Raw genomic sequence first — 47,436 nt, 5'->3', positions numbered from 1 at the left:
ATGCGGCACCTTCTCCGGAATAATCGGATTAGGTGCCGCATTTTTATTTTCTCGCTTGAATTTACTCAAAAACCTTAAGTTTTTCAGTGGCCTCCGTTTTTTAGTTTCTCTTTTTTGTAAAGTGTAAAAAATCACAACCCGACTTAATTTTTGCCATCCCCTAATGTGGAATTGTTTTCTATACTGATAGCTAATGTGGGTGTTGAAAGAGATGAAGGAGGCGCAACATGAAATTTGCTAATGAGAAAGTCAGCGATATACAAATCGCTTATATTGGCGGGGGTTCGATGTATTGGGCTAAAAATCTGATTGCCGATTTGGCGCTGGATGGTCAATTGTCGGGCACGATTCGGTTGTATGATCTTGACTATAGGAAAGCCCAAAACAATGAAAAACTCGGTAACTCGGTTGCTGATTATCCAGAGACGAAATCCAAATGGACATACAAGGCGTATCCGACGCTCCAAGAAGCGTTGAGCGGGTGTGATTTTGTGTTTATTTCGATACTGCCTGGTACTTTTGAAGAAATGGAATCCGACGTTCATGCCCCGGAGAAATACGGCATTTACCAGGCTGTTGGTGATACAACGGGACCAGGGGGGCTGCTCAGAGCTCTTCGTACCATTCCAATGTATGTGGAAATTGCACAAGCGATCGAGCGATATTCGCCGGACGCCTGGGTGTTTAATTACACGAACCCAATGACACTCTGCACGCGGACGCTTTATGAAGTGTTTCCGAAAATTAAAGCGATTGGCTGCTGCCATGAGATTTTTGGGGTACAAGGTCTTCTGATTCGCATGCTGCGGGATATGGAAGGCATAGAGGGTGTACACAGGGATCAAGTGAAAGTGAACGTGTTGGGGATTAACCATTTTACATGGATCGATCAAGCGACGTATCAGAATAGGGACTTACTTCCAATGTATCGTAAGTTTGTTGATACCTATTATGAATCTGGATTTGAACATAACAAAGATGCTTGGATGACGAACACCTATACGGCGGCTAACCGCGTGAAGTTTGATTTATTTCGGCGATATGGTGTGATTGCTGCGGCGGGCGACCGACATTTGGCAGAATTTATGCCTCCTTGGTATTTGAAAGATCCTGAGACGGTTCGATCATGGAAGTTTGGGTTAACGACGGTCCAAAGTCGTGTTGACAAGCATGCTGCAACCGAGCTTTTTTACGGAAAGCTGCTAAGTGGTGAGGAGAAATTACCGCTTAAGACATCTGGCGAAGAAGAAGTGAGACAGTTAAAAGGTCTCATTGGACTTGAGCAATTTGTTACCAATATTAACGTGCCTAACGTTGGACAAATGAAGGGTATTCCCATGGGAGCAGTTGTAGAAACGAATGCGGTGTTCGCTGCGAACAGCTTGCGCCCGGTTTACGCAGGTGAGCTTCCGATGGAGGTTAATAATCTGGTTTTGCAGCACACGATGAATCAGGAGTTAATTCTGAAGGCGGCTCTTCAAAAGGACAAGAACTTGGCATTTAAAGCGTTTATCAACGATCCCTTAGTGACGATTGATATTCACGATGCAGAGGTATTATTCGACCAGATGCTGCACAATACAAAAGCGTATTTGCCTGGATGGAACATCTAATGGCAGGCCAGTCATGAGTGCAGATGCAGCGATATCCAGTGAATCCGCCTCGATCAATCCGCAGGATGATAAAGCGCTACGCCGGATGATTTTCAAATTGGCAGGTCCATCATTGACGGAAATGTTGCTCATGAATGCAACTCAAATGGTGATGATGATGCTAGTCGGACATCTCGGGGCTGTTGCCGTTGCAGCAGTTGGCTTAACAAGCCAGCCTTATTCCTTATTGACTGTGCTTTTTGCAGCACTGAATTCGGGTACAACCGTAATCGTTGCTCGTTCCACTGGAGCGGGGAAGATGGGGGACGCGAATTTAGCAGCTGGGCAGTCGCTTATGCTAGGTGCTGTCTTATCTGTCCTTATTGTTTCGATAGGTGTCACCTTTGCAGAGAGTCTGCTTCAACTAATGGGCGCTAGTGATGAGGTTGTTAAGACTGGACTAACTTATGCAAAAATGATGTTTTTCTCAATCGGATTCTCCTCCATTTCATCTGCTATATCTGCTATTCTGCGAGGTTCAGGCGATACCCGGACACCGATGATAATCAATGTGCTGGCAGGCTGCATGAATGTGACCCTGGGGTTCTTGCTGATTTATGGTCATCTCGATTTTCCGCAAATGGGCATTACGGGTGCGGCAATGGCTACGTTGCTGGTTCAGTTCGGAGCGATGATTTGCTTTATCGTTGTTATGTTCAGCGGGAGGTTTACAGTTCGAATCGGATGGTCAGAGATTAGCCGTTTGGATCGCGTCATGATCAGTCGAATGTTGAGGATTGGCATACCAAGTAGTCTAGAGCAATTGATCATGCGATTAGGGATTATGACGTTTGTGAAAATTTGTGCGGGATTAGGAACGGTTGCCATCGCGGCATCGCAAATTGTAACGAGCATTATTGGCATCTCGTTTATGCCAGGTGCTGCATTCGCGATAGCAGCTTCAACGTTAGTTGGGCAAACCTTAGGTGTAAGCAAACCCGATCTTGCCGAACGATACGTTTGGCAGGTTCGAAAGTATGGGATGATGGTGGCCGGCTTTATGGGGGCGCTATTTATTGTGTTCGCACCGCATATCCTTAGGCTGTATACAAATGATGAGACGATTATTCGTGAAGGGGCCTGGGCTCTTCGCATCGTTGGTTTTATTCAAGTCTCACAAATATCGCAATTTGTACTTGGAGGCGCCTTACGAGGCGCAGGAGATACGCGCTATCCGCTGTATTCGACTTTTATTGGTGTATGGGGAATCAGAGTTGTACTCAGCTACTTGTTCGTGTATGTCTTTCATTGGGGCATGATCGGATTATGGAGTGCGGTGGCAAGTGATCAATTTCTGAGATCTAATCTTATTTATTTGAGGTTTAAACGCGGGGCTTGGAAGCATTTGAAGGTTTAATTCATATAAAGGGGACGCGTCAACAATGGGGATTGTTTACGATTCGATTTCGCAAACCTTCCATCTTCAAGGGAAGTCGTCGAGCTATATCATGCAGCTGATCAATTCCAAATATATAGCTCATGTTCATTGGGGGCGCCGAGTACGTGGAAGCAATCCAGGAGGGTTGCTCGTTAGGCGACGTCGCTGCTCGTTCTCTCCATCCACGGATCCGGATGATTTGACACTGTCTTTGGACACATTGCCGCAGGAGTTTCCGGGATATGGAGCCAGTGATTTTCGAGTTCCGGCCTATCAGGTTCAAATGGAAGACGGTACGACGGTCAGTGAGCTCGTCTATGAGTCCCACCGGATTTATGCCGGAAAATCACCATTAACGGGCATGCCGTCCACTTATGTGGAGGATGAAAATGAGGCGGAGAGTCTCGATATTGTATTGGCAGATTCAGTGATCGGATTAAAGGTGATACTTACGTATACTGTTTTTCGTGATTTGGATGTGATCACAAGGTCTGTTCAATTCTTGAATGTGGGGAACCGATCCATGAAGCTGCTTCGAGCATTGAGCTTCGGTATCGATATGCCTTCTAGTGATTTTGATATGCTTCATTTATCTGGCACTTGGGCGCGTGAGCGTCATATCGAAAGACGTCCCCTGGTAACAGGCGGTTCTGTGATTGAGAGTCGTAGAGGGTCTAGCAGCCATTCACTTAACCCATTTGTGGCGCTGCTTTCCAAGCAAGCGGATGAAGATCATAGCGAAGTCTATGGTTTTAGTCTTGTTTATAGCGGGAGCTTTGTTGCACAGGCTGAGGTGGACCCTTATGGAACGACCCGTGTTGTGATGGGTATCAATTCGTTTGATTTTTCATGGCTGCTGGAGCCAGGGCAAACCTTCCAGACGCCAGAGGCAGTTCTCGTTTATTCGGCAGAGGGCCTCGGTGGAATGTCGCGCACGTATCATAAGCTGTACCGCACACGTCTATGCCGTGGACATTTCCGTGATCGTCATAGACCGATTCTCATCAACAACTGGGAAGCAACGTATTTCAATTTTAACGCGGATAAAATCGAAGAGCTTGCCCGAGTGGGTAAGGAGCTCGGTTTAGAGCTGCTCGTGCTAGACGATGGTTGGTTTGGCAAGCGGGACAATGACAAAAGCTCACTCGGCGATTGGTTTGTCGATCGAAATAAGCTCCCACAAGGCATGCCTGATCTGGTTAACCGTGTGAATCAGCAAGGGCTGGAGTTCGGCCTATGGTTTGAACCAGAGATGGTATCGCCAGATAGTGATCTATATCGGGCTCATCCTGACTGGTGTCTGCACGTTCCGGGTAGGCGGCGGACAGAAGCACGGCAGCAGTTAGTTCTAGACTATTCGCGACAAGATGTTAGAGACTACATCGTGAAGGTCATCACTGATATTCTTGCGAGCAGTCCTATCACGTATGTGAAGTGGGATATGAACCGCAATATGACGGAAATCGGTTCAGCTCAGCTCCCGCCAGAGCGACAGCGGGAAACGTCCCATCGGTATATACTCGGGCTTTACGAAGTGATGGAACGGATAACCTCGGCATTTCCGAACGTATTATTTGAAAGTTGTTCTGGCGGTGGAGGAAGGTTCGATCCAGGGATGCTTTACTACATGCCGCAGACATGGACGAGTGATAATACGGACGCTGTTGAACGGCTCAAAATTCAATATGGCACGAGTCTCGTGTATCCAATCAGCTCGATGGGCGCTCATGTTTCCGCTGTCCCTAATCATCAAGTCCATCGGACGACGCCGCTTGATATGCGTGGGCATGTGGCGATGTCAGGTAACTTCGGCTACGAGCTTGATTTGACAGCTTTCGGGGAAGCGGACAAGGAAGCCGTGAAGGGGCAAGTTGTACTTTATAAACAATTGCGGCATCTGATCCAGTTTGGCGAATTTTACCGACTATTTAGCCCTTTTGAACAAACTACTGCGGCTTGGATGTTCGTTTCTGAGGATAAGAAGGAAGCTTTGGTTGCTTTTTTTCAAGTGCTGTCAGAGCCGAACGCACCTCTCAGGAAAATGCGATTGAAAGGCCTTGCACCGGAGAGCAATTATTTACTCTATGATGCGGGAAATCAGGATGAGTGTGTGGAAATATTTGGAGGGGATGAACTTATGCACGTAGGTCTTCATTTACCGATCTGGAAGGGCGATTTCCGAAGTCACCTTTACCGCTTAATAATGGAGGAATAACCAAATGAAAAAGCTGCGTTTGAGCGATTTGCAGGATAAGAGGAACGGTCATATTTTACAGGATGTATTACCAGGTGCTTATTTATCGTCAGGCGGTCTGTCATTTGCAAAACGGGGCGAACGCAGCCATACGAATGATGGTCCTGAAGGAAGAGACTACCATGTTCACGGTGATTGTGAAGCATTTATGATTTTGCAAGGAACTGGAACGATGGAATTGAATGGTGAGTTTATACCAGTAACAACCGGGGATATTGTGATTGTTGAGCCAGGAGAGGATCATCATCTCATTTCGAGCGAGGACGATCCGATTGTTACTGTGTGGTGTCATGCGGGTGCGAGTTGGCATAAGAATCAACAGCAGGAGGATGTCGTGTGAACACAATCATACAAACGAATACCCATACTTTCAATTTAACTAGTGAGGATCATGGGTTTAGCGTCACGTTATTAACGGAGAAGCTGCAGGAGGGCATCGATCTCATTACCTTGCGATTGGAAGCGGATGAGGCTGTAACGCCTCCTGTCTTCACCCTGCGTTGGTCACATCCTGCTTGTGATATTCAAGGCAGCTGGCATCCGGCTCAGGACCGGAATAAGAGCTTTAAGGCGGATTGGATGCGCACGTTGCGCTCCAATGCTGCTGCGTCCGCACCTGTCTACGCCTTGTTCAATAGCCTGGGTCGCAATCGGATGACGTTTGCTTATTCGGATGCCCTTAACACGGTGCACTATTCGGGTGGCATCAGTGAGGAAATGGCTGATTTTCATTGCTGTGTCCAATTGTTTACGGAGACGACGGCGCCTATTCAAACGTATGAAGCGAAGCTTCTCGTAGACACAAGAGATGTTCCTTACTATGAAAGCCTTGATGGCGTTCAAGCTTGGTGGAGCGAGATGCCTGAGTATCGACCAGCCTACGTGCCAGAGGCTGCCAAAGAACCGATGTATTCAACATGGTATAGCATGCATCAGAACGTCACAGATGTGCAAATCGAAGAACAGTGCCGTATCGCCAAGCAGTTGGGGATGGAAGCTGTCATCGTGGATGATGGCTGGCAGACGGCAGATAACCGCAGAGGATATGCGTATTGTGGAGATTGGGAGTCTTATGAGGGCAAATTCCCCGATATGAAACGCCATGTGGATGCAGTTCATGCGTTAGGCATGAAGTTTATCCTTTGGTACTCAGTACCTTTTATAGGAAAATACAGTCTGGCTTGGAATCGGTTCAATCATGAAATTTTGCGTTTTAATGAGGGACACGGAGCGGCTGTGTTGGATCCAAGATATCCGGATGTTCGAGAATATATCATCAATACCTATGAGAAAGCGGTCAAGGAATGGGGTCTAGACGGTTTCAAACTTGATTTCATTGATACGTTCTATTCGCCTGAGCTGCAAATACCTTCGACAGGTGAAGGGAAGGATTATGAGTCCATACCTGCTGCGGTTGACCGACTATTGACGGATTCAATCGGTCGTTTGAGAGAATTGAACCCTGCGATTATGATCGAGTTTCGGCAAATGTATATCGGCCCTGCGATGCGCAAATACGGTAACATGTTCCGTGCTTCCGATTGTCCGAACGACAGCATCCAGAATCGTGTGCGAACGCTTGATCTCAGGCTGATCTGTGGGAACACGGCTGCGCATGCCGATATGATCATGTGGCATCCGGAAGAGCCTGTGGAAAGCGCCGCTTTACAGTTGATTAATTGTTTGTTCTCGGTGCCGCAGGTATCCGTCCTTTTGGATAAACTGCCTTCTGATCATTTGAAAATGCTTACCTACTGGCTTGCCTTCTGGAAAGAGAATCGCACGTTATTGCTGGACGGCTCTATCGAACCTATGAATCCAGAATTGTTATATCCATTAGTTAGAGCAGTTCATGAGGATCGCGGGATTATCGTTACCTACCAGGACCAGATTGTGACTATCGATGCAGCAGCACCGGTGTCTCAATGGATCGTCGTAAATGGCAGAAGACTGGACGGACTTTATATAGAGGTTACGGGTGAGATGGGGGTAGTGCAGGTGACGATTCGTAATTGCTGTGGGGAGATTACAGAGGAGTCGTCTGTTGAGTTGACGGCAGGTATGCATAAAGTTGCGATTCCGGCGTCAGGTCTTGCAACCATTACCATGGGATAAAAGAAATGACATCGGCAGTCATATGGAGGGGGAACAGCGATGAACTATACAGCAAATGAAAGTAGATATGCAGGCATGCCCTACAATCGAAGCGGAAAGAGCGGCCTTAAGCTGCCGCCAATCTCTTTAGGATTGTGGCACAATTTTGGCGGCGTAGATCTCTTTGAGAATAGCAGAGCGTTAGCGCGTCATGCCTTTGATCTGGGGATTACGCATTTTGATCTTGCGAATAATTATGGTCCACCGACGGGCTCAGCGGAAGAAGTGTTTGGTCAGATTTTGAAAAAGGATTTGCAGCCGTACCGTGATGAGCTGATTATTGCTACCAAAGCAGGCTATCGCATGTGGGATGGCCCGTATGGAGAGCGTGGTTCCCGCAAAAGCATGCTTGCTAGTCTTGATCAAAGCTTGAAGCGACTAGGCTTGGATTATGTGGATATTTATTATTCGCACCGTTTCGATGCGGAGACACCTTTGGAAGAGACGATGAGCGCTTTGGATCAGGCTGTCCGTCAGGGCAAAGCGCTGTATGTGGGCGTGTCTAATTATAGTGCTGAGCAGACGGAGCAAGCTGCAGCTATTTTGAAAGGTTTGGGCACACCATTCATCATCCATCAAGTGCATTATTCCATGTTCGAACGACGCTTGGAGCAGGGATTGCAGGACATTTTGCTAAGAGAAGGTGTGGGATCTATCGCTTATAGTCCTCTTGCGAGAGGGCTTCTGACGGATCGTTATTTGAAAAACATTCCAGCAGATTCCCGTGCAGCAGGGGGCAGTGTGTTCTTAAGACCTGAAGATATTACGGAGGAGAAGATTGCTAAGTCCCGCCTTTTGGATGTGCTTGCACAGGAACGCGGCCAGAGTCTAGCTCAGATGGCCCTAGTTTGGGTTCTTCGCAAGGGACATGTGACGTCTGCCCTCATCGGCGCAAGCAAACTCAGCCAGTTAGACGATAATGTGGCGGCCTTGAAGCAGCCTGATTTCACGCAGGAAGAGTTGGATCTAATCGACAGCATACTAAGTAAATAAGCTAAGAGCACCAGGTGGACAGGGGATGTCCATTTGGTGCTTTTTTATGGAAAGGGATTACTTGTAAAAAGAGACCAATAGACCGCCCTAGCGCACAATAATTGTGCGCAAGAGAGCTGCTGTCGGCTGAGCCGGGGCCCTAGCGCACAAAAATTGTGCGCCAGCGAGCTGCAGCCGGCTGAGCCGAGGCCCTAGCGCACAAAAATTGTGCGCAAGCGAGCTGCAGCCGGCTGAGCCGAGGCCCTAGCGCACAAAAATTGTGCGCAAGCGAGCTGCAGCCAGCTCTAATAGGAGCAGGTGGCGTCATCCGACGCGAGCTAGCCGACGGTGTCTTATCCTCTTTTCAACGATCATAAAAAATCACAACCCAGTGGAAGTTATCCCATGTAACAGATCAAGTAATCCATGTACCATCAGACTATAAGGCTTGCTGAAGGAGGAAGAGGAATGAATAGGCAGATGAAGCAGGGGAAGGAAATCTTGGAGGCGCAGATTATGCAGCTGCCCGTTGTGGATACGCACACCCACCTCGTGGGGGATCGGCTCTGTGCTGGCGACTTCTGGGAGATTGCTCATTATTTCTGGTTGTTTCGTGAGCTGCAGGCTGCCGGTTACCCGGCGAATGCGATGGAGCTCCCTGAGGATGAGCGGATTACGGCTTTCTTGGAAGCTTATCATGGGTCAAAAAATACGATGATGAATATCGCGATGACGCACATGTTCAAGCATTTATATGGCATCGTCATCGATGACGCGTCTTCGGTTAGAGAGGCTGACGCTGCCGTAAAACAAAGTGCTGGGCGGTCAACGTGGGCGCAAGAGGTAGCAGACCGATTGCATGTTAGCCGATTTGTCGTGAACATCCCCGAACATGCAGATTTTCAAGGAATGCGGGATAACGCCATTCTGATCCCGCGAATTGATGGCAAATTGGGCGGATGGACCAAAGAAGTTCAGATGTCTCCTAACCCTGCAGAAGCATTCGTTCAAGCGAGTGGTCAGCTGGCGCAGCTCTTGGATAGCTATAAGGAAGCGGGTTACGTGGGCATCATGACCACATTGCCGAGCTATGAAGCGAGCGCTAACTGCAAGGTTGAGATTGGGCCAGACAGCACCAAGGATGAGATATTAATGATGCTGCTGCACGAATTAGGAGCCGCTGCTGAGCAAAGGGGACTTCTCATACAGCTCTTCCTCGGAGTGGAACGTTCCTGGTGTGGAACAGCCACGCCGGTCAATGATCCAGCTCGCATCCTTAAGCTGTCTGCCTTGTTTGATACGTATGCGAGATGCACATTTGAGCTTGTAGTGGCTTCAGAGCTTAACAATTTGGATATTGTGCAAGCGGCTTGGAATTTTCCGAATGTGCATGTAGGTGGACATTGGTGGTTTAACTTCCGGACGAGTACCTATCGAGATAGTATGCAGTACCGTCTTGAGGCGCTTCCGGCCATCAAAAGTTCACTCATCGTCTCCGATGCCAGGTGCATAGAGTGGAGCTACGGCAAGATATGGCTTGTTAAAAAAATCATGAGCGATTTTTTATGGGGACAAATCGAGTCAGGCTGGATCGATTACGATACGGCAATCTATGTGGCAGAGAATTGGCTGTACAGTAGTGCAGCAAAGCGTTATGGCGTTTCCAAATCGTAAAAAAACACAAAGCGCTATAAGTTTCACCATGTCTACTTTGACATAACCCCAGTAAGATGAAGAAGTCAAATTGATGCAGCAGGCAAGAAGGGGAGGACAACATGGCCAGTAAAATACAACCATCCGATCACGCCATGTATACGTTTTCAACGCAAGGTCAAAAATGGGCATTTATGCGAAAACATTGGCCGATTTATGTGATCTCATTACCAGGGATTATTTATTTCTTACTATTTAAATATATCCCCTTACTCGGTTCGGTCATCGCGTTTCAAAACTACAACATCTTCAAAGGAATAAAAGGTAGTACTTGGGTAGGTTTAGAACATTTTCAACGGATGTTTGCTTACACCGACTTTCTGCAAATATTAAAGAATACGATCATAATCGGCATTTATGATATCTGTTTCGCATTTCCGGTTCCCATCGTATTGGCGCTTCTCATTAATGAAGTACGCATCATGGCTTACAAACGGATTGTACAGACGGTGGTTTATATGCCACATTTCCTATCCTGGGTCATCGTCGGTGGCGTTGTGGTTGGGGTATTGTCGCCATCTACGGGGATCGTCAATCACTTGCTTTCCTTGTTTGGTGTAGAGCCCATTTATTTCTTAGGGGAAAGCAGCTATATTCGGACCATTCTCATTAGTTCGGGGATTTGGAAGGATAGCGGTTGGGGGACGATCATCTATTTAGCAGCGATTGCGGGCATTAATCCTGACCTCTACGAAGCGGCACAAATTGATGGAGCCAGTCGCATACGTCAAGTGTTCTCCATCACGATACCTAGTATTTTACCAACGATCGTTATTTTATTTTTGCTGCAAATTGGTAATTTTCTGGATTTCGGTTTCGAACGCGTCTTCGTATTTCTTAACCCGCTCAATAACGAGAATGGGGAGATTATTGATACGTTTGTGTATCGGGCAGGACTTGTTGATAGGCAATACAGCTATACGACGGCTATTGGGTTGTTCAAGTCGGTTGTGGGTCTTATGTTAATTATGCTCAGCAATACGTTTAGTAAGAAAATGACCGGAGAAGGCTTGTACTGATACGGAAGGAGACCGGAGGTGAATCGCTATGATTATGACAAGAGGCCATAAAATCTTTAATATATTCAACCTAGTCTTGTTAGGTGCGCTTGGACTTAGCATGGTGCTGCCGCTTATTCACATTATTGCGCAATCTTTAAGTAATAACACGGCGATAAATGCGGGTGAGGTATCCCTGTGGCCTGTAGGTTTTACACTAGGCAGCTATAAACTAATTTTGCAGGATCCGACGATATGGCTGGGGTTTCGGAATAGTCTCATTATAACGGTATTTGGAACGTTCATTAACTTGTTTATGACAACAACACTTGCTTATCCATTGTCGAGACCTGAGTATTTGTACCGTAAATCGGTTCTGCTGTTGGTACTGTTTACTTTAATTTTCAGCGCACCGTTAATTCCCAACTATTTATTGATCAAGCAATTAGGGATGCTGAATACCCTATGGGCATTAATGCTTCCCATGGCGATAAGCGCGTTTAACTTGTTCGTGATGCGTTCGTTCTTCCTGAACCTGCCTTCTGAACTGCTGGATTCAGCACGTATGGACGGCTGCGGAGAGTTCCGCATACTTTGGAATATTGTCTTGCCGCTGTCTAAACCAGCGATGGCTACAATGGGCATCATGTATGCAGTAGGTCACTGGAACCGTTATGCAGAGGCCGTCTTCTATATCGATCATCGTCAATGGATTCCATTGCAAGTGCGGCTAAGGGAAATTGTATTTACGGATCAGATGGGGCAATCGGACGTATCCTCTGAGCTCTTGCAGCTCCTCTCACCGGAAGGAATTAAGATGGCGGTCATTGTGGTAGCTACGATTCCAATCCTGTGTGTATATCCGTTCCTGCAAAGACACTTTATCCAAGGTATGATGGTGGGTTCGGTGAAATCTTAATCATATAAAGTTGAAAAGTTGTGAAATCAGCCATCCCGTCAGCATATGTTGGGGTGGTTTTTTATCACCTCATGGATGACAGCTCATATCGTAAATAAATCAACCTCAATCGTAAATTTTTCCATCTATGGAAATAAGAATGTGATTTACACTTAGTAAGGCAAGGGAAGGAAGGAGATGATTCTTACGTTTATTATGGAAGCGATTTCACAGTGAACGAGAACCCCTTGTTTCAAGTAGGTGTAACTGACTCAGAGGAGGCTTTAGAATGTTCAGTAAGATGTTGAAGCAACAAGTACTTAAAAAGGCGGTAAGCGTATTGCTATCACTAGCTCTTGCTCTTACGTTATTCAACATGAATCCAGTAACAACGGTTCATGCAGCGCCGGAAGACAACTTGGGCATTTTGGACATACACGTGAATAAGCCAGTTCATGCAGTCGTTGATCTTCACAATGCAACAATTGAAGTATCTTTGCCCTACGGTACGATCTATCAAATGCTGAATGTAACAACTAATGGTGCAAACGCAGTCCTGTATAGAAGTGACGAAACGACGATGATTCCTTTTGCAACCAGCGGCCTGAACAAAGGTGATGCAAAAATGGATCAATTCTCACCAAATGGAACGACAACCTATTATTTGGTCGTAACGGATAGTCAGAATAGCAGTAATAGCAAAAAATATACGATCACGGTTACGGTAAATTCAGCAGTGCCCCCTTTAGCCGGAAATATGGGGCCCACTGATACCTACTCGCCACTGAATATTCAAGCAGGTGAATCCGCCTGGGATGTGATGGGCGCTTCCAAAATAGGCAATGGCAGTGGAACGGGTTCTATCGAGGGTCCTGGCGTCCCGTCTTCCTACAGTGGTAAGCCATGGGCAGAGTCCGTATATGACCGTTCAGGGGACTACCCTGTGGCTTCGACTGTGAATGAAACTTGGTTAGGAGACAATATGTATTTGCAGACGATTGGGCGAAACGATGTGAATGCACTAACCAAATATGGCATTGCGAATGTGCCAGGTACATCCAAACTTAACTCGGATATTTTGCGGTTTCATGAGTTTAAACCTTTTGTTACGCCAACAGGTGTAAGTCGGGATGACGGTGATCGTGGAGCCGTGGACAGCGACAGGCAGCGCTTGGAGATTAAGAGCAATACCAGTGCAGCTAACATCAATGCCAATAGTGTAGGCGGCGACATTATGACGCACCACTGGAGACTCATGCTCCCTTCGGAAACACTAAGGTTCCAACAAGATGTTGGTGAGAACAAAGCTGGCGATTTTATTAATCCTCATCGGTTTTTTCACATCTTTCAATTAAAAGAAATTGCAGGCAACGCAGCTGGTCAGCCAGTAACTACGCTGACTTTGGTTTCCAGCGAAGGCAAAGGTCAGCTTGAATTTAGAAACAATCCAGATGGCAGTGCGGCGGATCGCATTAAGCCCTTATTCTCAATTCCATTCGATCAGATTGCGGATCGCTGGCTTGATATGGAAGTGACTATTTTAACGGCGGATAAAGGTTATCTATATGGGAAGCTTGTCGATCTGGAGTCAGGTGACGTGTTGTTTGAAGGCGGGATGACAGCGGAAACGTATAGAAGACCTGAAGTGACCAACCCGTCTACGGGCCGATTGGAAAGAGGTGATCTGCCAGTTGAAGCGGGTCAACAAAACCGGTCCAAATGGGGCCTATACCGGGGGATGTATAATGGTGAGGGGGATACAGCCTATGCAGATGAATGGCAATCAGCAACGATGTATCTGTCAGATGTACACTTAATCAAAAGGGATAAAAATAGCTATATCTTCCCTAATGGCTGGAATCCCCGTGCACAATTGAAAGATGCTGTTGCGTGGGCAAGGCCAGCAGCCGTGTCAGCTGCCGAGGGTACGGCATTCGGTAGTTTAACTTTACCTTCACAGCTTGATGTAACGCTAAGTACGGGGGCAACTGAGTCTGTGAACGTAACATGGAGCTCCAATGGCTACCATCCGGATCAAACAGGAATTCAAAAGATTTATGGGGAATTCAACAGCCCAGGAATAACGAACACAGCTCAAATTCAGCCTTATGTGGAAGTGAATCTTTCCAGTTATAAGAACTGGGCGGTTACGCCAGGGGCTTCAATTAAAGTCGTGTCTAGCAGCGGCAACAGCAAAGGAAATTTTATTGATGATAATGCGACAACTGCTTGGCAGGCGAATAGCTCGTTAACGAAAACGGACGGTTACCAGTACTGGGCTGCTGTCAAGCTGGAGCATAAAATAGATGTAAGTAAAATTCAAATTGAATGGACGAGTAACAGTAAGTTTTTGAAAAACTATCAGGTTTACTATGCGAATGATGCGGCAGCTTATGATGAGCTCAAAGAGGGCAATGCCCTTTCGGCTACTTCAGATGCAACGCGTAAACCGCTTGAGACCGCAAATGGTTCCCTCTGGCAGCCAATCCCTGATGTAGGGAAAACGACAGCATTAGAAAATAACGAAAAGGCTAGTCATACATTGGCTGTACCCGTTGCAGCCCAGTATATATTGCTTGTATCCGATGTCACGCTCGATAATAGTGCTGGCGGAATTAAAGCGAATGTATTCAATGTATATGGCGAACCTTCGGTAACGGAAGTTCCAGTAATTCCTACAAGCTCTGTCAACTTGTTGGATTCATCACGCTTTACACCGCAAGCTGGCGTCAATTTCAAAGTAAGCTCGGAAGCTACCGATCATCCGGGGATAGATGCATTGCGTTCGGGAGGCAGCGGCTATTGGCAAAATGCGAATTCAACTGTCTATAAGGGGGACTATTCGCCATCCTCACTAGCCTTAACTCTTGACCTAGGCGCGCCTAAAGTCATTGATAAACTGTATCTTGAAATTCCCAACACTATAGCGAATATCCAAAGTAATGCAACCAGATTTGAGGTGTATTACACCAATAATCCTGCTTCTTGGGCGAGTGCTCCTACAGCTTCTGATGGGGCGCAACAGTATGATTGGAAAGCCAACGGCTGGACATTAGCCGGGGGTACGGAAACGGAAGGTTTGTGGTCTTATATGACGTACAATGGTCAACAATGGGGCTATGATACGAAGACATTCTTATACCCGTTTACTGCACGTTATGTCATGGTTAACACGGTATTAGTTGGCCCTCGTGATCGGCGTGCGAATGAGGCTAATTCCATGATGGGGTTATCTGGCTTGAAGATATACGGCAAAGACGTCGTAACGAATGCAACTGCTTTAGTACCGGCAAAAGATACCTACAGTACATGGGATCAGGTTGCACCGATATCTACCACGATGAACCTTGGGGGGAAAGTGCTCACGAGCATCACCAAAGGGGATCATACACTTTTACTAAACACGGATTACATGTTATCCGGCAACACGATTACTTTTACACCTTCCTATCTGGCTAAATTACCGCTGGGCACGAATGAATGGTGGTTCCATTTCAACAGTGGTGCTTCTTCGTTATTTGCAGTGGATGTCATAGCTCGAGGATATGGTGGAAATGACAAGACGATTAAGATGAACGCAATTGAAGGTGTATCTCCCTATAACGTGTTAGGCGGAGCCATGGGTACCGACGAACCTGTAGAAGGTATCACGAAAAGAATAAGAGATGGCTACCATGAATTTTATGGAAATCAACCACAAGCGACGGCTGCCGACGATCACATTAAGAGCGTTTGGGATAGCACGTTACAAAAGAATGTATTTAAAATTACAGCCAACGGCAGAGGTCTGAATAACGAATTCCTGGATAAGGTCCGCGATGGGGAGTATGGGCACAAGGGTGTTTTCGACAAAACCTTAGGTTATGTTGTGGATGGTGCGGCTGTTACGGACAGACAACGCATTGAAATTCGCCCGAGCGAAGATTCCAATCGCGATTTTGTAGCGTACGAAGGCGATGTGGTTTCCTATTCGTGGATGTGGAACATTCCAGATGGCACGCAATGGAATCAGTCAAACTTCAGACATATCTTCCAGTTGAAGGCTACCAATCGCCAATTGGCCGATACATTACCTGGTGGTAACAACGGTGGTGAAAATGGCGCCTATATTCTTGCGATGTCCATTTCCGGTACGACGAACAGGAATCTGGTTGTCAATCATAACCGTTATGACGGCGATAAGAACCTGATGACAATTCCATTAAGAGAAATCGATGGACATTGGATTAAGGTTGAGCTTAATGCTCATATTTCAGATAGCGGCTGGCTTACCATTAAGATTACAGATCAAGTCACGGGCAAGGTATACACGTTTGACAGTCCCGATGTGTATCAAGTGTTCGGGAATCAAGGTACAGGCGACGGGGTCAAAGACTTATGGCGCAGACCAGAACGAGCTGGGGGCTTTGAGACGGAGTATCCGGCTGCTTTTGACCAATATTTGCGACCGAAGTGGGGGATTTATCGCAGCTCTGCTAATGGGACCAACTCGGCCTATGACGCTGAGCTCGGGCTATCCGACATTACCATAAGCAAAGTGGCTTCTGGGGTGTCATCCGTCAACCTTGCGCTAAATAAGAAAGCTTACAATGTTGGGCCGACAGTTGGCGCTAACCCGATTCAGTTGCAATCTGCTGCGGCAAATGGATATGGAAATGCCGATAAATTGACCAATGGTGTCTTGCAGGACCCGACCAAATGGACAGTAACGAACGTGACTAATTTGGAACAAATCGGTAATTATTCTTGGCTAGGTACAGACGGGGAGCGCAAAGGCAGCTTTGTCATCGACCTTGGTCAAGCTATGGATTTTAGCCAAATTAGATTGTTTGCCAAATCCACGAGGTTAAAAGGTGCAACGGTGTCTGTATCTCCTGACTTTGGAGATCATTCATCGGCGGCTGACTTTAACAACATGGTCTTTCAACAAGTGGAGAAACAGACAGCCTTAGGGTATACGTATGAGACTGGTAATAAGGATAGCGGTGCGGACTCCGCAGATAGTTCGTACCCCATTAACCTAGGTAAGACTTACCATGCCAGATATATGAAGGTAATGGTAGAGAACGCTTCTGGTGGAAATGCAGGCACAGATCTTACTGGACCTCCACGTCTGACACAAGTACAAGTGTTCAATGCGCCGCTTCCTCCGCAACATCTGACGCTTGAAGCAAGCGAATCGGGTAACCTGTTGAAGTGGGACGCCAATGTGTTAAGTGAAGGATACACGGTGTACAATGAGACAACGGTACTTGCTAATCTACCAGGGGGTCTAACAAGCTATATGTTACCGAGTGGAATAACTGATCTTTCCAAAGTGACCGTAAGGTCCAAAGGGACAGACCCGTATTCACGTAAGTTTATGATTTCGGCACCAACTTCTCTTCATATGTCCACTGACATTATCGGAATTGCACCGCTTAGCATCACAACTAACGTGGGCATAGCACCTGTGTTACCGACAGTAGTCACGGCGGTTTACAGTGACAACTCAACAGGACAGCGGGCAGTAGTCTGGGATCCTATTCTCGCTTCCCAATATGCAGCTGTAGGGAGCTTTAACGTGCAAGGGAGCGTTACTGGCGTAACGTATAAGGCTTTAGCTACTATCACCGTTACGGCAGTGGATATTCCATTACCCGTTATAGTAAATTACTCACCAATCACAATCACAACAACAGCTGGAACAGCACCTGTACTGCCAACGGTAGTAACAGCGGTTTACAGCGATAATTCGACTAGGCAGCTAGGTGTCGTTTGGAACAACATCGAAGCTACGCAGTACGCGTCGGCAGGTACCTTCAAAGTACAGGGAACCGTTGAGGGGGCGTCCTTGAAGGCAGAAGCGACGATCACAGTGACAGCGCGTACGACAGATTCAGGGTCAGATTCTGGATCAGGATCAGGTACTGGGTCAAGTACTGGTTCTAGTTCAGGAACAACGGGTATCATTGATTTGGATAAAGATGCTAAAGTAACCAAAGAAACAACGGCGGATGGAAAGTCGGTGACCAAAGTCACCCTAGATGCGGATAAGTTGGAGAAAGCCTTAGCGATTCCCGTTGTCGTGATCGAAGTGAAGGGCAGCGAACCCATTGTAAATGTGGTACTGCCTGCCCAGTCGATCCTGAACGCAATCAAGAAACAAGCTGATGCGGTGATTCAAATTAAAGCGAATAGTGCCGTATATGAGCTGCCAGTACAATTGTTTAAAGATATAGCTAAGGACTCTACAATAAGCATTGTGATATCTAAGGTTTTAGGCAAAGCCGGAGACGATGTCAATGCAGCAGTCAATAGACTGAACGCAAAGCAAGTAGTTGCGAATCCTATTGATTTTACAATTACGATTAATGGGAAAGAATTAAGTGATTTTGGCGGCGTCTATGTGAACCGCACCATCAGCCTTGGCACATGGATAGGTGACCCAAGCAAGGTAACGGCGGTTTGGATCGATGCGAATAATGGGATCCATTTCGTACCAGCTCTGATTACGACGAATAATGGATCCTCTGAAGCTACGATTCGCTCACCGCACAACAGCATATACACGGTCATTCAATCCAATCAATCCTTTGCAGATTTAGCTGGGCATTGGGCCAAAGCCGATGTTGAGCTGCTGGCAAATAAATGGATTGTTAACGGAATAACGGATAAGCTGTTCGCGCCAGAGGCGCAAGTCACGCGTGCTGAGTTTGCGGCTATGCTCGTTCGTTCGCTTGGATTAGCTGAGAAGAAATCGAATGCATTCCGTGATGTACAGCCAGGCGACTGGTTTGCTGGAGCTGTTAGCACAGCGTATCTAGCTGGGTTGATCAACGGCTATGAGGATGGTACCTTTAAACCTATCGCAAACATCACTCGCGAACAAATGGTGGCGATGATGATGCGTGCGATGAAAGTTGGCGGTAAGGAAATCCAAGCAGGCAACTCCGTCATAGATCGCTTCGCGGACCGTTCAATAATCGGTGACTGGTCGAAGACAGCAGTCGCACAGGCACTGACAGCTGGTCTTATTCAAGGTATGACGGACAAAGTCTTCGCACCGACGGAACCTGCAACACGTGCACAAGCGGCTACCATGCTGAAGCGAATGCTGCAATCTTTACAATTTATTAACTGATGCAAGCCTGTCAAAGTATTACTTGAGAATTTGCGATTAGATGGAGGGAGTACAGTTAATTCGAGCAAGGCTGGCTATTTCGCGGATTTTGTTAGAAATTAACTGTATGAATTCCATCTATTGCTCTCATACTGGGAGAATTAGCATCCAGCGCTTCCAGCAATCGTATAAAATCACATAGAGTCTTAAATTAATACATTCAGTAATCCGAGAGTAATCGTTATGATAATCACAGATCGATGCAATCGCTTTCAGTAGAATGAGGAAAGAAGGGGTTTTCAATGAAAAAAATGATCAGTCTTAGTCTTGCAGTCATGATGACGGCAACTGCATTGACGGCATGTTCTTCAGATGGAAAAGTAGCTGGGGATGCTTCCCCTCAGCCATCGGCGAATACGAAGCCAGCGCCGGTTAAGTTCTCGCTTCTTTTTCCAACCACAGTAAGTACGGGCTACCACACCAAAGTACCTGATTTAAACAAGGATAAGTGGGTTCTGAAGCTTGAAGAATTAACTAATACGGATTTGGACGTCAGGGTTGTAGAGGATGCTAAATTCGGAGTTATGTTCGCAAGTAACGATATTCCCGATGTTGTCGGCAGTATCGGTGGTCCAGGCAGTAAGTCGATGTCGGGTTCGGTTGAGAACGGTGTATTTATGCCGCTGGACGATCTGTTGAAACAGTATGGTCCTAATTTAATGAAAAATGTCCCTAAAGCAGCTTGGGAGAGTGTGTCATACAATGGCAAGATTTATGGCATCCCTGAATATTTGAGCAATCCTTCCCGTCGTGCCACTTACATTCGTACCGATTTGCTAGCGAAAACGGGGCTGCAAGCTCCCAAAACGGTTGAGGAGTTTCTGAATGTTCTGCGTGAGTTCAAGAAGTTAGGCGTGGAGAGTCCGTATCAAATGAGGGAAAACTTCAAGTATGCTGACGTCCTTCTGGGAGCTTACGATGTACTGCCATATAAGGATCAATTTGAACTCGTGGACGGTCAAGTGGTTCCGAAGTTCTTCGATTCCGAAAATGTACAGAAAGCACTGACGGCCTATAAAACGATGTATGAGGAAGGTTTGATTCCGAAGGAATTCGCAACCATTTCGGCTACGGATTACAACAAAAGCCTAGACGCAGGGAAAGCAGGGATCTGGTCGCAGAATGCTTCCGGATTGCCGGGATCAAAAACCAAGCTGAGAGCACTCAATCCAGACTTTAAAGCGGATATCATTCCTTCTCCGAAGGGGCCGGAGGGCAAAGGTGGTTACTTCCTTTATTCACCCGTCGTACGGACGTTCTATATTAATAAAAACGTGAAGCCTGATACGGCTGCCGGCATTATCAAAATGTTCGATTGGATGATGACTTCCAAGGATGCAGAAACATTCTTCACCTTCGGTATCGAAGGCGATACGTATACCAAGGACAGCAGCGGTGCGATTAATTATAAATTCCCAGTAACCAAAGAAGAAATTGATGAAGAAGGGTTCCGCAGTGGAACGCTTTGGGCGGTACATGACTCTACCTACAATAAACCAAGATTGCAGCTAAACGATGATGGAAAAACGACTTTGAAAGCATTCGACGAAGTCCTTTCGAAAGAAGGTTTACCTGGTATCGGATTTTATCCGGATTTGAGCAGCTTTGCTAAATTTCCAGATCTTGCAGCTCCTCAACCAGACGTAGGTCCGAAAATCATCGTTGATCACATGATCAAAATGATTTATGGCAAAGAACCGATCTCCGATTGGCCGAAAGTCATTGAAGAATACAAAGCCAAAGGCGGCACCGAAATTATTAAAGAAGCGACAGAACGTTGGAACAAAAAGCAAGGCGCAATTATGATTGACACGAAATAAAGGTATCTATAGGAGCATCCCTCTCGCGTAGTGTATTTTGCAGAGGGGTGCTTTTTTATATGAAAATCGTAAAAAAACACATGCTGGCGTAAGTTTAGACGTTTTGCTTAGGTGGATAATTATCTATAATAAAGGCTATAAAATTCGATGGATTCTTAAGGGGGCATTTGACATATGAAAGCGATATTGGTTGGTTTGGGTTCAGCCGGGTTCAGTTGGTATAAACGGTTAAGAGATCAGGGCCTATTAGCAGCTGTTGTTGAAGTTGATTTGTCCATGAAAGAGAAGATGCAGGGTGATCCCTTTCCCTTTTACACGTCATTAGAAGAAGCATTGCAGAACGAACAGGGGGATTTCCTGGTCAATGTGACTTCGCCAATGATGCACACCGTGGTGAACCATGCGGCATTTGACCGTAAGTTGGCCGTTCTCTGCGAGAAACCGATTTCCTTTGACTATGAGGAATCCCTCGAGATTGTAGCTCGCGCATCTAGGGAAAACATCCCATTTATGATCGCAGAAAATTACCGCAGAATGCCTTATGTTCGGAAAATGAAACAGCTTTTGGACGAAGGTGCAATCGGCAGCATTTCGTCTATGGATATTCAGTTCTACAGATATCATCATGTAGCGCGGAGATATACCGTTAGTATTCTGGATGACATCGGTGTGCATCACTTAGATATGATTCGTTATTTCACGGGTAGAGAAGGGAAATCAGTTCAAGCGAAGCTGTACAATCCAATCGGCGCCTGGCAAGAGGAGGGGGCATTGATTAATGCGTATGCCTTTTTCGAAATGGAAGGGGGCATTACAGCGGCCTATCAAGCATCCATTTCTGCAAGAGGGACGGAGACACCGTGGAGCGGCAATTGGCGAATCGAAGGAACAGAAGGCGCTATGGAAGTGGTTGATAAGGAGATTCGCTTAATCCGAGATGGCAAAGTTGAAGTCGTTCATGATCTAACCGGTGTAGATGAAACGGATACATTGGCGGAATTTTTGGCCGCACTTCGTGAAGGGCGCGAAGCAGAAACTAGCGGCAGTGATTATTTGAAAACCCAAGCACTTGTTCATTACACGAAGCTGGCTAACGCGTCAGGAAGCACGATGTCTATTACGGTTCCAACTTTGTAGAGGAATGGGGATATAAGCATGCAGACAATGAATTGGCAACAAACGGCACCAGGCGTATGGAAGTTTACAATTGGAGATCCGCAGGATATAACCCCTCTCTCTGTGATGGGCACCATACCGAGAACGGAAGAGATGCAGCAGCTGCCGCAGGTGGAGCCTCCTTTTCCAAGAGATAGCATTGAGATTGAAGATCTTGGTGATTATTGTATGGTATCTATCCCGTTGAATCGTACGGAGAAGCTATACGGGACTGGCCTTCAGTTATTACGAATGAATCAACGCGGAAGAAACCGTTACTTGCGGGTAAACAGCGATCCCAAGCAGGATACAGGGGAGACGCATGCTCCGGTACCTTTTTATATCAGCGATCTGGGATATGGCGTGTTAGTGGATACTTCGCGCATCGTTACGATGTACTGCGGATCAACCATGAGACAAACGGAAGCACTGAACGAGGACATTCGTGATCGCAACACCGATAAGGGATGGAAAGCGACGATGGTGGCCACGCGTGTGGAGATCAAGATTCCTCGGGAGGGGGCAGACGTTTATTTATTTGGCGGACCTACCCTCTCAGACGTGGTGGCTCGATATAATTTGTTTTGCGGGGGAGGCACATTGCCTCCGAAGTGGGGACTTGGCTTCTGGCATCGTGTTCCGACGCTGTATACGGACGGGCAAGTGCTTGAAGAAGCCGAGCAGTTCCGTCAGCACGATATGCCTTGTGATGTGATCGGACTCGAGCCAGGTTGGCACAGCCAAAGCTACCCGGTTAGTTATGAATGGGAGAAGAGTCGATTCCCGGAACCTGAACAATTCGTGAAAGCACTGGATCAAAAAGGCTTTCGGGTGAACCTATGGGAACATCCTTATGTGACACCGAAGAGTGAATTGTACGAACAATTGAAGCCACTATCAGGGAGTCATTCCGTATGGGGAGGGCTTGCTCCTGATTATTCTTTGCCTGAAGCTGTGGAACTGTATACCAAGCAGCATGAGGAGCAGCATGTCCATATCGGGGTATCTGGATATAAGCTGGATGAATGTGACGGCAGCGATTTGACGAACAACTCGTGGATGTTTCCTGGACATGCTCAGTTTCCATCTGGACTAGATGGCGAGCAGATGAGACAAATGTATGGGTTAATGTTTCAAAAGATGACGACAGATCTATTCCGCAGCCAAAATCGGCGAACCTACGGCCTTGTTAGAGCTTCGAATACGGGAGCATCCTCCATGCCTTATGTCTTATATTCGGATCTTTATGATCATAAGCAATTCATTCGGGGGATATGCAGCGCCTCGTTCAGCGGACTGCTGTGGACGCCGGAAGTGCGAAGAGCTAGGAATGCCGAAGATTGGGTCAGACGAATGCAAACGGTTATTTTCTCGCCACTCGCGATGCTTAATGCATGGGGAGATGGAACGAAACCGTGGTCTTTCCCAGAGGTGGAGGACACCGTTCGTCACTATATCAAGCTGCGAATGAGACTGCTGCCTTATTTATATACGGCGTTTGCGACTTACCGTGAAAAGGGAATTCCTCCTTTCCGTGCTATGCCATTCGTGATGACGCCATCCGAAATCGTTGCAGCCGAGGTCCTTCAAGCTGAAGCAGCAGAGCAAACATTAAACACAACAGACGGCGCTTACGGCAAGAGAAAGGTGAGAGAATGGGATGACCAATATATGGTTGGCGATGCCTTGCTCGTAGCACCTCTTGTCGAGGGAGAGTATGAGAGAGAAGTTTTGCTCCCTTCGGGAGTCTGGTATGGATTAGAGAGTGGTGTACGATACACGGGTGGATCTATCATTCGGATTCATTGCGATTTGGAACATATTCCAGTATTTGTTAAAAGTGGATCTGTAATCCCGATGATGCCTGCTCTGTCCCATGTCCCACGACAGGGTACACAAGTCCCGCTTGAGATCATTCATTTCGGTGATGAAGCGGGTGAAGGCTATGTGTACGACGATGACGGGGAAACCTTTGACTACGAGGCGGGTGTATGCGGCGTCTGGCAAGCAAAAGTCACCAAACAGACGGATGGCTCTTACAAGGGGCAGCTTACTGGACCGCCTAATATGCCGCAAGCTTACAGTACGGTCACGTGGCGCTTGGCTCAAACGCGTTTGTAATTCCTTCCTTTGAAGAACCATTCATGGTGAGTTATCATAATGGAATATGGATTGGGAAACATGGGAAGGGGGCCAGGACATGCATGTATTGATTGTAGATGATGAGCCGGTTATACGCAGAGGAATCGTTAAGATGGCGGAAATGTACCAACCTGCTTTCTCACGCATTCAGACAGCTGAGAATGGCGTGGATGCTTTGGAACAAATTCGTGCCTGCGAGCCTGATCTTGTGCTGGTAGATGTTCGGATGCCGAAAATGGACGGATTAGAGCTCTGCCGAATTATTCATGAGGAATTCCCGCAAATCAAAACAGTTGTGATATCCGGTTACAGTGATTTTGAATATGCCCAAAAAAGTGTGAATTATGGTGTTCGTCATTATATGTTGAAACCAGTCACGACAACGGATGTACATGACATGCTCAATCAGTTAATCAGAGAGCCTTCTCGGGGCTACATGCCGCCTTCCCGTTATATTGAGTGGATTGATCAGATGGAACAGCAAATATGGGCTTTGCAGATGGAAGAGTTAGGAACCCTCATCGACCGTTGGCGTGACTATTGTCTCTCTCTGCATCTCTCATTGGCTGGACTTAAAGAGTTACTGGATGATTGTCATTCCTTGTTAGTCAAGCGCTTTCAAGCGCGTAACTATTCACCGTCAATTATGCAAGCTTATATGCAGGCGGATAGTGTGAGGGATGCCTTAGACATGTTTAATAAAGGTTTAATCCAAATGGCCAAGGGTTTGCAAGCCGTGCGAAGCGGAAGCTTTAAAGATCCGATGGAAGAGGCCAAAAGTTATATTGACAGCCGACTATCGGAAGACATTTCGCTCGATCAAGTTGCGGCCATGGTCGGATTGACACCGACTTATTTTAGTTCGCTTTTTAAAAAAGTAACACAAGAGACCTTTGTTCAATACCGGATTAACAAAAGAATGATGAAGGCGAAAGAAATGTTGGCTATTCCGTATGTTCGTATTGTGGATGTGGCCGCTGATGTGGGGTACGACGATTATCCGCATTTTACCAAAACCTTCAAAAAGATCGTGGGCGTATCCCCTTCTGAATATCGTGCAGGCCTAGGTATCAAATGAAAATTAGAGGGCTAACGAAGAAGATTTTCGTTTATTTTTTGATTGTTATCATTTTGTCTCTAAGCAGTGTCGGCATCTTCTCTTACATGACTTCATCCGGTGAATTAGCGGAAATGGTGGAGAACCAGATGAATCAAATCGTCGGAAATGCGGTTCATCATACGGATCTGTATTTGAAGGACTATGAGCGCTCGATTGTGTCACTTTTGACGAACAGACAGGTTATGGAGTTTATAGATTTGAAGGTTGATCGGGAGGAATACGACTATTATATGTATCGGAAAACGATTCTCGAAACGAGTGTCGAACCGTTATTTATCCGTAATCCGAAGTTGGCTTCCGTCTATGTGATCAGCGATAAACTGAATGCGGTCTATTACTATAACGGTGTGAGTGAGCAATCCTTCAATGCAGAAGATAAAAGGAAGCAGCGACAATATTTGCTTGCCAATACAGCGGCTGACGGCAAATTGAGTATTTTGAACCATACCATTATTGAAGGCCAAGAGAATCAAATGCTCACGCTTGTTCGCCGTTTTCGAGGCTTCACCTCCCCTGAATTAAGTGGCATACTCGCGATTGAGATGCGATCAGCGGATCTGTCTGCCCTATGGAAAGGGATAGATTTAGGTAAATACGGCTACTTGTTCATCATTGATAATAGGGGACGGTATGTCTATCACCCCGATGGGAAGAAAGTCGGATTGGATGTGCCGAACGAGTTTGTAAAGAAACTAGAAAAGGCAGGGCATTCCTCTTTCATTGATACGAGTGAGGGTGACGATCGCATGTATGTGAGCCGAAAGTCCGATTATTCGGATTGGCAGCTTGTCGTCTCTATGCCGCTAAGTGAGCTGCGTAAACCTTTAACCAACATTCGTTCGACAACGCTAATCGTCGGTATATTTACGTTGATTCTGGCGATTTTATTAGCCTATCGATTCGGAAAGTCGATTGCGAAGCCGATTCAAGTGTTAAAAAACGGGATGAGAGAAACGGAGAAAGGGAATTGGGCAACGATTCCATTACCCCCTCACAAGGATGAGATTGTTGAGCTTATGGTGCGCTATAATCTCATGGTTAAGCGGTTGTCTGAAGCTGTGGATCGTGTGGTTCAGGTAGAAATCAGCAACTCTGAGATTCGTATGGAGCGCCAGCAAGCGGAGTTTCAATCCTTGCAGCTGCAAATCAATCCTCATTTTATGTACAACACACTTGAGACGATTGTTTGCTATGCCACGATTCAAGAATCAGAAGAAATATCTGAAATCGTGAAGGCGTTGGCGTATATGCTGCGTTATTCGGTTCAAACCAATCTGGAGGAAATTACCGTTGCTAACGAATTGAAGCACGTTTTGTATTATATTGTTGTTCTTAAGCACAGAATTGGTCGTGAATTCGAGATTGATGTGGCTATAAAGCCGGAGTACTTGCTTCATGTCATGGTTCGTTTAACCCTCCAACCGTTAGTGGAGAATGTGTTCCAGCATGCGTTCCCAGACGGGTTGGAAGATTATCACTTCGTTCGTATTGACGGAGGTGTTGTTGATGGCATTTTCTGGATCAGCGTTGAGGATAATGGTTCGGGCATGACGGAGGCGAAGTTAACGCAACTGCAAGAGAAATTGAGTGCTAACCGGCTAGCGGATGCCGAAACAGATGAAGCGGGTAAAAAGGGCGGTATTGGTGTGCTGAACGTCCATCGCCGTATTCAAATGGTTTATGGGGAGAGCTATGGCCTGAGGATTGAAAGTGTGCCTGAGCAAGGTACGAAGATGATTATGGTGATGCCAGCATCCCCTAAACAGGGTGCTAAGCCAATTGGTAAATAGGGGGCATATTCTTGAACAATCGTGAGAAACTGTGGTATCTACAACCTGCTAAAGAGTGGGTGGAGGCGCTTCCGATCGGGAACGGTCGGTTAGGTGGGATGGTCTTCGGCCATGTGCAGGAGGAACGAATACAGCTCAATGAAGATTCCATCTGGTACGGAGGACCTAAGGATGGACTGAATCCTGATGGGTCCCGTAATTTGGAACACATTCGGGAGCTGCTTTTTGCAGGGAAGGTGGAAGAGGCCACGCGATTAACGCGCATGGCCCTTTTTTCCACGCCTAAATACTATAATCCCTATCAGCCTTTGGGAGATTTGAGGTTTTATTTTCATGGTCACCAGGGGGAAGTTGAAGGATATCGGCGCGAGTTGGATATTAAGAATGCCACAGCTCGGACAAGCTATCGGGTAGATGGTGTCACCTATCATCGTACGATGTATGCCAGCTATCCCGATCAAGTGATCGTCATGCGGTTGGAGTGCGATCAGCGTGGGAAGCTTGCCTTCTCAGCGAATTTGAACCGCAGGCCCTACGAAGGAGAATCGGGCAGGTTGTCGGCAGACAGCATCTGGATGAGCGGCGATTGCGGGAAGCACGGTGTCGACTATGCCTGTGTGTTGAAGGCAAGGACTGAGGATGGTTCTGTCTCGGTCGTTGGCGATTTCCTGTCTGTGGAAGGGGCTAGCTCCGTGACGTTGCTGCTTGCCGCAGCCAGTACGTTTCGAGAGCCCGATCCATTAGCTGCATGCCAAGAGCATATCGCTTCAGCAGAGGCGTATCGTACGAAAGAACTGGAGAGCCGGCATATTCACGATTATCAAGCGTTGTACAATCGGATCAGTCTACGTCTGGCGGAACAGGATCCGTTAGATGATGTAGCAACTGATCAGCGATTAAAGCTGTTGCATGAGTCACATTCCCATGTGGACATTGGATTGACGGAGCTTTACTTTCACTACGGCCGGTATTTGCTGATCGCGAGCTCCCGCCCAGGATGCTTGCCAGCCAATCTTCAGGGCATATGGAATGACAGCTTTACACCGCCTTGGGAGTCTAAATACACGATTAACATCAATACGCAAATGAATTATTGGCCAGCGGAGGTATGTGGGTTATCCGAGTGTCATGAGCCATTATTTGATCATATTGAGCACATGCAAGTTAGTGGTCGACAAACCGCCAGAGAGCTATATGGTTGTTCAGGCTTTGTCGCACATCACAACACGAATATTTGGGGAGAAACACGACCAGAGGGCTTGTTTCCGACCTGTGTCATTTGGCCAATGGGAGCGGCATGGCTGAGCTTGCATCTGTGGGAACAATTTCTGTTTACGGCAGATCAGGATTTTTTACGGAGGAGAGCCTATCCGATTTTGAAGGAAGCCGCGGCATTCTTCGTTAATTATTTGGTGGAATCACCGAATGGGCAGCTTGTGACAGGTCCCTCTGTTTCGCCGGAAAACCTCTATGTCCTGGCGGATGGAACTAGAGGAGCATTGACGATGGGACCTTCTATGGATTCGCAAATCATCCATGAATTGTTCACTGCATGTATTCAGAGCTGCGATCATCTACAGGTGGATGGCGAGTTGCGAGCTCAGCTTACATCGCTGTTAGAACGCCTGCCTAAGCCTCAGATTGGCAGACATGGTCAGATTATGGAATGGCTGGAGGATTATGAGGAGGTGGATCCAGGGCATCGCCATATTTCACAGTTGTTTGCCCTTCATCCTGGCACGCAAATAAGCCCTCATCGCACACCGGAATTAGCCGAGGCAGCAGCAGCAACCCTTCAGCGCAGATTGGATAACGGAGGCGGTCATACGGGCTGGAGCAGCGCGTGGATCGTCAATATGTATGCGAGACTTGAAGATGGTGAACAGGCGTATACCCATTTGAGTCATATGCTGAGCAAGTCAACGTATCCCAACTTGTTTGATGCGCATCCTCCTTTCCAGATTGACGGCAATTTCGGAGCGACAGCGGGTATTGTTGAGATGTTGCTGCAGACGCATGCAGGTGAGCTGAGTTTGCTCCCTGCCCTGCCTACTGCGTGGCAACAAGGGACTGTTAGCGGCCTGAGAGGACGCAATGGTTATGTAATTGATCTTACGTGGAACGATGGTCAATTATCGCAAGCAGTTATTCGTGCAGCCTTATCTGGCTCATGTAGAGTTCGCACACGTGAAGCCGTACTGGTGTTCTGTGACGGAAAAGAAGTGCTAGCCAACAGGGATCAAACGGTTATTGAATTTCAAGTTGAAGCCGGCTGCAAGTATGAAATTTTCAGAAAATAGGGAACATCGAATGGGATTCCTAGTCATTTCCATTTTCAAAAATCGTTAGAGAGAAATACGTGACAATTTAAAATTTCGGGCAAGTTCTCCTTCTTGGGTGCATAGGATTGTAGTACACAATTCACCATCACGAGCTGACCAATATCCATAGAGGCAGCAGTGAAAGGAGGTACCCATGGACATATTCAAAAGAATTTCAGAGCATCGTACGGAGAAGGATTCATTGAGCTGGACCGGTACGTTCGCGGAGTACATAGAATTGCTTCGCAGTAATCCTGGACTCGCGAGAACTGCGCATTCAAGGGTCTACGATATGATTGCTTCCCAGGGGATCAACGATCAGAGTGGCCACAAATCTTACAAGTTTTTCAACCAAGAGATTTTTGGTCTAGATCGTGCCGTTGAGAAGCTAGTGGAAGAATATTTCCACTCCGCTGCCCGTCGCTTGGATGTTCGTAAACGTATTTTGTTGCTAATGGGTCCTGTAAGCGGTGGGAAATCCACAATTGTGACCATGCTGAAACGCGGATTAGAGCAATTTGCCAAGACCGATCTAGGGGCCGTCTATGCGATTAAAGGGTGTCCGATGCACGAAGAGCCGCTTCATTTGATTCCGATGGAGTTGCGGTTGGAGATTGAGCGTGAGCTCAATGTGAAAATCGAGGGCAGCCTGTGTCCTTCCTGCCAAATGCGTCTGAAAACGGAGTACAACGGTTGTATTGAAGATGTGCATGTGGAGCGTGTATTTGTCTCTGAAGAAGGTCGTGTGGGGATTGGTACGTTCAGTCCGTCCGATCCCAAATCGCAAGATATCGCAGATTTAACGGGAAGCATTGATTTCTCAACCATTACAGAGTTTGGTTCTGAGTCTGATCCGCGGGCGTATCGATTCGATGGCGAGCTCAATAAGGCGAACAGGGGGATCATGGAGTTCCAGGAAATGCTGAAATGTGATGAGAAATTCCTATGGAATTTGCTCTCACTTACCCAGGAGGGGAATTTCAAAGCGGGACGCTTCGCCTTGATCAGTGCCGATGAGTTAATCATTGCGCATACGAATGAAACGGAGTATAAGTCTTTTATCGCGAATAAGAAAAATGAGGCCTTGCAGTCTCGTATGATTGTCATGCCGATCCCCTATAATTTACGCGTAACAGATGAAGAAAAGATTTACACCAAGCTTATCGGACAGAGTGATATGTCCCACATCCACATTGCACCGCACGCGCTGCGCGTAGCTGCCATCTTCTCGATTCTTACTCGTTTGAAGGAAACGAAGAAGCAAGGTATGGATCTGATCAAGAAAATGCGCATGTACGACGGTGAAGTGGTTGAAGGCTACAAAGAAGCGGATCTAAAGGAAATGCAAAATGAGTACCAGGAAGAAGGCATGAGCGGCATTGATCCCCGTTATGTTATTAACCGGATTTCTAGTGCCTTGATCCGCCAGGATCTGCAATGTATTAATGCGCTAGATGTGCTGCGTGCTTTGAAAGACGGCTTGGATCAACATCCATCCATAACCAAGGATGAGCGGGAGCGCTTCCTCAATTTCATCTCCGTTGCTCGTAAGGAATACGACGATATTGCCAAGAAAGAAGTGCAGAAAGCGTTCGTCTACTCCTTCGAGGAGTCAGCTAGAACGATTTTCGACAACTACTTGGATAATATTGAGGCTTACTGCAACTGGGGCAAAATTAAAGATCCGTTAACCGGCGAGGAAATGGATCCAGATGAGCGCCTCATGCGTTCCATTGAAGAGCAAATTGGCATTTCGGAAAATGCGAAAAAAGCATTCCGCGAAGAGATACTAATTCGGATCTCCTCTTACTCACGCAAAGGAAGAAAATTTGATTACAGCAGCCACGAACGCCTGCGTGAAGCGATTGAGAAGAAGCTGTTCGCTGATCTGAAGGACATCGTGAAGATTACAACCTCAACGAAAACACCGGATGAGAAGCAGCTGAAGAAAATTAACGATGTTTCGAAACAGTTGATCGATGAGCATGGTTACTGCCCGGTTTGTGCCAATGAATTATTGCGGTATGTAGGGAGCTTATTGAATAGATAGGCTAACGTGCTTGAAACCAAAGACCTGAGCGGGTGACGACCCCTTAGGTCTTTTTTACTGTGCGAAGGATGCCGATTGTTGCCTAACACGTAATCTATTAATCTCTCATATACTACTTTAGCTTCATAATAGAGGAGGTGGAGAAGATCATGGCAAGGAACTCAATGAAAATAACAGGCGCTTATCTATTAATCTTGCTAAGCTTTCTAGCTATCATCTTAACATGGGAGCCCAAGCTATTGACACCTTTGGGGGGGATTTTCATTGCAGGTGTAAGCTTCATAGGGGCTGTTCTGATGTGGCAGGATGCAGTCGAGTCATTGCAAGGAGTTGGCACGGAGAATGTCAACCGAGCCAAAGCCGATCGCTGATAAACAAGAGGAAAAGGACCATACCCCCCAAAAGACGAAGTCTGAATCCGGGAAGTGGAGTGATCTTTTTGGTTTCGGTAAAATGATGGACAAACTCCCACTTCACAAACTCTCAGCTAGAATGGCATATTGCATGTTTTTCGATTTGGTTTTATTGTTTTTTATTCTCATTCTACGTGTGACAGATACCAAAGTGAATGAGTTTCCGAATGCTTGGGATTTCAGACTCATCGTGCTTACAACAATTGTTGTTTTTTTCGTAGGGTTGTGCGATTTGATGAAATTTAGAAAATAATTTTTTGAAAAAAATTTTAAATGACTTCCATTCCAGCCTCTACTAACTTTTTGGTGGGGGGCTTTTTTAAATGAATTTCGTATGCTTAATATTACAGAATATTGTGTGAATTGGATGCTGGGTAATCTTGTCGAATATGCACGAATGTTTGTTGGGTGGTGTCGATTAAAAGCGGAATATAGGAGTAAATGTATGGAGAGATCGATATTAGTTCTTTGTGCCTAAATTTAATGAAGAATTCGGATTTATTACAAAAATAATACAGGTAATTAAGATTAGATAAAGATGAATTTGTGGGTCTTTTTTACTAATTTTTTACATAGAAAATTTGTAATATATATGCTACGATCTCCTCATCTCATTACAGACCTGAAGGAATGAATTCATCCTACTTGTTCTGTAATATAAATATTACAAATACAATGGAGGCAACAAGGCATGAAGAAAACACTTCTTGTTTCATCACTATCTGCTGCAATTTTAATGGGGACTATATCTGCTTATGCAGATACAACGAATCCATTTACGGATATTACGGGTTCATACGCCAAGGATGCGATTATTCAACTGCAAAAAGAAGGCATTCTAACTGGTATTGATGCCGAACACTTTGACCCGCAGGGTACTTTGACGAGAGCTCAATTTGTTACCATTTTAGTTAAAGCACTTGGACTACCGATTGACCAACATGCCCTTTCCACATTTACTGATGTAGACGACTGGGCTATTCCTTATATCGAAGCCGCTAAAAAAGCAGGTATTATTGACGGGCTAGGTGGAGGACTATTTGGGCCAAACGCTAACATCACGCGTGAACAAACGGCAGTTGTGATGGTGAAAGCATTAATTTCCCAGGGAGTGATCAAGGACGAGGATGCTAAAACAACATTCACAGATGCTGACAGCATTTCTGACTGGGCTTTGAAATACGTTGCATTAGCACAACAACATGGATTACTCAGTGGTAACCCTGATGGTTCTTTCAATCCTCAGGGCGAAGCTACACGGGAACAAGCCGCGGTCATGGGTGCGAACTTAATTAAAACAGTGGAAGAAATAACGGATGGACAAGTAACAACCCCTACTCCTACTTCCACTCCACCTGTAACTCCTGCTCCAACTACAACTCCTGCCCCTGTTGGTGGTGGAGGCGGTGGTGGTGGTGGATTTACAGCTGACACAACGGCACCAACCGCACCTACTAATGTAATAGCTTCAAACGTAACACAGACGGGTATTACATTGACCTGGACTGCTTCTACTGACAGCGTAGGTGTGACTGGGTATGACGTGTATCAAGGTACAACAAAGCTAGGATCTGTTAACGCTTTGAGCTATGAGGTAACGGGTCTGACAGCTAATACTAGCTACAGTTTCACTGTAAAAGCTAAAGATCTTGCGGGTAACGTATCTGTGTCAAGCACAGCTGTAGCGGTAACTACGGCGGCAGTAACACCACCCGTGATCACAAACCCACAAGACTTCATCCAGGTGCAAGATTTCGGATACTGGGCAGACGCAACACCTACTAGTGGAGCCTATAACGTTGGATTCAAATTAGATCTAACAAAGCTTCCTTATGAGAACATCAAGAAGATTGAGGTAGCTTTAGTGGATGCAGGTGGAACCGTGCTTGGGAAGCGTACAGCTACTGGAACACAGATCACAAAGCTTGCGGAAGATGATGCGCTGTATGGTAATGATCTTAATGGTGAACTTAGTGCTGCATTTACTAAACGTGATGCAGGGACTAATGATTATTGGACCAGTATTGCTTATGATTTCACAACACCATCCAAAGCGATCATCACGATCACTGATAATAATGACAGTATCTACACAGTGGAGAACAGTAATCTATCTTCTTCTTCAGGTGAGATTGCAAATCCACAAGAATACGTTCAAGCACAAGATTTTGGTTATTTCATTGACGCGACACCAGAGAGTGCAGGGTACAACGTAGGATTCAAGTTGGATGTGTCCAAACTAGCCTACAGCAATATCCGTAAAATTGAGGTAGCGCTTGTTGATGCGAGCAACGCTGTTCTAGCTACTCGCACGGCTACCGGTGCTCAAATTACGAAATTAATGACAGATGATATTACATACGGTGGTCTGGATGGTCAACTGAGTGCAGCATTCATCAAACGCGCAGCTGGAGATACGAATGAATGGTGGACAAGCTCCGCTTATGATTTCGCAACACCAGCAAAAACGGTAATCACCATTACAGATAGCACGAATCGTATTTACAAAGTGGAAAACAGTAACTTGTCTTCATCGTCAGGTGAAGTAGCAAATCCACAATCCTACATTCAAACACAAGATTTTGGTTATTGGGCAGATCAAGAAGCTTTCAATGTAGGTTTCAAATTCGATGTATCCAAGATTTCATATGACAATATTCGTAAGATCGAAGTGTCACTTGTTGATGCAAACAATAATGTTCTAGCTACACGTACTGCTACAGGATCACAAATAGTAAATTTGAAAGATCAAGATGCTCAATATAGTGGCGCAATTGATGGAGAACTAAGTAGTGCTTTCACAAAGCGTACAGTTTCAGGTGTTAACCAATGGTGGAGTAGCTCAGTCTTTGATTTTACAACTCCTGCTAAAGCTGTGATTAAAATTACAGACAGTACTAACCGTATATTTAAGGTTGAAAACAATACCCTTGTTGGCACACCTGTAGTTGCATCACCACCAGTAAATACAATTAACCACGTTGCTACGGATGCATCAACACCAATATTCGCTGCAAGTGGTGGCTATTTCTTAGCCATGCAATTTCAAGTTAGCAGCAACTTGGACTTAACTAATTCAAATGTACAATTTACTTCTTACTACGAATACACAACTGTGGGGTCAGAAGTTTATGCGGTAAAAGATAGTAGCAATAATGTGTTCACAAGAACTAAAGAGTGGGGATTTGTGAAATATGTGCAAAATGGTGAGTTAAAATCTCAACCTAATAGTTTAGTAACTGGCACAGATTATGTGTTTGTAACCTCGGATAATACGACTGCTAGACTAGCGTCTCTTGAGCAGCTACCTGTTGGAACTGAATACGATGTCAGAGTAGTCTACGTAATTACAAATACGGATGGCGTTGCAACAACCTCTTATTCCCCTTGGGTACATTTCACAAGATAGAAAGCGCCCATTTTTGGGCATTCGTTCACCGAGTAGGCAATCGCACACATACAGTATAGGAAGAAATCAAAAACTATACACAGAATGTGAGTGATTCCGATATGACGAAGCGTGAAGATCAAGAATTTCGTCCACCGATTGGAGGGCACGGCGGCCCTGGACATGGCCCTGGCGGATTCGGTGGACCCGGTCACGGTCCAGGAGGCCCCGGCGGCCCCGGCGGACCTGGTCACTTCCCGGGAGGTCCAGGAGGACCTGGTCATTTCCCCGGTGGACCTGGCGGACCCGGTTACTTTCCCGGAGGACCTGGAGGTCCAGGCAAATTGCCTGGTCACGGACCTGGCTGGTATGGGCACGGCGGCGGCTTTAATAATGTACTGCCATGGGTAGTAGCGCCATTGTTATACGGTGCGGCGTCGCAACCGTATTACCCACCGTATTACCCATATCCGTATCCATACCCGCCATACTATCAACAATATCCCCCTTACACACAGTATCCTGTAATTAGGGAAGAAGATCTGTAGTCACATCGTGTTAAAAACAGAGATGCTAGAACCTTGAGAGATCAAGGTTCTTTTTTCATTTCAAAATGCCAACTTTCGATTCACCTACTATCAAGATGTTACGTGTTAATCTAACAAAATTTTGTATATTGATTCCATCGAATCATACATATTTATTGGATATTTTCGCATTGGCTTAGGCCTGTTAACTAATTGGAATCATGTATATTGTACCGGCAAGAGCTGTCAAGTAAGATGAACGGGTTCATGTGGTCTGTTCCATAGCTTCGGAGGATTGAAGCTGCCCATGGAATGAAGGACAATTAATTTACCTTAGGAAAGGGGCTAAGAAGTTATATGACGATAAACTTACGAAATTTGAAAGCGCTTTTGTTGGTTGTAGCCATGTTAGTTAACTTAGCTGCGCTGCCAATGACTCCTGCCCATGCAGCCGATGCTTCGGGGGATGAGTATGACTTACTCCGGGCCAGAATGTATGACATGTTGACGGGTGGACCGGACTATGATCCAGCAGACGCGGTCATAGCTGACAAAATTACGAACATTACTAGCACTGCTCAGAATAACTGGGACACGATGAATAAAAGTGAGGGAAGAGCCTACCTCTGGAGTGATATGGCTACCACAACGGAATCGGAGCATGTTTCCGGCAGCTATCAGCGGCTGGAAGCGATGACGCTAGCTTACGCGACAAGAGGCTCAGCCTTAGAGCATAACGCAGCTATGTTGGCTGATATCATCAGTGCAATGGACTGGATGTATGCCAATCGATATAACAAGAATGTGGTGTTTCGAGGCTATGACAACTGGTTTGATTGGCAAATCAGCTCTCCGTTAAGTATTAACAACATCACGACAATGATTTATTCCAGTCTAACACCGACGCAGATTAGTAATTGGCATGCGGTAATCGACTATCAAGCTCTTACGTGGGGTGCTGGACTGACAGGGGCCAATCGTGTGTGGGCCTGCAACATTAAAATCTCAAGCGGGATTATCGTCAAGAACAATGCGAAAATCATTGAGGGTAGAGATCAGTTAAGCTCGGTATTCGATTATGTTACTTCCGGAGAAGGCATGTATAATGACGGTTCATTTCTTCAGCATACGGCACTTATAGCTTATAACGGTGGATATGGAATTAACCTTATCGATAATTTGACCAAGGTCATGTATATTATAGCGGGCTCATCTTGGGACATTACAGATCCAGATGTAAACAATATTTATCAATGGATATATAATGCCTTCGAGCCTCTCTTTTACAACAATTCCATGTTCGACATGGTCAGAGGAAGAAATATTGCAAGAAAAGCCAGCGATGATAACGGGGCTACTTCCATGGGAGCTCTTGGTGCGGCGGTGGTCAGGATGTCCTATTCCGCGCCTTCGGTCGAGGATCGGGCAGCTTTTAAGTCTATGGTTAAAAAGTGGATGTTGGAGTCTACGTCGCCTACTAAATATGCAGATTTGAGCTCGATCATCATTATTATTCAGACGAAACAAATTGTAAACGATTCCTCAGTTATACCTAGAGCAGCATATATAGGAAATAAACAATATCCCAATATGTCCAAAGCTGTACACCATAGACCGGGATACGTCTTCGGAATCAGCATGTCCTCCGATAAAGTCGGTAATTTTGAAATCGTTAATGAAGAGAATCTTAAAGGATGGCATACCGGAGACGGGATGACGTATCTATATAATTCCGACCTGGAGCAATACAAGGATTCCTTCTGGCCTACCATTAATAGCTACCGCTTGCCAGGTACCACGGTCAATCAGAATACCACAGCTGCACCCAACGCCAAAAATCCCAATAACTGGGTTGGAGGCACGGAGATAGATGGATTGTACGGGGCTACAGGCATGCAATATACGGCCAATGGATACAATCTCAAAGCGAAGAAATCGTGGTTCATGTTTGATGATGAGATTGTAAGTCTTGGCGCTGGCATTACGTCCACAGATAACAAGATCGTGGAAACGATTGTTGAGAATCGCAAGCTGAACGACGGCGGGAACAATGCACTCACGGTGAACGGCTCAACGAAGCCAACGGAACTAGGCTGGAGCGAGACCATGGACGGAGTGAATAGCATTCATCTGGCTGGTAATGTGCCAGGCTCGGACATCGGCTACTATTTCCCAACGCCATCGTCTATTCATGGCTTGCGAGAGTCGAGAACAGACACATGGTCGAGTGTGAACCAATATTATCAAGGCTCTGATTACGCAACTGAGTATACACGCAATTATATGAATCTATGGTTCGATCACGGTACGAATCCTACCAATGGTACCTATGATTACGTGCTACTTCCTGGTAAATCAAGTGAAGAAGTTGGGCAATACGCTAATCTTCCTGATATTGAAGTGCTGGCCAATACGCCGAATGTACAAGCTGTTAAAGAAAAGAAGCTAGGCATCACGGCAATAAATTTTTGGAATGATGGCTTGACGACTGTAGATCAGATTACAAGTAATAAGAAGGCTTCCGTCATGATCAAGAAGACGGAAGAGGATATCGAAGTGTCCGTCTCTGATCCAACGAAGGCTAATACGGGCACGATTGATCTTGTATTGGATACAGATTTTGGCGATATCGTTTATTTGGATCCAGGCGTTTCCTTAAATCACGTTGACGGAAAAGCGAAATTGTCCGTTAATGTCAAGAACTCATTAGGAAAAAGTTTCAAGGTGAAATTCCGTTTGCCGGGGAACAACCAAGCGCTTCATACGCCTACTGGTTTGACGGCAGTAGTAAATTCCGCCAATAGTGTCAAGCTGACGTGGAATGGCGTTGATCGAGCCAATACAGTGCCTTCCGCACCTACAGGGCTAACGGTTGATGGGAATACGGTTAGTAGTTTGAACGTGAACTGGGATGCCGTTCCAGATTCCGCAGATTACAGGCTGTATCGTTCCACTTCAGAGGACGGAGATTATTATTCAATTTCTGATCTTTCGAGTGGGGCCCTAAGCTATACGGACACGAAGTTGAATAGCGGCAGCCAGTATTTTTATAAAGTAGCAGCGATGAACAGCAAGGGCATGTCCGCTTATTCAGCCGTTACATCCGGATGGACAGTTTCTGCTCCGCCTTCCGGCTTGAAAGTCGTGAATGTTGCGGGAAATAGCATAACACTCGCATGGAATGAAGTGCCAGGAGCTACGGAATATCGACTCTATCGGTCTGCCACGTTGACTGGTGAATATGAGTCTTTGACGGGGCCATCCGTCACAGCAGTGACCTACACGGATTCAGGGATTGCAGAGGGGACGAATTATTATTATAAAGTCGCTGCATTAAATCCTGGGGGCATGTCTGATGTTTCGGCCCCGATTGCAACTTTATTTAATATCCCGGCGTATGCCCTTAATGAAAGCTTCGATGATATGACTCGAGGCGAGTTGAACGGGCAACGAGGCTGGAATGCGACCGTCCCAGCGGGAACAGTCGGCGGCGAGATTACGGTCACGGAAGATTCGGCAACAAGTGCGAATGTGGTGATGAAAAAAGAAAGCACAGGCGATCCTGTTGTTAGCCATACATTTAGCGTACCTGCTGGAGCTTATGTAACGGCAGAAGTAACCGTGTCTGCCTCAAATGCGGAATACAAAACCGTTCTTGATGTTCGGGATAGTGTTGCGGGTAAAAGAGCAGTTAACATCATCATGCAGAGCGGAAAAATTTGGGGATACAGCGGCTCAAGCAAGGTGGATTTGGTGAATCCCATGGAATTTAATCGAGCCTATCGTTTGAAAGCTGTTATCAATACAGTAACTAAAAAATTTGATATGTATGTAGATGATCAGCTGCTAGGTTCCAATTGGTCTTACAGAGAAAGTCCGGTTAATAATCTGGATACGGTCATATTTGGATTAGCAGGTACGACCAGCGCCATGACCTTAGATGACATCAAGATATCTTATGTTACAGCTGCTCCTGCGAACTTAGCGGTAGCAGAACGAACTGGAACAGGAATTAAGCTGACATGGAATTCCGTTACAGGCGCTACAGGCTACCGCTTGTACCGTTCCCAGAATCCAACTGCTGGCTTCACACAAGTGGCGGAGGTAGCTTCCGGTACCACCTTTACGGACAGCGGTCTAACGCCGAAAACGAACTATTTCTACAAAATCGTAACGTTAAGCAACGGTGCAGTCTCGGCAGAATCGAGCGTGCTGACAACGGCAACAACGAATGCATCAGGGACGGACATCCCTAAAGCACCGGTGGAGCTGTACGCTAGTGATTTTACAGGCTCGACCATCAAGCTAAACTGGAAAGCCGGCAAGGATGCTGCCAGCTATTCGATCTACAGATCCACAGCGAGCAGCGATTTGTTCGAGCTTATCGGCAGCACGGCATCACTGTTCTACGTGGATTCAGGGCTGAACGGTACGACGAGCTATAACTACAAGGTCATATCAGTCAACGATGAAGGCGTTTCACCAGATTCGAATATCGTATCTTCCACGTTTGGTGTCGTGCAGACGCTCGTTGACGATAATTTCGATAACGATGCGCTCGGAGCAGATCCGGCGGGCTGGACAATTGTAGAAGACACCGGCAGACCGGTATCGGTTGTCGAAGCGACCTATGCTGCTGCGCCAGGACATGCAGTAAGAGTTACGGGCGGTAACAAGCTCGCGACGAGTGCGGAGAGAAGATTCGGAGATGCACAAGGATATCAAGGAATCGTTACGGTAGAAACGAGTGTGTTACCGAAAGATACTAACTGGAAGAATATACCTGTTGTAATAGATGCTAGTAATAATGCAACCGCTCACGTGTATTTTAGTGGAGGCCAAATTATTGCCTACAATTCCAGCGCCAAGGTAACGGTTTCTCCGGTTGTTAGCGATGGAACCTGGTATAAAACAAAGGTTGTAATGAATACAAACACGAAGAAATACGATTTATTCTTAAATGATGCAGCTACGGCGGCTGCGAGCCAATTAGCGTTTAGATCTACTGTCACATCCACAGTTTACAGCGTGAGAATGGCCGTCGACAATGTGAGCAGCTTCGACTTTGACAATGTCAAAGCGTACTTTAAGCCTTTTGCACCAACGGCATTAGCCGCGAGTCAGAACACCAATTCAAGTATCAAATTAACGTGGGGTACTTCTGCTGGAGCTTCGAGCTACAAGCTGTACCGTTCCACTAGCGCTAACGAAGGCTATCAGATGGTATACGCTGGTTCGGCATTGACCTATACCGACACAGGACTCCAAAGTGGGAAGACTTACTATTATAAGGTTGCAGCGGTGAAAGGAACTGCTGTATCTGATGCATCCAACATGGTGACGACTGCAACAACAGGCACACCGGTTGCTACTATGGCTATGCCAAGTTTGAAGAGAGAAGTGAGTGTCCTCTCAGCAATAGTTGACACCGGTCAAGTAGGTTACATCGTGTACCGGGATGGGGTAGAAGTGGGCAGAACCTTTGATACTTTCATTATTGATGCTCCTCTGGAAGCGGGAAGAACGTATCAATTCACCATTGCTGCCTATGATAATTTGGGGCATACCTCACATGTGAGCTTACCAGTGGCGTATACAGCTCCAGCGATAACCGAAGAGAACGATTCTTCTGATTCCGATTCGACTACTCCACCACCCGCAACTGGAACACCTTCTACGGATGCTACTCTGAAGCCTCAGCTTGACATCCAGACAGGCGATGCGAAGGTCATTGTGGAAAGTAAGGTCATTGCGGATGGATTCGGACAGCTAACGGCGGATACCGCCGGCACCAAAGTACTTCCAATTGAAGTGCCAATCGTAGAAGGCGCAATAAGCTATACGATTGTGTTGCCGGCTCAAGCACTTACGGCAGATACAGCAGCTCAGCATCTTGCGCTAAATACGGCTATAGGCAACGTAGTCGTATCTTCCAACATGCTCGAACAAAGCGATGCAGTCGGCGCAAAAGAAGTAGGTTTAACAATCGCTATGGTTGATCCTTCTAAGCTGTCTGAAGCACTGCAAGCACAGAACGGTAACCGGCCTGTGATTGAACTTCATGTAACCGTAGACGGCAAACAAGTTGTCTACAATAACCCCGATGCTCCAGTTAAAGTATCCTTACCGTATAAGCCGACGGCAGAGGAGCTCAAGAATCCTGAGCATCTGGTCGTGTGGTATATTGACGGAGCTGGTAAAGCAGTTTCCGTTCCTAATGGGAAATACGATCCAGCAACGGGGATGGTTAGCTTTTCAACGACTCACTTCAGCATGTATGCTATAGCGTATGTGTTCAAAACCTTTGACGATATCTTGGCGTATGACTGGGCTAAAGATGCCATCGAGGTGATGGCGTCCAAAGGGATTATTAACGGAACGAGCGAAGTTACGTTCACTCCAGCGGCTAATATCTCCAGAGCAGACTTCTCCTTACTATTGGTAAAAGCATTAAGTCTGTCAGCCCGTGGAGATTCGAACTTCAAATTAAACTTCAATGACGTAAGTAAGGATGCTTACTATTATGACGCTGTGGCCACGTTGAAGAAGCTAGCAATCGTGCAAGGCAGCGGCGAGAATAAGTTTAATCCGAATGAAACGATTTCCAGACAGGATATGATGGTGATTGCGGCAAGAGCCCTACGAGTGGTGAAAAAGCTTAGTGCAGATGCTATTAGCGCTGACTTGAACGCATTCACAGATCAGTCAACGGTAGCTGCCTATGCGGTTAGTGATTTGGCAGCCATGGTGAAAGAAGGACTGATTCAGGGGAGTGGAGGCTTTTTGAATCCTGCAGGATTTGCGACGAGAGCAGAAGCTGCTGTGATGATGGATAGAATGTATCATAAGTAATTAGCGTAGAAAGACCGCCATATCTGGCGGTCTTTTCGTATTTTAGCATGAATAGGAGTTTCTAGATCGGTTAGGACTGGCTTGTTAGTTACTACAATGGAAAGGTTTAATACACTACAGTATTTTAATGCAGTACAAATTATTGCTAATAATCTGACGACACAAATGTTCCTACATATTTTTATTAATAACACTGGTCTAACGCCTGCATCTCCTTTTTCTATAGATTCCGTTCTAATAGAATCCCCACCTGTTCTGCCACCACTTTAGGTGATTCAGGTACTCCATTCGTAACATACGATTCCACTAATCCCACGATAGCGGTTCCGAAAAATTTTAGAATCACATCTTTATTTAACCCTTTATTTATACCTTGGGTTATATCTACGTCATTTTTTAATTGTTCAATTATAAACTCGAGGAGACGGTTACGGAAAGTAGGTGATGCACTGCTTGATAACATGATAGAAAAGAAAAGAAAATATTGTTCAAAGTATTCGAAGATGATCAAATTTGATGCTATGAAACCTAGATCTGATGATGATTCACAGATTTTCCTTAATTCATTTATATGTTCTTCAATAAGTTTATCCAGTAGATCGAACTTATCCAAATAATGATGATAAATTGTTCTTCGACCGACATTTGCTCTATCGGAAATATCTTGGATCGTAATTTCATTAAAATTCTTTTCAGACATCAGGTCAATAAAAGCGGTTTTAATTGCTTCTTGAGACTTGAGAATTCTTCTATCCATCACTCGCATCATAGTTAATACCAACTTTCTTAATATTAATTGCACAATATGAAGCGGCATGTGCAATTGGGCACAGAACGCATTCTTTTGATTATTGTAGATAGCATTATTTGATTCTATATTATACACATATGTGCGATATCGCATCAATGTGCAATAATGTAAGCCGAGTTAAACGATATCACAATAATGATTAAATTTGTACATTTTAGCAATAAATTGAGGAGGATATCACAACAATGACAAACTCTAAAACCATTCTCGTCACCGGAGCGACCGGGCAGCAAGGCGGTGCAACTGCACGGTATCTGCTCGGCAAAGGATTTCAGGTGCGCGCCTTCGTTCGTAATCCGAATGCACCCGCTGCGCAACAGTTGGCTAATGCCGGAGCCAAATTAATTGTCGGAAATATGGATGAGCGCGAATCGCTTGACGAGGCAATGAGAGATGTTCACGGTGTGTATAGCATCCAGCCATCTTTACTCCCACCTGACTTTGCGGAGAACGAACTCCAACGTGGCATCAATGTCGCCGACGCTGCGCTGGCAGCAGGCGTTCACCATGTAGTATTCGCGTCGGTGGGCAGCGTCGATCGTAACACTGGAATACCGCACTGGGAAATCAAGTGGCAGGTTGAGCAGTACATTCGAAAACTCGGACTCCCGGCCACATTCTTGCGACCGACCATGTTCATGGAGAACTTTGCGGATGCCACATGGGGACCGAAAAGAAATTATTCGGTACTAGCTCAAATTCCTCCTGACGAAGCGGTACAGCTTATTGCATTGGAAGATATCGGGGCGATGGCCGCGCTTGTATTCCAACATCCGGAGCGATTTATTGGGCATGCGATTGAGTTGGCTGGCGATGAGCTAACCCTTGGGCAGATTTTATCCGCGATCAATCATTGGACCGGTGTTAAGCTGGAAGGTCATGCGAAGCCAAGCAACAGGGCGATTGATGGCAATAACGGTATCGTGCGCTATAGTGACTGGCAAGCGGATATTCCGGCTTTGCAAGCGATGTATCCGTTCCTCATGAATTTCGACACTTGGCTTTCCCGAGGCGGGGCATTGAAAATTAAGGATATGCTTGCATTTACACCATGACATACGTGCATACAGATTGACAGCCCCTAACCTGGATGAACTCCGGAGTAATAAAGAAGATCAATATTTCTAATCGATGGTACAACGATTCTAACGAATTTCGAGCCCATGTTTCTGTGTATTCAGCAAAATGTAGCATATCGGAGGTTAAATGCAATGGACAAACCCTATTTATTTCGTCCCCTATCACTGAGGAACTTGAACTTACCCAATCGTATTGTCATGGCACCAATGACAAGAAACTTTTCTCCTAATGGAGTTCCTGGCACAGACGTTGCCGCTTATTATCGCCGTCGCGTGGAGGGCGGGGTCGGACTGATTATTACCGAAGGGACAGTCATCAATCACCGCGCGTCGGCTGCAGACCATAACATACCGCATTTCTACGGAGAAGACGCACTGAACGGTTGGTCGCAGGTTGTAAAAGAGGTGCATGCGGCAGGCGGCAAAATCATGCCTCAACTTTGGCATGCGGGCATGGCCCGCAAAATGAGTGACTTTCCGGATTCTGATGCCAATCCGGTGGGACCTTCCGGACTAAACCTTCAAGGTGAACAAGTGTCGGAAGCTTTGAGCGAGTCGGAAATTGCCTCCATTGTCGATGCTTATGCGCAAGCAGCCGCCGACGCGAAGCGGCTAGGGTTCGACGGGATAGAGCTTCATGGCGCTCACGGTTATCTGATTGATCAGTTTTTCTGGGAGAAGACGAACCGCCGCACGGACCGATATGGCTGTGACTTGACGGCAGGCACAGCATTTGCCGAGGCAGTTATCCAGGCTTGCCGGGAAGCGGTTGGACCTGACTTTCCGATCGTACTTCGTATTTCGCAGTGGAAAGCGGACAACTACGATGCGAAACTTGCGGATACTCCGGATCAGCTCGCACAATGGCTGACGCCGCTTGCGAAAGCAGGCGTTGATATTTTTCACTGCTCGACTCGCCGATTCTGGGTACCGGAATTCGAGGGATCCCAATTGAATTTGGCGGGATGGGTCAAGAGAGTGACCGGGAAACCAACTATTTCTGTTGGTTCAGTGGGTCTTGAGGTGGACGTTCTTGGCTCCGAGAACGACGGTAACCCCTCAGAACGTCTCGATGCATTGAACGAGCAAATCAAGCGGGAGGAATTCGATTTGATTGCAGTGGGACGCTCATTGTTAGCCGATCCTGCTTGGGTAAATAAAGTTCGTGAGGGACGATTTAATGACATTATACCCGTATCGGCGGAAGTTTTTGCAAAGCTGACTTAACTGGTTTACGGGACAGAGTAGATAACAATACAAGAAAACTAGACAGTTGAACAAATAGGAATAAGGTTTCAGGTTTCCGGATTACTCTCAAATAGAATAGGAGGATATGAGAACAATGACAACTACAAAACCAATGAGTCAAGAGAGACGCGACATGCGTGCATACCGATTGACGGCTCCTACCCTGGATGGACTCCAAATGAACACTGAAGAAGTACCCGAAATTTCGTCTTATGAAGTCCTCGTTAAGCTTCACGCGGCTTCGCTCAACTACAAAGACACATTCTACATTGCGGGTGACAAGGGGATTCAATTGCCCCGGCCAACAATACCGCTGTCGGATGGAGCGGGGGAGGTCGTGGCCGTAGGTTCTCGCGTGGATCGCTTCGTACCTGGCGACCGCGTTGCGGGCGCACTCGTTCAGGATTGGCTCTACGGTCCCATTCCTACGCATGCGGTTAATTCCAGCACATCCCTTGGCCATGGACTCGACGGTAATTTGACGGAATATCGCGTGTTCAACCAAGAGGGTTTGGTCCACTTACCGAAAAACTTGTCTTACGAGGAAGGTGCGACGCTTCCTTGCGCGGCCGTTACGGCTTGGAATGCGGTCCGGGGCATTCGCTCCTCGCAGACGGTTTTGATTCTCGGCACCGGAGGGGTTGCTCTCTTCGCACTCCAGTTTGCAAAAGCGCTCGGAGCAAAGACAATCATCACCTCCTCCAGCGACGAAAAGCTCGCTAGAGCTGTTGAAGCCGGGGCCGATCATGTGATTAACTATCGAAGAAACCCGAATTGGCATAAAGCAGTACGCGACTTGACTGAGAATATCGGGGTTGACCATGTGGTGGAAACGGTAGGTTCGAATACGTTGGAGCAGTCGATTCTCGCTGCTAGAATCGAGGGTACAGTCCACTTGGTAGGAATCGTTCCGCCTGCAGGAAAATTAGATCCGATGCCTATCATTCTCGGAGCGATCACCGTCCAAGGCGTACGCGTAGGTTCGCGCCAGTTGTTTGAAGAAATGAATATTTTCATCGAACGAAAGGATATTCATCCCATTATAAGCCAGCGCTTTGCCTTTGAGGACGCTAAGTCAGCATTCATTCAGCAACTGAATGGACCTGACTTTGGCAAAATCGTCGTTAACATCCATGGTGAGAACGAGTCTTGAAATCATTCATTCAACGGGAAACGTTACTTAAATAGGGATCGTAGGTTGTGTGCAGTCGACGATCCTCGGCAAAACCCCAGAAGAAATCATTGAACTATCCAGAACCAAATATCATGTCATCATATCCGGTCCGCCGCTTCAAAAGAAATAACACACACTTTTACTTCAGCAAAAATGGCAACTGATCCTCTGGATCAGCTGCCATTTTGTGTTCTTTTATAACGTTCTAGAATTTAATCATGATGTAACGGCTTGCAGCGATCATGGATATTAGGATTCTCGTACTATTATTTTTTATCTTAATAGCTTCGCGTGGTTGTATGTTATTCCGCAGGAACAACGGTGTGTACCAAACATGGCGTCATAGGAGGGAGGGAATTCCTTGT

General features: G+C 46.2%; 27 protein-coding genes (1 of these 27 only partly in view). 25 read left to right on the top strand and 2 right to left on the bottom strand.

Going from position 1 to position 47,436, the window contains the following annotated elements; genetic code table 11:
- The first annotated feature begins 227 nt into the window (after positions 1-227).
- The 22 genes from J2736_RS21250 (at position 228) to J2736_RS21145 (ending at position 42,759) form a co-directional block, all read left to right on the top strand.
- Positions 228-1,613, top strand: a complete 1,386-nt coding sequence (locus J2736_RS21250) for a family 4 glycosyl hydrolase (RefSeq protein WP_310500580.1) — start codon at positions 228-230, stop codon at positions 1,611-1,613.
- Between the two features lie 13 nt (positions 1,614-1,626).
- Entirely contained in the window at positions 1,627-3,009 is a 1,383-nt protein-coding gene (locus J2736_RS21245) for an MATE family efflux transporter (protein ID WP_310500579.1), read from the top strand.
- A gap of 25 nt (positions 3,010-3,034) precedes the next feature.
- Positions 3,035-5,245 (top strand): alpha-galactosidase, encoded by a 2,211-nt coding sequence (locus tag J2736_RS21240; RefSeq protein WP_310500578.1) that lies wholly within the window; start codon positions 3,035-3,037, stop codon positions 5,243-5,245.
- Positions 5,246-5,249: 4 nt separating this feature from the next.
- Positions 5,250-5,624: a cupin domain-containing protein gene (locus J2736_RS21235; RefSeq protein WP_310500577.1), complete on the top strand. Its 375-nt coding sequence runs from the start codon at positions 5,250-5,252 to the stop codon at positions 5,622-5,624.
- Positions 5,621-7,399, top strand: a complete 1,779-nt coding sequence (locus J2736_RS21230; RefSeq protein WP_310500576.1) for a glycoside hydrolase family 36 protein — start codon at positions 5,621-5,623, stop codon at positions 7,397-7,399. The genes J2736_RS21235 and J2736_RS21230 overlap by 4 nt, the downstream gene beginning before the upstream one ends.
- Before the next feature lie 39 nt (positions 7,400-7,438).
- Complete coding sequence (locus J2736_RS21225; RefSeq protein ID WP_310500575.1) at positions 7,439-8,431, top strand: aldo/keto reductase; 993 nt, start codon at positions 7,439-7,441, stop codon at positions 8,429-8,431.
- A gap of 447 nt (positions 8,432-8,878) precedes the next feature.
- Complete coding sequence (locus J2736_RS21220; RefSeq protein WP_310500574.1) at positions 8,879-10,084, top strand: glucuronate isomerase; 1,206 nt, start codon at positions 8,879-8,881, stop codon at positions 10,082-10,084.
- 101 nt (positions 10,085-10,185) lie between these two features.
- Entirely contained in the window at positions 10,186-11,142 is a 957-nt protein-coding gene (locus tag J2736_RS21215) for an ABC transporter permease (RefSeq protein WP_310500573.1), read from the top strand.
- Between the two features lie 28 nt (positions 11,143-11,170).
- Positions 11,171-12,040 (top strand): carbohydrate ABC transporter permease, encoded by an 870-nt coding sequence (locus J2736_RS21210; RefSeq protein ID WP_310500572.1) that lies wholly within the window; start codon positions 11,171-11,173, stop codon positions 12,038-12,040.
- Between the two features lie 268 nt (positions 12,041-12,308).
- Positions 12,309-19,142: an Ig-like domain-containing protein gene (locus tag J2736_RS21205; RefSeq protein ID WP_310500571.1), complete on the top strand. Its 6,834-nt coding sequence runs from the start codon at positions 12,309-12,311 to the stop codon at positions 19,140-19,142.
- A 281-nt stretch (positions 19,143-19,423) separates the two neighbouring features.
- Complete coding sequence (locus J2736_RS21200; RefSeq protein ID WP_310500570.1) at positions 19,424-21,001, top strand: extracellular solute-binding protein; 1,578 nt, start codon at positions 19,424-19,426, stop codon at positions 20,999-21,001.
- Between the two features lie 174 nt (positions 21,002-21,175).
- Positions 21,176-22,138, top strand: a complete 963-nt coding sequence (locus J2736_RS21195; protein WP_310500569.1) for a Gfo/Idh/MocA family protein — start codon at positions 21,176-21,178, stop codon at positions 22,136-22,138.
- A gap of 18 nt (positions 22,139-22,156) precedes the next feature.
- Complete coding sequence (locus tag J2736_RS21190) at positions 22,157-24,277, top strand: glycoside hydrolase family 31 protein (protein WP_310500568.1); 2,121 nt, start codon at positions 22,157-22,159, stop codon at positions 24,275-24,277.
- 79 nt (positions 24,278-24,356) lie between these two features.
- On the top strand, positions 24,357-25,376 hold the full coding sequence (locus J2736_RS21185) for a response regulator transcription factor (RefSeq protein ID WP_310500567.1): 1,020 nt from the start codon (positions 24,357-24,359) through the stop codon (positions 25,374-25,376).
- A gap of 38 nt (positions 25,377-25,414) precedes the next feature.
- Positions 25,415-27,208: a cache domain-containing sensor histidine kinase gene (locus tag J2736_RS21180; RefSeq protein ID WP_310500566.1), complete on the top strand. Its 1,794-nt coding sequence runs from the start codon at positions 25,415-25,417 to the stop codon at positions 27,206-27,208.
- 11 nt (positions 27,209-27,219) lie between these two features.
- Entirely contained in the window at positions 27,220-29,508 is a 2,289-nt protein-coding gene (locus J2736_RS21175; protein WP_310500565.1) for a glycoside hydrolase family 95 protein, read from the top strand.
- Positions 29,509-29,683: 175 nt separating this feature from the next.
- Complete coding sequence (locus tag J2736_RS21170; protein ID WP_310500564.1) at positions 29,684-31,579, top strand: PrkA family serine protein kinase; 1,896 nt, start codon at positions 29,684-29,686, stop codon at positions 31,577-31,579.
- Between the two features lie 149 nt (positions 31,580-31,728).
- Complete coding sequence (locus J2736_RS21165; RefSeq protein ID WP_310500563.1) at positions 31,729-31,950, top strand: hypothetical protein; 222 nt, start codon at positions 31,729-31,731, stop codon at positions 31,948-31,950.
- Positions 31,922-32,245: a hypothetical protein gene (locus J2736_RS21160; RefSeq protein ID WP_310500562.1), complete on the top strand. Its 324-nt coding sequence runs from the start codon at positions 31,922-31,924 to the stop codon at positions 32,243-32,245. Before J2736_RS21165 ends, J2736_RS21160 begins: the two co-directional genes overlap by 29 nt.
- Before the next feature lie 438 nt (positions 32,246-32,683).
- Positions 32,684-35,401 (top strand): S-layer homology domain-containing protein, encoded by a 2,718-nt coding sequence (locus tag J2736_RS21155; RefSeq protein WP_310500561.1) that lies wholly within the window; start codon positions 32,684-32,686, stop codon positions 35,399-35,401.
- Between the two features lie 101 nt (positions 35,402-35,502).
- A complete protein-coding gene (locus tag J2736_RS21150) occupies positions 35,503-35,928 on the top strand; it encodes a hypothetical protein (RefSeq protein ID WP_310500560.1) in 426 nt (141 codons plus the stop codon).
- 336 nt (positions 35,929-36,264) lie between these two features.
- Positions 36,265-42,759, top strand: a complete 6,495-nt coding sequence (locus J2736_RS21145; protein WP_310500559.1) for a polysaccharide lyase family 8 super-sandwich domain-containing protein — start codon at positions 36,265-36,267, stop codon at positions 42,757-42,759.
- A gap of 220 nt (positions 42,760-42,979) precedes the next feature.
- On the opposite strand, the gene J2736_RS21140 is transcribed toward J2736_RS21145, so the two are convergent.
- A complete protein-coding gene (locus J2736_RS21140) occupies positions 42,980-43,525 on the bottom strand; it encodes a TetR/AcrR family transcriptional regulator (protein ID WP_310500595.1) in 546 nt (181 codons plus the stop codon).
- A 230-nt stretch (positions 43,526-43,755) separates the two neighbouring features.
- On the opposite strand from J2736_RS21140, the gene J2736_RS21135 reads away from it, so the two are divergent.
- The 3 genes from J2736_RS21135 (at position 43,756) to J2736_RS21125 (ending at position 47,050) form a co-directional block, all read left to right on the top strand.
- Positions 43,756-44,625 carry an NmrA/HSCARG family protein gene (locus J2736_RS21135; protein WP_310500558.1) on the top strand — a complete coding sequence of 290 codons (870 nt, stop codon included), beginning with the start codon at positions 43,756-43,758 and terminating at the stop codon, positions 44,623-44,625.
- Positions 44,626-44,781: 156 nt separating this feature from the next.
- Positions 44,782-45,876, top strand: a complete 1,095-nt coding sequence (locus J2736_RS21130; protein WP_310500557.1) for an NADH:flavin oxidoreductase — start codon at positions 44,782-44,784, stop codon at positions 45,874-45,876.
- 115 nt (positions 45,877-45,991) lie between these two features.
- Positions 45,992-47,050: a zinc-dependent alcohol dehydrogenase family protein gene (locus J2736_RS21125; protein ID WP_310500556.1), complete on the top strand. Its 1,059-nt coding sequence runs from the start codon at positions 45,992-45,994 to the stop codon at positions 47,048-47,050.
- A 294-nt stretch (positions 47,051-47,344) separates the two neighbouring features.
- Here J2736_RS21125 and J2736_RS21120 read toward each other — a convergent pair whose 3' ends face one another.
- Positions 47,345-47,436: the end of an LbetaH domain-containing protein gene (locus tag J2736_RS21120; protein ID WP_310500555.1), read on the bottom strand. The gene runs 634 nt beyond the window's last position; the window shows 92 of its 726 coding nt (coding positions 635-726); its start codon lies beyond the right edge, outside the window; its stop codon occupies positions 47,345-47,347.

Origin of the sequence: Paenibacillus qinlingensis (genome assembly GCF_031455095.1) — a bacterium.
Classification (GTDB): domain Bacteria; phylum Bacillota; class Bacilli; order Paenibacillales; family NBRC-103111; genus Paenibacillus_E; species Paenibacillus_E qinlingensis_A.
The sequence above is the reverse complement of the archived record's forward strand: the minus strand, read 5'-3'. Positions and strand labels throughout refer to the sequence as shown.

Coding starts and splice junctions, on each gene's coding strand:
- J2736_RS21240 (WP_310500578.1), top strand. CDS start 3,035: ATGGGGATTGTTTACGATTCGATTTCGCAAACCTTCCATCTTCAAGGG.
- J2736_RS21135 (WP_310500558.1), top strand. CDS start 43,756: ATGACAAACTCTAAAACCATTCTCGTCACCGGAGCGACCGGGCAGCAA.
- J2736_RS21205 (WP_310500571.1), top strand. CDS start 12,309: ATGTTCAGTAAGATGTTGAAGCAACAAGTACTTAAAAAGGCGGTAAGC.
- J2736_RS21220 (WP_310500574.1), top strand. CDS start 8,879: ATGAATAGGCAGATGAAGCAGGGGAAGGAAATCTTGGAGGCGCAGATT.
- J2736_RS21140 (WP_310500595.1), bottom strand. CDS start 43,525: ATGCGAGTGATGGATAGAAGAATTCTCAAGTCTCAAGAAGCAATTAAA.
- J2736_RS21250 (WP_310500580.1), top strand. CDS start 228: ATGAAATTTGCTAATGAGAAAGTCAGCGATATACAAATCGCTTATATT.
- J2736_RS21125 (WP_310500556.1), top strand. CDS start 45,992: ATGACAACTACAAAACCAATGAGTCAAGAGAGACGCGACATGCGTGCA.
- J2736_RS21245 (WP_310500579.1), top strand. CDS start 1,627: ATGAGTGCAGATGCAGCGATATCCAGTGAATCCGCCTCGATCAATCCG.
- J2736_RS21235 (WP_310500577.1), top strand. CDS start 5,250: ATGAAAAAGCTGCGTTTGAGCGATTTGCAGGATAAGAGGAACGGTCAT.
- J2736_RS21215 (WP_310500573.1), top strand. CDS start 10,186: ATGGCCAGTAAAATACAACCATCCGATCACGCCATGTATACGTTTTCA.
- J2736_RS21150 (WP_310500560.1), top strand. CDS start 35,503: ATGACGAAGCGTGAAGATCAAGAATTTCGTCCACCGATTGGAGGGCAC.
- J2736_RS21170 (WP_310500564.1), top strand. CDS start 29,684: ATGGACATATTCAAAAGAATTTCAGAGCATCGTACGGAGAAGGATTCA.
- J2736_RS21145 (WP_310500559.1), top strand. CDS start 36,265: ATGACGATAAACTTACGAAATTTGAAAGCGCTTTTGTTGGTTGTAGCC.
- J2736_RS21155 (WP_310500561.1), top strand. CDS start 32,684: ATGAAGAAAACACTTCTTGTTTCATCACTATCTGCTGCAATTTTAATG.
- J2736_RS21195 (WP_310500569.1), top strand. CDS start 21,176: ATGAAAGCGATATTGGTTGGTTTGGGTTCAGCCGGGTTCAGTTGGTAT.
- J2736_RS21210 (WP_310500572.1), top strand. CDS start 11,171: ATGATTATGACAAGAGGCCATAAAATCTTTAATATATTCAACCTAGTC.
- J2736_RS21165 (WP_310500563.1), top strand. CDS start 31,729: ATGGCAAGGAACTCAATGAAAATAACAGGCGCTTATCTATTAATCTTG.
- J2736_RS21200 (WP_310500570.1), top strand. CDS start 19,424: ATGAAAAAAATGATCAGTCTTAGTCTTGCAGTCATGATGACGGCAACT.
- J2736_RS21190 (WP_310500568.1), top strand. CDS start 22,157: ATGCAGACAATGAATTGGCAACAAACGGCACCAGGCGTATGGAAGTTT.
- J2736_RS21225 (WP_310500575.1), top strand. CDS start 7,439: ATGAACTATACAGCAAATGAAAGTAGATATGCAGGCATGCCCTACAAT.
- J2736_RS21130 (WP_310500557.1), top strand. CDS start 44,782: ATGGACAAACCCTATTTATTTCGTCCCCTATCACTGAGGAACTTGAAC.
- J2736_RS21160 (WP_310500562.1), top strand. CDS start 31,922: ATGTCAACCGAGCCAAAGCCGATCGCTGATAAACAAGAGGAAAAGGAC.
- J2736_RS21185 (WP_310500567.1), top strand. CDS start 24,357: ATGCATGTATTGATTGTAGATGATGAGCCGGTTATACGCAGAGGAATC.